This window comes from Mesorhizobium sp. Ca11, from assembly GCF_020165275.1.
In the GTDB taxonomy this organism is placed as follows: domain Bacteria; phylum Pseudomonadota; class Alphaproteobacteria; order Rhizobiales; family Rhizobiaceae; genus Mesorhizobium.
The window spans coordinates 230,687-288,357 of sequence record NZ_JAIUHU010000005.1 but is presented as its reverse complement, the minus strand read 5'-3'; the positions used below and the strand labels follow the sequence as shown (position 1 = coordinate 288,357).

The window sequence follows — 57,671 nt, the reverse complement described above, 5'->3', positions numbered from 1 at the left end:
GCCGGTCGCCGGACTTGACTGCAAGCACCGCCTTCATCGCAGGGATCAACCCGGCATCCTGGATGACCTTCCGGAACGTCTTGATAGCGCCATCGGCTTCGGCGACGTCCTCGCCTTTCCGGGCCGCGTCATAGAGGCGGCGAATGGCGGCGGCGTTCAAATTGACGGTGGCCGAAATGCAGCCGGCCGCGCCGCTGGCGAGGCCCTTGGTGAGTTGCGCCTCGGAGCTCGGGAAAACCGAAATATCGGGCGCGGCGGCGATGACGGCGGCGGTGTTGTTCCAGTCGCCGGCGCTGTCCTTGTAGGCGACAACGGTGTTTGGGAACGCCTTGCTCAGCCTCGCCGTCAGCGCTGGACTTACAGGCACGCCCGAGTTCTGCGGGATGTGATAGAGGATCACGCGCATCGAAGGTTTTGCCACCTTCTCGATCAGCTCGCTGTAGTAGCGCGCCTGGCCGTTGTCGCCGGCGCCGGTGTAGAAGAAGGACGGCAGCACCATGACGGCGGCGCAGCCGAGATCGACGGCATGGGCCGACAATTCGACCGTTTCTGGCAGCGCGGTGACGCCGGTGCCGGGCATCAGCCGGTCCGGCGCGATGCCGGCCTCGACCAGCCATTCCAGCGCCTGCATGCGCTCGCGCAAGGACACCGAGAGCGCTTCGCCCGTCGTGCCGAAGGGCGAGAGGAAATGCGCGCCTTGGCCGAGCACCCATTTGGCGTGGGAGATCCACAGATCGCGCGCGATGCGGCCGTCATCTTCGAACGGCGTCAGGATCGGGGCGATGGTTCCTTGCGGGCGGGTCATGACTATCCTCTATGCTGGTCTGTGTGGCCGGCCACAGCCGCGACGGCGCGGGCGAAGTAGGCCGAAGCGGTGACGTCGAAGAGTATGTCGAAACCCGCCGGCGAACGGAACGTCACGGCCTCGATATGGCCGACGCGTGTCTGGGCGATATCGTCGGCGCCGAATTTTTGCGGTCTCAGGTCCAGCGCGCAAAGCGCGCTCATCGCTTCGGCAAAACCAGGACCGGAAAGGCGCATCCATGCCCAGCCTTCCTCGCGCCATGAGGAGTAGCCTTTCGGCGCCGTCGCGGCCTGCCAGGCGTTTTTGAGTTCTGCGAGATCCTCGTTGGCATCCTCGGCGAGAAGCAGGACCTCCTCGTTGCCGAGGCGCAGGACCCGCATGCGACCGTGGTCGCCGATGCGGTTGACGGCGGGTAGCGTAATGCCTTGCGCGGCAAGCCAGGCGACACTGCCGCCGCCCTTCAAGCCGAAACGCGGGCGGTCCGTGAGATCGCTCAACATGATCGCACCGGAAATCAGCTTCGTGCTGTCGGCCGCGCCGCCAGGCATGAAGGGGTAGACGCGCGTCGCGGTGCTGGCGGCCATCTAGATCTCCTGCCGCGCGTTGGTCGGGTCGAAGAAGGCATGGGCGACGAGCGGCACTTCGACCAGTTCACCATTGCGGCACTTCACCGTCACGCGGCTGCCTTCCGCCTGGTCGTCGACATGGACATAGGCGAGCGCGATGTGTGTCCCTAGAGATGGTGAAAATCCCACCGAGGTGATCTGGCCGACAGGCGCGCCGCCGCGCAGCACCAGGCAGCTCTGGCCGGGAATGTTGCGGGCGTCGGCGGAGAATTGCAGGCCGACCAGCTTGCGGGTATGGCCGAGCCTTGCGCGCATCTCGATAGAGCGCTTGCCGACGAAGAACGGCTTCTTCTTCGAGACCGCCCAGCCGAACCCCAATTCTTCAGGCGTGGTGATCGCATCCGTATCCTGGCCGATCAGGATATGGCCTTTCTCCAGCCGCAGTATACGCGACGCCTCCAGTCCATAGGGACGCAGGCCGTGCGGTCTGCCCGCCGCCATCACCGCGTCCCAGAGGCTGGGCGCCAGGCTCGAAGCGCAATGCAATTCATAGCTGAGCTCGCCCGTGAAGCCGATGCGCATCACACGGACCGGCACACCGGCGAGGATGCCTTCGCGGCCACTGAGATAGGGGAATGCGTCGCGGCTGAAGTCAATGTCGCTCTCCAGCGCCTGAAGCACTTGGCGCGCCTTGGGTCCGGTGACGTTGAGGCCGGAGAAGGCGCCGGTGAGGTTGAGCACGTCAACCTTCAGACGCCACTCGGCATTCCAGAACAGCATGTCGGCATAGACGCGCGCGACGGCGCCGGTGGTTGCCGTCACATAGAACTGATCCTCGGCCATCCGGTAGGCGACGCCGTCGTCGACCACCGAGCCCATCTCGTTCAGCATCAGGCAATAGCGGACACGACCCACCGGCTGATTGGCATGCGCCATTGTGTAGAGGCGGTCGAGAAATTCGCCGGCATCCGGCCCGCGGATCTCCAGCTTGCCGAGCGTCGAGACATCGAGCAGGCCGACGCCTTCGCGCACGGCCAGGATTTCCTGGCGGACAGACTCGTCAGCGCTGCTTGCGTCACCATAGTAATAAGGCCGCCACCATGCGCCGACCGGCTTCATTGCGGCGTTCAGCGCGATGTGCCGCGCATGCAGCGCCGTGCGGCGCTCCAGTACCTCGTGATGGCCGGCGAGCACGCCGAGCGTTTCCGGCCCGACAGGAGGCCGCGCCGTGGTGATGCCGATCTCGCCGACCGTCCTACCGGTTGCCTCGGCGACGATGCGGGCGGTCGCCAAGGCCGAATGGCGTCCCTGACTCGGGCCCATGCCGACCGTGGTGAAGCGCTTTACCAGCTCGATCTCGCGATAGCCGTCCTTGGTCGCGTTCTGCAGATCCTTGACTTGCAGATCCTCGTCGAAGTCGACGAAGTCACGTCCCTTGGGGTCGGCGACAATCGGCTGCACGTAATGGGACCGGGCGCTCTTCGGCGTGACCGGAGATTCTGTAGCGACAGCTTGGCCGAGTCGCGCGAGCGCGGCTGCCGCCGCGCGCCGGCCGCTGGCGATCGCGTCCTCAAGATCATCCGATCCGGCAACGGCGCCGGCGAGATGGACGGGACCTTGCGGAAGCGTAATCGTCATGGCTCCCGCCGCGGCATCATAGCCGACCTTGCCGCCGGCCTGGCATGGCAGTTGCCATGCCGGCGCCTGGCCGATCGAAACCGTCAGCAGGTCGCAGGCGATCCAGCTCCCGCCGATACGGACGCGGGCAAGGTGACGATTTCCGGCCGTGCCTTCCGCCGCTTCGATGGTCGCGCCTTTGCGGATGGCGACGCCCTTGCCGCGCAGTTCGGCTTCCAGCGGACCGGCCTCGCCGGCGGGTCTCGGATCGATGAGCTCGACGACCGATACGCCGGCATCCAGCAGGTCGAGCGCCGTCCGGTAGCCGTCGTCATTGGCGGCCAGCACCACGGCGCTGGTGCCAGGGCGCACGCCATAGTGGCGGATCAAGCGCTGGGCAGCACCGCCGAGCATGATCCCCGGCAGGTCGTTGTTGCGGAAGACGGCCGGCTGCTCGATGGCACCGGTCCCCAGGATCACCTCGCGGGCGCGCGTGCGATGGAGGCGATCGCCTTGGATCAGCGGCAGCCAGTTGTCCTCATACCAGCCATTGCAGACGGTGCCGGTCAGCACCTTGAGATTGGGCAGCGACTCGAGCCTTGACAACAGACCGGCGAGGATGGCCGGATCGTAGCGGCCATAGCTCAGCGCGCCGCCGATCTCCGGATTCTCGTCGCACAGCGCCACATCGACGCCGGCCTCCGCGGCGGCGATCGCGGCGCTTAATCCCGCCGGGCCGGCGCCGACCACCAGCACGTCGCAATGCAGATGCGTCTTGTCGAAATGCCGGTGCGGCGCCTTGGCGTCAACCACGCCAAGGCCCGCCTTGCGGCGGATCATCGGCTCCCAGAATTTCAGCCAGCTGTCGCGGCGCGGACCCATGAACGTGCGGTAGTAGAACCCGACCGGCAGGAAGCGGCCGAACCTGTCCATGATGGCATCGCGGTCGCGCTCAAGCGAGCCGTTGACGTTCTGCGCGCTGACCCGCAGCCCTTCTCTGATCGGCGTGCGCTCGGCTGCAGCGTTCGGTTCGAATGGCAATTGCACCAGCGCGTTGGCGTCGGTCCCGGTCATCGACAGGATGCCACGCGGTCGATGATATTTGAACGAGCGCGACAACACCCATTGGCCGGAAGCGGCGAGGGCGCTGGCGATGCTGTCGCCTTCATAGCCTTTAAAAGGCTTGCCTTCGAAGGTGAAGCGGATAGGCTGGCTTCGATCGATGCGGCTTCCGAAAGGGGCGAGCAGCCGGTTCATGCGCGGTCCCGCAGCTCGGACGCGTCGAAGGTGCGGATGATCTCGTTGCTGACAAGATCGCGCTCGGCCAGGAAGAAATAGTTGCTCGGCACGTGCCGCCACCACTCGGTCACGATACCTTTGCGGTTCTCGGCGCGGAACAGATGGCGCGACCATTCGGTATCGGCGGTTGCGTCCGGATCGGGCCGCGCACGCACCGGGCCGAAGGACTGGAACTCGTCGATGTTGCGCAGGCCGTTCATGGGGCAGGTAAGCAGTTTCATCGGTCAGTGTGGTTTCCTGGCTAATGGCTGGCGGCAGTCGCGCCCATTTCATTGAGCAGCCGGAAGGTTTCGAAGCGCTCCAATGCAAATGGTTTGAGGATATCGGGCACCCGGCCGTCGGCGATGGTCTGCGCCATGCGCTTGCCTGCGACGGGCGTCGCCTTGAAGCCCCAGGTGCCCCAGCCGCAGTCGAGCCAGAGATTGGTAAGCGGGCTGGCGCCCATGATCGGGCTGTAGTCCGGCGTCATGTCGGTGATGCCGGCCCATTGCCTCAGCAGCCGCACGCCCTGCAGGAAGGGGAAGAGGTGGATGGCGCCCTCGGCGAGGTGCTCCTTCATGTCGAGCGTCGAGCGCGTCGAATAGAGCTGGTAGGGATCGGAGCCGCCGCCGATGACGACCTCGCCACGCGAGGATTGCACGAGATAGGTGTGCAGCGAAACGGAGGAGATCAGCGTGTGCAGCCAGGGTTTCAAGGGCTGGGTCACCATTGCCTGCAGCGGATAGCAGCGGATGGGAAGCTCGACGCCGGCCTTCAGCGCGACGTCATAGTTCATGCCGCCGGTGGCGATCAGCACCTGGCCGCAAGCGACGCGGCCCCTGTTCGTCTTGACGGCCTGGACCCGGTCGCCGACGACCTCGAAGTCTTGCACCTCGGTGCGCTGGTGGATCTCGACGCCACGTCGCGACGCCTGGGCGGCGTAGCCCCAGGCGACGGCGTCATGGCGCGCCGTCCCGCCGTCGGCATGCCAGAGCCCGCCGAGGATTTCGAGCGGACCGCCATAGTCCATATTCAAAAGCGGACAGAGCTCCTCGACGCCCTTCTGGTCGACGACCTCGGTGCGCGTGCCCATATGCTTGCCCATTTCGGCACGCATGTGGAAGCTGCGCATCGTCGCCTCGCTATGCGCCAACGTAAGCTGGCCGCGCTGCGAGAACATGACGTTGAAATCGAGCTCGTGCGAGAGCCGCTCGAACAGCTCGACGCCTTCTTTGTAGAAAGCGACGCCTTCCGGCGTGATGTAGTTGGAGCGGATGGTGGTGGTGTTGCGCGCCGTGTTGCCGCCGGCGAGATAGGCTTTCTCCAGCACCGCCACACTCTTTATGCCGTGGTACTTTGCAAGGTGATGCGCACAGGACAGTCCATGCCCGCCGCCGCCGATGATGACGACGTCATAGGCCGGCTTCAGTTCGGGCGTGGCGGGGATGTCGCCGCTCACCGGATAGTCCCTGCTGAGACCGTATTTCAGGAGCCTGAGGGGCATTGCGCGCTCAGCTCGAAATCTTGGGAGGATCGTAGAGCAGCGCCGAGAGATCGGAGAAGCGGCTGTTGCGGTCGTCGAGCGAAAGCACCGCGTCGCGGATCGCAGCGGCGCGGCTAGATCCGAGCACGGGCGCGGCGAACTCCATGTATTTGGCCTCGACGTCCTGCCTGGTCATCGGCGCTTCAGGGCCGCCGCGCGCATGCACGTCGCCCGATGCCAGCACGCGTCCATCGTTGGTCGTGACGACGACGTCGGCCCAGCGGCCAGCCGGGAAGCGGGCGCTGTGGCGTTCGGTTTCGGTCACGGTGATGCGCGTCAGCATGTCCGCGACCGCGCCGTCCACGAGCCCGGAGCCGGAAATATGCTCGAGCCCGATGCGCCGATGGAGGATGAAGGTCGCCACGGCGAAGCGCAGGCTGTATTGCGCCTTCGAGGTCGTGTCCGGCATGCCGTCGAAGAGCGTTGCGGCATAGTGGAAGCTGTTGACCTGGACATGGCCGATGTCGGACGGGGCAAGGTTGTGCGCCAGGCAAAGTCCACGCACGGCATCAATGGCCGCATGTGCCCAACGGCAGATCGGGTAGGGTTTAAGGTATTGATGGAGCGACTGCCAGAAGACGCCGAGATCCTGCCAATGGATCGCGACCTCCGGCGCCTCTACCGTGATCGCCGGCGCGCCGGTGAAGCCGCGCTCGGCCAGCACCGCCGCGGAGAGGCCGACGAGAGCGCCGAGGCCGGAGCCGTCATGCAGCATGGTTGGCGTGGCGATCTCGCGCATCATCTGGCTGCGCGGGCCATGATACTCGGCAATGCCCAGCGCCTCGCGCAGTTGCGTTTCGTCGAGCCGCCGCTGCCGTGCCGCGATCGCCGCAACGCCCAGGGCGTTCCAGGCGCCGGAGGTATGATAGTCGCTCACCGTCGCATGCAAGGCGATGCCGGCCCGGCCGGCGATTTCGTAGCCGACGACCAGGGACGCCAGCGCCTCCGGCCCGGTGAGGTCGGGCCTCGCCTCCGCGAGTGCTGCAAGCGCCGGCACGACCGCCACGCCGATATGGCCTTTGGTGGGGCTGTAGCCGTCGTGGGCGTCGAGATTGTCGATCTGCGTGGCGACGGCATAGGCCGCGCCGGCAATGCTGGCGCGCCGTCCGTCGAACAGCATGCGGGCGGAATATTGCGGGTCGCCCGAGCCATAGAGCAGGACGGCGGCGTCGCGGGCAATGCGGCCTGCCTCCATCGGTCCTGCCGCAACGGCGATGCCCAGCGTGTCGAGCAGGAGGTAACGGGCCTGTTCGAGCACCGGCTGAGGGAAGACGGAAGCTGGACGCCGCAGCACGAAATCGGCCAGGCGTGTGAACGTGTCGGAACTGACGACAGGCCCCTCACGCCGGTATGACGGCACAGCCACGCGCTTATCTCCCCTGTCTTCTCACAACATCATTAAATTGGGTTCATCGCGCAGGCACGCGATTAGTTTGGCGGCTTTGGCCAAAAATATTGATGCCATGTCGCTTGTCTGCGATTGAACGCCCGGTTGCCCATGCGATAGCTAGGCAACTGGAACAGGAGACCGGGATGAAGCCGCCACCCCCCTTGAACTATATCCGCTCGTTCGAGAGCTCGGCCAGGCATCTGAGCTTTACCACCGCTGCCAAGGAACTGGGCTACACGCAAGCCGCGGTCAGCACGCATGTGCGCGCGCTCGAACATTATATCGGCCGGCAGCTGTTCATCCGCTATCCGCGCAGCCTGAAGTTGACCGAGATGGGGGAGGCGTTCCTGCCGACTTTGCGCCAGGCGCTCGATCAGATCGACCAGGCGACTGAGGCGATCGTCGCGTCCTCTCGCAACCGGACAGTCGTGGTTTCGTGCCCGATGAGCCTTGCGGAAAACTGGCTGGCGGGCTGCATGGCCGCCTTCCGCAAGAGGCATCCTGAGATCGAGATCGTCCTGCACGGCACGATCTGGGAGGATCTGAACGAGCAGATCGCCGACATCACAATCTCCACGCGGCGTTTCGATGACAGGCCGCCGGCGGCGATCCCGCTCTGGAACGACGAACTGGTGCTGCTCTGCGCCCCTGCCTTGCTCGAGGGCGAGCATGCGCTGAAGACGCCGCAGGACATGCTAAAGGTGGACTGGATCTTCGTGCATGGCCGCCAGGAATACTGGCAGGCGGTGACCGAGGCGCTCGGCGTTGACATGGAGGACCATGACAAGGGCCTGTCGACCAACGCCTCCAACATCGCGCTCGAGCTCGCCGCGATGGGGGCGGGGCTCGTCGCCACGCAGCGCTCGCTGGCGCATGCCTATATGCGCCGCGGGCTTCTTGTCGAGCCGTTTCCGGTGCGGCCGCCAAGTCCCTGGAATTACTATCTCACCGAGAGCCAGCTTTCGAAGGGAAATATCGCCCGAACAGTGAGGGAATGGATTTTGTCCAGGGCCAGGGAAGACGCCGCCCGACCATAGGCCTATCCGCTCCTTCAAAAATTTAGCTAGCCAATGCCATTGTTTTTTTAGGCCTCAAGGGCCGGTTTTCTGCGGTTTGTGAAGGGTCGAGCCCTTCCGCGATTTTTGCATCACCCCTAACATGCTGAGCCGCAAGGGGAATGCAACGGGCGGAAAGCCCTGAACCGGAGAATAACGATGACAATGTTCAAGAGCAACGGTGACCGCGTGCCGGCGGTCATCGAAAGCTACGCAGCTGAAGTCAAAGGCGGGCGGATGGACCGCCGCGAATTCCTAGCCATGGCAAGCGTGATGGGTGCTTCAACGGCGCTTGCCTATGCGATGGCAGGGATGGAGCCGGCCAAGGCCTCGACAGCAGTGCCCGGCAAGAAGGGCGGCATCCTGAAGATGCAGATGATCATCAAGGACATGAAGGATCCGCGCACCTGGGACTGGTCGGAAATCGCCAATGTCATGCGCCAGTGCAACGATTACATGATCCGCTACACCACCGACTTCACCTTCGAGGGCCATCTGGTCGAGAGCTGGGAGGTGAGCGACGACGCCACCGAATACACGCTGCATCTGCGCAAGGGCGTGAAATGGTCGAATGGCGACGACTTCAACGCCGACGACATCGTCTACAACATCGAGCGCTGGTGCGATAAGGCGGCCGAGGGCAACTCGATGGCCGGGCGCATGGGCTCGCTGATCGACGCCGCCACGAAAAAAGCTACCAAAGGCGCCATCACCAAGCTCGACGACCATACGGTGAAGCTGAAATGCAATCAGTCCGACGTCACCATCATCCCGGGCTTCTCCGACTATCCGGCGGTCATCGTCCATCGCGACTTCGACAAGAACGGCGCCAATATGCTGAAGACGCCCGGCACCGGCCCGTATGAGTTGATCTCCTACAAGGTCGGCGAGTCCGCCTCGGTGCGGCGGCGCAAGGATTTCAACTGGTTCGGCGGCGAGCCCTATCTCGACGGCGTCGACTGGATCGACTACGGATCGGACGCATCCAACCCCGCCATCGGCAGCGCCTTCGAGGCCGGCGAGATCGACTGCAACTACCAGACGGTCGGCGGCACGGTCGATCTCTATGACAGCATGGGCCTGGTCAAGGAGCAGGTTGTCACCGCCGGCACGATCGTGCTGCGCACCAACGTGACCAACAAGCCCTATGACGACAAGCGCGTGCGCAATGCCATCCAGCTTGCGGTCGATAACGAGACGGTGCTGAAACTCGGCTATAGCGGCTTGGGGCAAGTCGCCGAAAACCACCATGTCTGCCCGATCCATCCGGAATATTACGAACTGCCCAAAGTCCCGCGCGACCTGGCCAAGGCAAAGGCGCTGATGGCCGAGGCCGGCCTGACGGATCACGAGTTCGAGCTGATCTCCTACGACGCCGATTATGTGAAGGACCCGGCCGATGTCGTCGCTGCGCAGATGCGCGACGCCGGATTCAAGGTCAAGCGCACCATCATCCCGGGCTCGTCCTTCTGGAACGACTGGACGAAATATCCGTGGTCGACCACCGACTGGGGCATGCGGCCGCTGGGGGTCCAGGTGCTGGCGATCGCCTATCGCAGCGGCGAAGCGTGGAACGAGTCCGGCTATGCCAATCCGGAGTTCGACAAGAAGCTGAACGAGGCGATGGCCATTGCCGACCCGGCCAAGCGCAAGGAGCTGATGAAGGACGTGGAGTTCATCCTGCAGGACTCCGGCATCCTCGTCCAAGCGTTCTGGCGCTCGCTCTACCGCCACCACGCCACCTATGTGAAGAACCTCGGCATGCACCAGACGTTCGAACTGCAGCTCGACAAGGTCTGGTTGGATAGGGCCTAGACCGGCAGCTCAAACACCATTCAGGGGCGCGGTTTGCGCCCCTGAATTCGCTGGCGACTGCGACCGATCAGTCAGCTAATTGAAATGCCAAAGCGCTGCCAAAGAGCGCGAAGCAAAGTCGCCGAACAAAGGGAAGAAATCTCGATATGCGTACTCATGCACAAGCCGTTGTCATTGGCGGTGGTCTGATCGGCTGCTCGATCCTCTATCATCTCGCCAAGTTCGGCTGGACGGATGTCCTGCTTCTGGAACGCAGCGAGCTGACCTCCGGTTCGACCTGGCACGCGGCCGCCAACATCCACGGCCTGCATGATTCCACCAATATCAGCCGGCTGCAGCACTACACGATGGCGCTCTACAAGGAGCTGGAAGCGGAGACCGGCCAGGGCTGCGGTATCTTCCAGCCGGGTTCGCTCTATCTGGCCCAGACCGAGGCCCGCGAGCATCAGCTGCGGCTGCAGGAAGCCAAGGCGCGGCGCTACAAGATGAACTTCTACGAGGTCGGTCGCGACGAAGCGGAGCGACTGCATCCGCTGGTCGATTTCGACGGCATTCGCTGCGTCATGTATGAGCCGGAGGGCGGCAATGTCGATCCGTCGGGCGTGACTGCGGCTTACGCCGCGGGGGCGCGGCAGCGCGGCGCGGAAATCCATCGCTTCACCCCGGTCACGGCGACCGAGGCGCAAGCGGACGGCAGCTGGATCGTGCGCACGCCAAAGGGCGATATCCGCACGCAATGGGTAGTCAACGCCGCCGGTCTGTGGGGCAGGGAGGTCGCCGCCATGGCCGGGCTGCAACTGCCGTTGATCCCGACCGAGCACCAGTATTTCGTCACCGAAACCATTCCGGAAATCGCATCGATGGGACGGCGGCTGCCATCGGTCGCCGATCGCGACGGCGAATATTATCTGCGCCAGGAAGGTTTGGGGCTGCTGATCGGCGCCTACGAACGCAACATGAAATTCTGGGCCGAGGACGGCACGCCGATGGATTTCGGCCATGAGCTGTTTCCCGACGATCTCGACCGCATCGAGGAAAACATGATGCGCGCCATCCAGCGCGTTCCGGCGGCGGCCGCCGCCGGTGTCAAGAAGGTGATAAACGGTCCGATGATCTGGTCGCCCGACAGCGCGGTGCTGTTCGGGCCGGCGCCGGAGCTCAGCAATTATTTCTGCTGCAACGGCATCATCCCCGGCTTCTCGCAATCAGGCGGCATGGGCAAGCTCGCGGCCGAGTGGATGATCGAGGGAGAGCCTTCGCTCGACATGTTCGGCTGGGACATGGCGCGCTTCGGCCATTGGGCCGGCAAGGCCTTCACCAAGGCGCGCGTGCAGGACCAGTACAGCCACCGTTTCAAGATCCATTTCCCGAACGAGGAGCGCGCCGCCGGCCGTCCGGTGCGGACACGGCCGGTTTACGAGATGCAGAAGGAGATGGGCGCCGTGTTCGGCCTCAATTTCGGCTGGGAGCATCCGCTTTGGTTCGCGGCCGAAGGCGAGCCGCGCGAGGAAACGATCGGCTTCACTCGGCAGAACTGGTGGGGGCCGGTCGGCCGCGAGGCGCGTATGCTGCGCGAGTATGCCGGCATCATCGACATCTCCAATTTTGCCAAATACGAGATAAAGGGGCCGGACGCGGAAGCCTGGCTGAACGCGCTCTTCGCCAATCGCATGCCGGCCAAGGTCGGCAACTCTTGCCTGACGCCGCTGATCGGCAAGCGCGGCGGCATTGCCGGCGACTTCACCGTGACCAGGCTGGCGGAAGACGAGTTCATGGTGATCGGCTCGGGCATGGCCGAACGCTTCCACCAGCGCTTCTTCAAATCGGTGCCGCTGCCGGAAGGCACGACCTTCCGCTCGCGTACCGAGGATCTCGGCGGCTTCAACGTCGCCGGCCCGAAATCGCGCGAGCTCCTGCAGCGGCTCACCAATGATGATCTGTCGAACGAGGCCTTCCCGTTCATGCGCTCGCGGCAGATCACCGTCGCCGGCGTCGACGTCGTGGCGTTGAGGGTTTCCTTCACCGGCGATCTTGGCTGGGAGCTGCACTGCAAGTCGGCCGACCAGGTCGAGCTCTACCGCGCGTTGCTCAAGGCGGGCGCGGAAGTCGGCGCCGGGCCGGTCGGCTCACGGGCGCTGATGTCGCTGCGCGTCGAAAAGGGCTATGGCAGCTGGAGCCGCGAATACTCGCCGGAATACTGGCCGCAGGAGGTCAAGCTCGATCGCCTGATCAAGACGGACAAGCAATTCCTCAACCGCGACGCCTATCTCGCCGTCGCCGACAAGCCGGCGCGGGATGAACTCATCATGCTTTCCGTGTCGGCCAAGGATGCCGACGCGACCGGCGGCGAGCCGATCTTCCTGCCGGACGGCACGCCGATCGGCCAGGTGTCATCGGGCGCCTACGGTTATTTCGTCAAGCAGTCGCTGGCGATGGGCTACGTCAAGGCCGGAACCGCCAAGGCGGGCGACAAGGTGACTGTCGCCATCCTCGGGCGGCCGCATGATGCGGTGCTGCTCGCGCATCCGCCCTTCGACCCGGAGGGCAAGCGGCTGCGGTCGTAAGTCGCCAAGCCGCTGGAAGCGCACGAAATTCGAAGAGGGCCTCAACTACGAAAACAAAAGGGGAATCGCATGATCAAACGGCATTTGCTGGGCACGATGCTTGCCCTGGTTCTGACGTCCGCCGCGCAGGCGGCCGACGTCAAGGTGGTCAATGACGACGCGTGGTTCGCCGAAGGTCCGAGCTGGTATCAGGACAAGCTGTTCTACGTCGAATATGGCCGCGGCACGGTCACTGTCTGGGACGGCAAGAAGAACGACATTTTCTGGAAGATGGATGGCTGCGGCCCCTCGGCCGTGCTGCCGACCACCACCGGCGAGTTCCTCGTCACCTGCTACGACAACAACACGATCGGCCGCATCTCGGCCGACGGCAAGACGCTGCCTGCCTATGACAAGGACACGGACGGCAAGCCGTTCATCGGACCGAACGATTTCGCGCCGGACAAGGATGGTGGCGTCTATTTCACCGGCTCCGGCAAGGGCGGTCCGCTGATCGACGCTTCGGCCTATTACATCGGCAAGGACGGCAGTGTGAAGAAGGTCGCCGGCGACCTGCACAATGCCAATGGTCTCGTCATGTCGAATGATGGGAAGATCCTCTATCTGGTCGAAACCGAGGACAACCGGATCATCAAGTTCGACGTTTCGTCCGACCACAGCTTGAGCAACCGCCGCGTGTTCCTGGGGCTCGACGATCTGTTCCCGAACCAGCCGCATATCTGGCCCGACGGCATCAAGATGGACAAAGAAGGCGAGATGTATATCGGCCAGAGCCCGCGCTCGCTCGACTCGCCAGGCAAGATCATCGTCGTGGATAAAGACGCCAAGCTCTTGCGCACGCTTTCGGTGCCGTCGCCGTCGATGCCGAACTTCGCCTTCGGACCGGACGAGAAGGTGCTTTATGTGATGGCGCTCGACCAGATCGATGCAGCACCCTGGCACGGCAAGGTCTATGAGGTGCCGAATAAATAGAGACTTCGCTGGTAACGGCTCGGTGGCTTAGCCGCCGAACCGGTCCAGCCAGTGGCGGGCGAGGTCGGAGCGGCGGCAGACCCAGATGTCGGGATTGGCGGTGATCTTGTCGAGGAAGCGATCCAGCCCGACCATTCGCCCCGGCCGCGCCGCCAGCCGGCAATGCAGCGACACCGTCATCATGCGCGGGGTCTTCTGGCCTTCCTTCAGCAGCCAGTCGACGCCGTCGCTGACATAGTCGAAGAACTGGCTACCGGTCTCCAAGCCTGAACCGCGCGAAAAGCGGCTGTCGTTGTTGTCGAAGCTGTGCGGCACGACGAGGTGCCGCTTGGCGCCGACATCGACGAAATAGGGCAGGTCGTCATTGTAGTCGTCGCAGTCGAACAGGAAGCCGCCATGCTCGACTACCAGCCTTCTCGTGTTGAGGCTTGGCCGGCCGGTGTACCACCCGAGGGGATCGATGCCGGTGATGTTTCGCACCGTGTCCACCGTCATGGCGATGTGCTGGCGCTCTTCCTCCTCGCTGAGCGGGGCGTAGTCGATCCAGCGCCAGCCGTGGCAGACGATGTCGCTGCCAAGTGCTGCGATCGCCTTGCCAGCCGCCGGGTTGATCTCAAGCGCGCGCCCGACAATGTAGAAGGTCGGGATGACGCCCTTGTCCCGGAACAGCGAGATGAGCCGCCAGACGCCGACACGCGAACCGTATTCATAAAGCGATTCCATGTTGCGGTTGCGCAGGCCCGGCACGGCGGGCGCGACGGCAAGGTCGGACAGGATCGTTTCGGAAACGCCGTCGCCTTCGCCGATCGAGTATTCCGCACCTTCCTCGTAATTGACGACGATGTTGAGCGCCAACTTTGCGCCGCCGGGCCACTCGGCCGGCGGAGGCCGCTCGCCATAGCCGATGAAATCGCGAGCGGGCAGGTACGGTGCGTCTGACGTCATGAAATCCCCTCGGATGAAGCCCTTACCAGCATTGCCGGCCGCGCAGGGCGGTCAGGATACGCAGCGCGCGGTCCATGACTTCCTGCGGCCCGATGGTGATGCGCAGGCAGTCCGTCAGGCCGTAACCGGAGAGGCCGCGCACGATAATGTCGACGCCGCGCAGGGCACTGTCGGCGGCGGCCGCTGCCGCCGCGTCGGCAAAACGCGCCAGAACGAAATTGGTCCGGCTTTCGGGGACTTCGTATCCGGCCGCTCGCAAGCCTTGCGCGAAGCGGTCGCGAATGTCGGCGGTGCGGGTTACGATTGCGCGCGTATAGGCTTGGTCCTCTAGCGCCGCGACGGCCATGGCGAGGCTCACCGTCGAGACCTGGTTGGAGTTCTGCATCTTGCGCACCTCGGCGGCGATCCGCGGCGCGAACAAGCCCCAGCCGATGCGCGCGCCGGCCAGCCCATATGCCTTGGACAGACTACGCAGGATGACGGTGTCGCCGCGCCCGGCCAGCGCGAAGACGGCTTGCGGATCCTGATCGTCGAATTCGCCATAGGCTTGGTCGACCATCAGGAGAACGTCGCCGGGAAGGGCCGCGCGCAGGCGCAGCAGCTCCGCGTTCTTGATGCGCGTGCCGGTCGGGTTGCCCGGATTGCAGACGAACACGATACGCGTCGCCGACGTCACCGCCGCCAGGACGGCGTCGATCGAGACCTCAAAGCCGCGCTCCTGCGCTTTGGCATAGGTCGCCCCGACGCGCGCGGCCGCCGAGGCGGCGAAATTATAGGCATAGTCCGTACCCAGCACGTCAGCGCCCGGTCCGGCGAAGGCCGCGATGGTACAGGCAATCAGCTCCATCGAACCCGCGCCGCACAGGATGAGATCGCGCTCGATCCCATAGGTTCTTGCGATCGCGTCGCGCAGCAAGGTCCAGTCCGGGTCCGGGTAGAGATGGCTGCGTGCCACAGCGACCCGGCCGGCTTCGATTGCCTTCGGGCTAGGCGGGAAGGCGCTCTCGTTCTGGGCTAGCGTGGGCCGGTCGAAGCCACCGAAATTCGCCAAGGCAAAAGCGGACATGACCTGGACATGGGTAGTTGCTTTCACAGGCACGGCATATCCATGCAGGTCTGGCGACCAAATTTGTCGGCAAGGTCTTCCGGAACGGAAGCTATGGCACCGCGACCAAGCCGCAAAGCAAAATTAGCCGGTGCAATGACTGCGGGAATCTGGCCCATGGGAGGGGCCATGTCCAGGCTCTTTTCTTGGATCACATAGGCCGGCCTGAAGTCTCCGCTATCGGCGCCTCCGGGCGAATCATGTTGTTTTTCAATAACTTAGAGGTTTCGCGGCTTTGTGGCGTCAGATTCAGCTGACTTCGTCGGCCCTGCCGCTGACGCCCGCCTGGATCAGCCGGTCGGCGAGGATCGCCAGGAAGGCGATCGACAGGCCGGCGATCAGGCCCATGCCGGCATCGGCCTTGCCGAGCGCGACATAGACTGCCTGGCCAAGATCGCGCGTGCCGACGAGCGCGGCGATTGCCAGCATCGACAGCGTCGCCATGATGGTCTGGTTGAGGCCAAGCATGACGACCGGCAAAGCCAGCGGCAGCTTGGCCTGCAGCAAGGTCTGCATCGGCGTCGCGCCCATCTGCTCGACCGCCTCGACGACATCGGGACGGACATGCCGCAGCCCGTGCTCGACATAGCGGATCGGCGGCACGATGGCGTAGAGCATGATGGCGATCAGCGCCGTGAACTCGCCCACCTTGAAGAACATCAGCGCCGGGATGAGGAAGACGAATTGCGGCATCGTCTGCAGCGCGTCGCAGATCGGCTTCAGGATATGCGAGACTCGATCGCTGTGCGCCGCCCATGTGCCGAGCGCGCCGCCGATCAGAAGGCAGAGCAGGACCGCCAGCGTGCAGAGATAGAGCGACTGCACCAGTTGCGGCCACAGCCCGTCGATCAGGATCAGCCCGAAGCCGACAAGCGCGAAAAAACCGAGCCGCGGCCCGGCCACCTGGCCGGCAAGCAACGCGACGGCAAGGATGAAGGCAGGCCAGGGGAGATTGAGAAAGCCGGTATAGAGAACAAGGCCGGCGGCCAGCACGGCCAGCGCCCCGCGCCAACCGAAGCCGCGCAGCGCCAACACGGCCAAGGCCAGCACCAGGACGAGATAAGCCGCGAGCACCGAAGATGGCAATGTGAAGCCCCACATTGCCGGCGTAGCCGAGCCGGCGATGCCGACGCGCATCGGCAGAAGCAGGCAGTAGAGCACCGCATTGCGCACGCCGTTGAAGAACCAGGCGTAGTCGCGCACGAGCGCCAGCAGCCATTGGTTGACGGCGCCCATCTGCATGCGCAGACCGGTTTCCGGCAGAAGCGCCGCATCTGGCGCGGCCAACCGGATGACCACGGCGAGAGCCAGCGCACCCGCCAGTGACAAGGCCAACCGGCGCGGCGTCATCCAGCGCATGGCGGGCGTCGGCCCGGTCTCCGGCGCCTTCGCGAAGCCGATGGTGAGGCGGTCGATGAGGATGGCGAGCAGCGCGATGACGAGGCCGGAGAGGATGCTCTGGCCGAATTCGGCCTTGCGCATCGAGGAGAGCACCTCCCAGCCAATATCCTCGAAGCCACCGATAATGGCGGCGACGATGACCATCGACAGCGCCGCCATGGTCGTCTGGTTGAAGCCGACGAGAAGCTGCGGCAGCGCCGTCGGCACCTCGACCTGCCAGAATTGCTGACGGCGCGTGCAGCCGCTCATCAAGCCGGCCTCGCTGATGGCCGCCGGCACACGGTCCAATCCGAGCATGGTGTTGCGGACCATCGGCGGCGTCGCATAGATCGCCGAGGCGATCAGCCCAACCACCGGACCGAAGCCGAACAGGAGCAGGAGCGGAATGAGATAGGCGAAGGCCGGCACCGTCTGCATCAGGTCGAGCGCGCCGAGCAGGACCGGACGCCAGCGCGGGCGGGCGTAACCCAGAAAGCCAAGCAGGAAGCCGAGCACGGTGGAGATCGGCACCGCCAGCAGCACCAGCGCTAGCGTGTTCATGCTCTGCGGCCAGTAGCCGGCGAGCAGGATATAGGCGAGCGTGGCGAGCGCGAAGATCGCCAACCGCTCACCGCTCGACTTCAGCGCAAGGGCGGCGATCGCCAGCATCACCGCCGGCCAGGGCAGCCAGGCGAGCGCCAGCCGCGCGCCGCGCATCGGCGCATCGAGCAAAGCGGACAGCGCCCGGAAGGCCGGTTGGATGACGGCGACGACAATGTCGGTCACGGCGTTGATGTAGGTAGCCAGCGGCAGCGTCCATTGCTTGGGGAAATTGACCAGCCAGGGAAGCTCGGTTTTGAGAAGCAGGCAAAGCGCCGTCAGCACGGCCAGGCCGCACCAAGGCAGAAGCGCCGGTTCCACCACGAACCGCGATGAGGGTCGAAATGCCGCGGCCGGCGCCGTCATGAGTTCTTGCGCCTTGCCTGCTCGCGTTCGAGCACCGCGAGCACGGCGCTGGCGTCGAGCACCGCCGGCGGGCTGTCACCCACCCCGGAAACGGTGAAGGCCGTGGCGCCCGCGGCGAGTTGCGGGATGAGCGCCTCGAGGCTGGTGTCGGCGACGACGCTTCGTTCCGGCAACAGCGCGCCATTGGCGGGCGTGGCGATGTCGCCGGCCGTGATGACGCGCAACAGCGGCATGTCCTCGGTGAACTGCGCGACATAGTCGTCGGCCGGGTTGAGCACGATGTCGGCGGGACGGCCGATTTGCACGATCTTGCCGGCCCGCATGATCGCCAGCCTGTCGGCAAGCCGGAAGGCCTCGGCGATATCGTGGGTGATGAAGATGATAGTCTTCTTCAGCATGCGCTGCAGGCGCAGGAACTCATCCTGCATCTGCTTGCGGATCAGCGGATCGAGCGCCGAGAACGGCTCGTCGAGAAACCAGAGCTCCGGCCCCACCGCAAGCGAACGGGCGATGCCGACGCGCTGCTGCTGGCCGCCGGAGAGCTGGTGCGGGAAGGATGCCTCGCGGCCTTCGAGTCCGACCAGCGCGATCATCTCGCGGGCGCGCGCCTCGCGTTCCTTCGCCGGCTTGCCCTGGATTTTCAGCGGGAAGGCGACATTGCCCAACACGTTCAGATGCGGCAGCAGGCCGAAATTCTGGAACACCATGCCCATGGCGTGGCGGCGCAGCTCGATCAGCTCCTTGCCGCTGGCGGCAAGCAGGTTCCTACCGTCGAGCAGTATCTCGCCGGCGCTCGGCTCGACCAGGCGCGACAGGCAGCGCACCAGGGTCGACTTACCGGAGCCGGACAGACCCATGATGACGAATATCTCGCCGGTCGCCACCTCGAAGCTGGCATCGACCACGGCCGGCAGATGCGCCTCGGCGCGCAGGCGCTCGGCCAGCGCATCGGGATCGATGATATAGCCGCGCGAGTCGAAGTAATAGGCCGGGCGCCGGCCATAGACCTTCCAGACATTTCGGCAGGCAAGCTTTATCGGACGCGCGGCCGTGTTCATCCTTAACCACCCGTGCCGATCGCCCGCCCGGCTCCGCGCAGTGCGGAAACCGGGCCTATGGTGCCCTCGGCCTTTGCCAGGCACATCGGCGAATTATCCTTTGGCGGCGTCGAGCCAAGGTTTCCACACCGTCTCGTTCTTGTCGATCCATTCCTTGACGACGGCGTCGAGATCCTTGCCTTGCTTGTCGACGGCCAGCATCATCTTCTGCTGCTCGGCCGCATCCATCTTGAAGGCCTTGAGGAAGGCGTAGGCCGCCGGCCATTTGGCGCCAAAGCCCGACCAGACGATCTTGTCGACATCAGGTGGGGTGATGCAGTGCTCGTTGGTCTGTTCCTTGCAGGGCGGCATCGTCACCCAGCCGACGTCGTTCTCGGCCAGCGCGTAGTGCGGACCCCAGAACATCATGATGAGCGGCGTCTTGGCGGCTTCGGCGGCTTCCAACTCGGCCACCAGCGCGCCTTCGGAGCCCGACGGCACAGCGGTGTAGGGCATGTTGTTGTCGGCAAGGATGGTGGCCGCGCGCGAGCCCCAATCGGCCGGGTAATCGAGGAAGCGGCCATTGGGCGCGGTTTCGGGCGTCGCCAATGCCTGCACGCATTCGGGCTTGTTCAGCGCAGTCCAGTCCGGCAGGCCGGGGCAGACCTTTTCCATGAATTTCGGATAGATCCAGCCTTCCTGCGTCTTCAGATCGAGCTTGCCGATGTCCTCGATCTGCTTGGCGGCCAGCACTTTCGGATAGATGTCGCCGACATTGTTCAACCAGATCTCGACCGATGCGCTGAGCGAGCCGTCGGCGAGGCCCGAAAATTGCGGGAAATTGCCGGCGGTGACGTATTCGACCTTATAGCCGAGCTTCTCCAGAAGCTGGCCTGCGATGTGCGTGGAGACGTGCGCGCCCGTCCATTCCAGCATGGCGAGCTTGATCGGCTCGTCCTTCGCGCCAAGGTCGGCGCTTTGCCCGGCCGTCGTTGCGGCAAGCATCAGCGCGAGGCCAAGACCGGCCCCTTGCAAGGCATTTCTTATTTTCATGTCAGTTCCCCTGTCTGTTGATGGTCCTTCCGTCTATGCCGGTCTCCTCCCACGAGACCGGAATCCATCGCCCCCCACCGACGCTACCACAAGGCGCCGCCGGTGATCTGGATGTTTTCCATGGTGATCCCCCTGGCGAGGTCCGAGCAAAGGAAGACGGCGAGCGCCGCGATTTCCTCCGGCTGCATCATGCGCCCCTGGGGATTGCCTTTCCTGAACTCGTCCATCAGTTCCTCTGCGCTGCGGCCCTTGCCTTCGCGCTCGACGACCTGCGCCACGTTGCGGCGCATCAGCTCGGTCTCGACCCAGGTCGGACTGATCATGACGCAGGTGACGCCGTGTGCCGCGCCTTCGAGCGCCACGCAACGCGTCAGCCCGAGCAGGCCGGCCTTGGATGCGCAGTAAGCAGGATTGTCCTTCCAGCCGACGGAAGCCGCGGTCGAGCCGATGTTGACGATGCGGCCCCAGCCGCGTTCGATCATGCCGGGCAGGACCGCGCGGGTCGTACGGAACGACCCGGTGAGATTGGTGTCGACGATCTTGTCCCAGAGCTCGTCGGAATGGCCGCAGACCGGTTGCTCGGCCGTGGTGCCGGCGGCGTTGACCAGGATGTCTGCCGGGCCGACTGCCGCCTGGGCTTCGGCAAAGAAGAGATTGGTGAGCGCGCTGTCGCGCACGTCGAGATGGGCGGCGTGCGCCTTGGTGCCGTGGGCGGCCAGCGCCGACGTCACGCGCTCGATCTCGTCGGCGCCGGGATAGTAGGCGGCATCCGCCCTGTCCGCGTGCGGCGGCGCCACGTAGGAGCCGACGGCGACATTGGCGCCGGCCTTGGCGAGCGCCGTGGCGATGGCAAAACCCATGCCGGAAAAGCCGCCGGTAACGATGGCGCTGCGGCCGGTGAGGTTGGTCATCGCGAACGTGCTCCGTGTTCACACTGCAAGATAGCCTCCGTCGACGACCATTTCGGAGCCGGTGACGAATTTCGATTCGTCCGAGGCGAGGTAGAGGACCATGTAGGCGATGTCGTTGGGTTCGCCGAGGAAGCCGATCGGATGGCGCGACAGCGCCTTCGCCTTCTCCTGCTCGAGCGTGCCCAGATCGCGCAGATAATTCTCGGTCTGCGGCGTCCAGATATAGCCGGGGTGGATCGAATTGCAGCGGATGCCGTAGCGCTGCTCGGCACAGTGTACGGCCACCGCCTTGGTCAAGGTGCGCACGCCGCCCTTGGAGGCGCAGTAGGCGGCAAGATCCGCCTCGCCGATGACGCCGTCGATGGAAGAGAGATTGATGATCGATCCGCCGCCGGATTTCTTCATCAGCTTGATGCCTTCCTGGCAGCCGAGGAAGACGCCGTCGAGGTTGATCGCCATGGTGCGCCGCCATTCGGCTAAAGAGGTATCCTCGATGTTCCGAGCGATGGCGATGCCGGCATTGTTGACCAGCACGTCGAGCCGGCCGAAGCGCTGCTCGATCGCCGCCATGGCGGCAGACCAATCCTCGGGCTTCGAGACGTCATGGCGAAGCGCCAACGCCTCGCCGCCAACTTTGACAATCTGCGCCGCCGTATCGCCGGCGAGCCTCTCGTCTATGTCGCTGACGACGAGCCTGGCGCCTTCCGACGCCAGCAAAAGCGACGACGCCCGTCCGAGGCCGAGACCGGCCCCGGTAACGAGCGCCACCTTACCTGCGACGCGGCCCATTTGCGGCATCAGCCTCCTTTGTTCGACGGCTCCAGCGGCTTGCCCAGCCAATCGCGATAGAACCCTTCGAGATCGGGCTCGAAATCATGCACGATCGGATAGCCGGGCGCGGCCGCCTCGACCTCATGCAGCGTGCCACATTCAGGGCAGATGAATTCGCGGATCTCCATCCAGTCCGGATCCGGCAGATCGCTGTTGGGGTAGATCTCGCGCAGCGTCTCCTCGCTGTCGCGCACGATGATCGCCGCCTTCAGCTTCCAGTTCTTGCGATAGTCGCCGAAGGAATGGCCGCATTCGCATTTCGTCACCCGCTCGTCGCCGCTCTGGCAGATGAAGAGATGGTCGCCGACCGGAAGCAGGATCGGATCGCTCCAGCCGACGCGGTCCTGCAGCACCGAGACATATTTGAAGAAGCGGTCGTCGTCCTTGTAGGCGCTCATGATGCGGCGCGTCTGCGGCCAGGGCAGCGTGCCGGCAACCAGGTCGGCGATGACTTCGTTGCTGTATGAGGTCATGGTCCCTTACTCCACGCCGAAGGTCGATTTGGCGTCGACATCCCAGAAGGTCGAAAAATCCTTGGTGAAGCGCGGCGAAAGCTTGATCGCGCTGACATACATCTTCCTCACCTCGGGCGCGAAATCGGCCGCCTTCACCCGCTCGCGCTCCTTGGCGATCCACTCCGAAACCGGCTTTGCACGAGCCAAACGTCGCGCCCGCATCTCGGCACGATGGCGGTTGGTGGCCTCCAGATTGGCGATCGGGAAGCCTTCCTCGTCCTCATCGAGCACGATGCCGAAGATGCCTTCGGCAGCCTCCTTGGTGAGGAAGCCGTTCTCGACATCCCAGGCGGTCTTGACCGGATCGCGCTCGAGCACATCGCCGTAACCGCCGCCGCCATTGTAGGAATGGGTGAAGACGTCGCCGGTTTTGTGGGGTGCTGTGATGTATGGCCCTTCGAGCGTCACATGCTCGCCTTCCAGCCGCATTTCCAGCTCCGAGCGGTACGGGTTGGTGCCGGTGTGGTGGGCCAGCGGCGCGCCATTTTCGGCCAGCTCGAAGATGTTGCTCTCGCGCACTGCGCGGTGCTTCTGGCAGGTCGGCGCCGGATAGCCGCCGCAAAGCCCGCCATTGTCGAAGACGCGCGAGGAATGTTCGGACGTGACCAGCCTGAGATGATCGGTCTTGCTCACCAGCCAGGTCGACAGGAAGGAGCAGCCGCCGCGATATTTGCCGGCGCCGCCGGAATTGGGAACGATGGACCTGCCGATATAGAGCATCGGCATGTTCTGTTCCCAGATCTCGATATTGCCCATGTCGGATTCCGGGTTCCAGCCGACATAGGCGGTGTCCAAGCCGTCCTTGATCGCGAGCGCGCCGGACCCGGCGGCGGCGCATTCGAAATGCGCCATGCCGAAGGGCGTGCCGTATTGGCTGGTGCCCCCCATCTCGATCATCGGGCTGTTGACCTGGCCGACAAAGGCCTCCTCGACGAAGCCGCGGGCGATGAAGGAGCGCGACAGGAGCCGCTGGAAGACGCCATAGGCGGGCAAAAGCAACGCCCAGGAAGTCGCCGTCGCCACCATCTCGTTGTCGGGGTTGGTCCAGGTGCCCCTGGGCAGCTTCAGTTCGGTCGCCATCCAGGCGCCGTCATTGACGAGACCTTCGAAATTCATGTGCTGCGTCAGCGTCACGAACATGCCGCCATCCATGCCGGCCGGCGTGCAGTTCATCGAATGGTAGCCCCAGGGCTGCGTGCCCTCGAAGTCCATGACGATCTTGCCGTCGATGGTGATCTCCATCTCGATCGGCATGTTGTAGAGCCAGTCGGGATCGCCGAGCGGCTGGTAGCCGGGCTTGCCCTTGGTGACGTGCCCGTAAAAAGTGTGGCCGCGATAGATGCCGGGCACAGTGAGCTGGCGCGTGCGGGCGAGCTGGGCGCGGCGGCCCTCCTCGATGAATTCCTTCGACACCTGCATCCAGTAGTCGAGGCCGATCTCGTCGATCAGCGCCTTGACGCTTTCGCGCATGTCGATGCACGACGCCACCTTGGCCTTCTCGTCCAGCACCCAGTAGATCGGCATGCGGAGATTGCGCTCGCAGCGGATGACGTAGTCGCGCCGAAGCTCGTCGTTCTCGCCGACCTTCTCGGCGCAGACGAAGAGGCCCTCGGTGAAACGTTCCTGCGCCAGCGCAACGTCGCCGCCCGGCGTGATGCCGCCGGCTTCGAGCTCGTGGCAGACCGCACCGGCCCAGCCGACGAGCTTGCCGGAATGGAAGATCGGCACCACGTCCATCACATCCGGCACCTGCACGGTGCCGATGAAGGCGTCATTGTTGGCGAAGATGTCGCCATCACGGATCTGCGGGTTTTCCTCGTAGCCGTTGCGGATCATCCATTTGATGAAGCGGCTCATCGTGTGCACATGCACCATGATGCCGTTGGAAAGCGCGATGGCATCGCCTTCCGGCGTGTAGATGGCGACGACCATCTCGCCGACCTCGCGCACACCGGGCGAGGCGGAGATGCGGCGCGCCATCTCGCGGGCCGATACGCAGTAGGCGCGCAATTTGGTGTGCAGCGTCTCGAATTTCAGCGGATCCTGGTTGCGCAGCTTGAGCTCGGTGATGCCGTCATAGCAGCCGGTCTCGTCCATCAGCCGTTCGGATTCGAGCAGCCTTTCGCGGATGCGCAGCGCAGAGGCGGGTTTGTCCAGCATGGCGTTCGCCCTTCTCAAGCGTGAGTGTAGTGCAGCAGCGTCCATTCATCGACATGGACGCGATCCTGCGGATGGACGACGAGCGTCGTCGCCGGATGTTCGATGATGGCGGGGCCGACAACTTCGTGGCCGGGTTGCAGCAAGTCCATCTCGTAGAGATTCGCCTTGTGCCAGCGGCCCCCGATATAGGCCTCGCGCACGCCCTTGTGGGCGGACGCTGGATCGGATTTGCCGAGCGGCCGCTTGACCAGCATCGGCTTGACCTTGTCGGCGGTGGCGATCAGCCCGAGCTCGGTGATCGAGAAGCCGGCCTCGCCATAGCGCGAGACGCGGTGGTTGACCTTGGCATAGACCGCCTCGAACTCGGCGATGACCTTGCGCATGTCGTCGGCCGAGCGAACCGCCGACAGCGGCGCCATGACCTCGACGTCCTCGAGCTGGCCGGTGTAGCGCATCATCAGGAACGGCACGGTCTTGATCTTGTCGTGGCTGTGGCCGTCGGCGATCATTTCGTCGACCGCAGCCTTGGTGAGATCGTCCCAGACATTGGTCACCTTCTTGCCAAAGGTCTGCAATTCGTCATCGCTGGCGCGGGCGCCGATGTCGATCTGCGTCGACACCGAATGGCGGCGCATGAAATCGGCCGTGGTGCAGCCGAAGGCCGAGAAGGCTGCGGCGAACTGGAAGGTGATGATGTCCTTGAAGCCGATGCCCCTGGAGCAGCCGGCGAGATGCAATGGCCCCGAGCCGCCATAGGACAGAAGCGTGAATTCCGAGGGGTGAATGCCCTGGCCGGAGATGACGCGGCGGAGCGCATTGTTAGCGTCGGCCTCCAGCATGTCGATCATGCCTTCGGCAGCTTCCTCGACACCGACGCCGAGAACGCGGGCGCATTTCTCCTCGAAGGCTTTGCGCGCCTTCTCGACCTGCAGCACGACCTTGCCGCCGAGGAAGTAATGCGGGTTCAAGCGGCCGAGGATAGCATCGCAATCGGCGATGGTTGGTTCGGTGCCGCCCTTGGCGAAGCAGATCGGGCCGGGATCGGAACCGGCGCTTTCCGGTCCGAGCGAGACTTTTCGGGTCAGCGGGTCGACCTTCAGGATCATGCCGGCGCCAGCGCCGATCGTGTCGAGATGCAGCGTCGGCACGTTGAGCTTGAAGCGGTCCATCAGCGGTTCGTTCTCGATCCGCGTCTGGCCGCGCGTGATGACGCCCATGTCGAAGGACGTGCCGCCCATATCCGAGCAGATCAGCGAGTCGTTGCCAATCAGCTTGCCGACATAGGCCGCGCCGAGAATGCCGCCGATCGGCCCGGAGATCATCGTCTCGTGCAGGCGCGGATGGTCGATCGAGGTCAGGCCACCGAAGGAGAGCAGCGTCTGCACGCCATATTTGAAGCCGTATTTCTTGGAGACGTCCTCAATGCCCTTGAGCTGCTTGCGGCCGCGCGAAGTGGCGTAGGCCTCGATCAGCACCGAGTTCAGCCGCGACTGCTCGCGGATGACCGGACGCACCTCATGGCTGGTGTAGACGAGGATGTCGGCGCCGGCGGTGGCGATCTCCTCGCGGCAGATCTCGGCAATGCGTTTCTCATGCGCCGGATTGACGTGAGAGAAGATGGTCATGATGCAGATCGCCTCGACCTTGTCGGCAATCAGCTTCTTGGCGGCCGCATGCACCTCGTGCTCGTAGAGCGGCAGGATGACGTCGCCGAACTGGTCGATGCGCTCGGTGACGCCATGGGTGCGGCGGCGCTGTACCAGCGGATCGGGATGGTGATGGGTGACCGCGTGCAGGCGGTCGGCATAGGAATAGTCGGCCCAGGCCTGCAGGCCGCGCCCCATCAGGATCATGTCCTCCAGGCCCTTGGTGGTAATCAGCCCGAGCTTGCGGCCGGTGCGCGACAACAGCGTGTTGAGCATACCGGTGCCGGAATAGAGCACGACATTGACGCCTGAGAACAGGTCATGCAGCGAGATGCCCCAGGCGTCGGCCGCATCCTCGGCGGAGGCGAGGAAGCCTTCGGCCTCGTTCTTCGGAGTGGTCGCCGACTTGCCGATCTTGAAGTGGCCGTCCTGATCGACAAGGATCGTGTCGGTCATGGTGCCGCCGGCGTCGATGCCGATGACGATTGGGTTGGTGGTAATCTGGTCCACGGGTCGCTTTCCCTTGCCGAGAGTGACCGCAGGCTAGATTCCCAAAGCCGGATCGCGCCATATGCCTAAAGACACAATGACGCTTGGGCCGGGTTCGCCGAGAAAAGGGCATGCGCATGGGCAACATCTGGGCGCCGCTGGCCAAGGCGATCGCCGCCACCGGCACCGACCGGCATGTCGACTGCCTGATCGACCTGATCGGCGCCGACATCGCGCATGACCTGGTGACGGTGACGCGCTACTCGGCGACCAAGACGCCGGAATTCGTCAAGCACCGGCGCTTCTCCGACGAGATGGTGCGGCGCTATCTCGACAATTACTACGTCTTCGATCCGTTCTATGCCTCGTGGCGCAGCCAGCGCCGGCTAGGCATCATGCCGCTGAAAGGCCTGGCCAATGAGGAGGCCAAACGCGGGCAGTACATAGCCGGTTTCCTGGCGCAGTCGGAAATCTGCGACGAGGTCGGCATCATGCTGGCCGATGGCGGCGACTGGTGCCTCGGCATCTTCCTCGACCGCTCGACGGTGTCGTTCAAGGACAGCGAGATCGCGCTGCTCACCGAGCGATTGCCGGTGTTCGAGGCGCTGCATGCGCTGGACATCAAAGCACGCGGCTCAGACTTCTCCCGCACCTCGGCGCCCAGTGGTCCCGGCGCCTCGCCGCAGCAGAAGCCCAGAGTTCCGGAAAGCCTCTGGCCCGAGCTTTCATCGCGCGAGCGCGAGTTGGTGCAGCTCATCCTCGCCGGCCATCCCACCGCCAACATTGCCGAGCGGCTCGGCATCACCGTCGGCACGGTGAAGAACCACCGCCGCCGCATCTATGAAAAGCTCGACATCACCACCGAGCGTGAATTGTTCCTGCAGTTCTTCCAACATCTGGGCCCAGCAGCGTAGCTGACATCGGTCAGGAGCAGCGAATCGCTGAACCGGATCGATTCAATGCTCTTGCGGCCGGATATCGGTTCTGAGCCAGATCACAATGCGAGAATAATGTCCGTTCTTGAAGGTTCGCTGCCCTAAGCTGCCGGCCCGCTTGCGGCCCAAACGCCGACCGCAGCTTATCCTTTGACTTCCGGGGTTGAAACGTCCCTACAGGTTTAGTCGCTGTAAATCTCTCGACCTCGACAAGAACTGACTGCGCGGACGGACCTTGCCCGAGGTGAGAGGTACCTTCATCGCTAGTAAGCTCGGAAGAGAAATCATGTTGACGCTCTGCCGATTGTGATACGGCGCGGCATTCGGCCTGGGTGGCTTGTCACCGGCCTGACGCTTGGAACGAGCTGGTCAGAGATCGGCCGGATATAGTGGCTCTATCAAGCCGGTCGCCGCTGCCCGTGGGGCACGATCGGGTCACTGTGTCCGCCAGTCATACTCTTGCCGGAACCCAAGGACGTCGCGCAGCTTCCGGTTGGAGATCGGTCCCTCAAATGCGTCCATGGCGCGGGTGACCGGTATGTTGGGCACATGCTTCCTGAGAAACTCCGCCGTCGGCAATTCAGACACGATGGTGTCGTTGACGGCGTTGAATATCTGGAATCCCAACCCGTCCCTCTCGACGCACAGGTCGACGATCTGACCGAGATCGCGCACGTCCATATAGGTCCAGGCGTCGCGCCGCCGCTTCGAGGGATCGGCCAGGAATTCCGGAAAGCGGGCATAGTCCTTCGGCTCGACGACGCCACCGATCCGCAGGGCATAAATGTCGGCTCCCGTGCGGGAGGCGAAAGATCGTGCGATTTTTTCGCCGAGCAGTTTGGAGAGGCCGTAGCTGTCGGTCGGATCGACGTCGTAGTCCTCATCCACCGGAAACGATGAGAAGTCGCGTTCGCCTTCGGCAAAGCAGACGCCATAGACCGTTTCGCTGGAAGCCGTGACGATCTTGCGGATACCGAGCTTGGTGGCGGCTTCGATCACGTTGTAGGTCGACTGCACATTGGCGGCGAACATGGCGTTGTCCGGCCGCAGGAATATCCGCGGCAGCGCCGCGAAATGGACCACCGCATCGACCGGCCGGCGGCCCTTGCCGCCGAAATATTCGTTGAACCCGAAATGCAGCGTCAGTGCATTGTAGGCTTCGCCGGCATCCGCAAGGTTGGTAATAACAGTATCGACCCCGGGCATGTCCAACGGCGTCAGGTCGAGGTTGAGAACATGATGCCCGCGCTTTAGAAGGTAAGGTATGACGTGGCGGCCGATCTTGCCGCTGCCGCCGGTGAAAACGATCCGCTTGCCCATGGCCTCCTCCTGACGGTCTCTTTTTGCCGAGCAGCGCAGCGCCCGGCCAGAAGAGTCTTCATCCGATCATCCGCTACTCAAAAATGCCGAAGCCAGGAACCGCGTGCTTGCACACACCATCCATGTCGAGCTCGACGCCGATGCCGGGAACGTCGGACACCGCGATATGGCCGTCCTCGACGATGGACCTTGCGCCGTCCGGCAGGCGGACATAGCTGTCCCACGCGTCCCGTTCCTCGAGCGCGTGCCATTCCAGCACCAGGAAGTTCGGCACGCTGGCGCAGACATGGCATGTCGCCATCGTGCCCAGCGGCGTCGACACAAGATGCGGCGCGAAGGGCACGTAGTACATCTCGGCGAGGTTCGCGATCTTGCGGCTTTCGGCGAGGCCGCCGCATTTCGGCACATCGGGCATGACGACGTCGGCGCCGTAATTCTGGAACAGCTCGCGAAAGCCCCAGCGCAGATAGAGGTTTTCACCGACGCAGATCGGCGTTTTCGTACGCATTCTGATCTGCTTCAGAGCCTCGACATTTTCCGCCGGGATCGGCTCTTCGAGCCACAGAAGATTGAAGCGCTCCATCTCGGCGGCGATGCGGCTGGCGCTCAGCACGTCGTAGCGCGCATGCAAATCGATGCAGAGATCGATGTCGGGGCCGACCGCTTCGCGCACCGCCGCCACACGCTCCACCATGAAGCGGAGTTCCGCGCCGTTGATGGTGTGGTTCATCCGGTCGAATTTCGTTGGATGGTGCAGATTGTCGATGTCGAACTTGAGCGCGGTGAAGCCCTCCTCAACCATGCGGCGCGCGCGCGCCGCACAGCCCTGCGGCGATCCCGATTCGTCATCGCCGTCGCCGCAATCCGCGTAGAGCCTTATCCGGTCGCGGAACTTGCCGCCGAACATGCGGTAGAGCGGCTGGCCGGCGGCTTTCGCCGCCACGTCCCACAGGGCCATTTCGAGCCCGGTGAGGGCGATGAGAAAGACGCCGGCCTGCGCGCCGGAAAACACGTGATCGCGGCGGATCTTGTCCCAGCAATATTCGACATTGCGCGGATCCTGGCCGATCAATTCCGACTTCAGTTCCGAAATCAGCCCCACGATTGCGGCGGCACCTGCATCGGGGTTGGCTTCGCCATAACCGGAGATACCGGCGTCCGTATCGATCCGGATCAGCGTCGCCTTGCCGTGATAGGCGACGACCGCTGTCTTGATATCCACGATCTTCATCGGATCCTTCTCCCCGTAATGGCGTCGCACTTTACAGCACACAATTCTGGCTAAATGCCAACTTGTCTAATAAGCATACAAGATTGCCGAATGGGGCGTAAACCCCCTTTGAGAGATTTTGCGTCAGCCGGCTTCAGAGCCTCCCGCCCTACCTTGAATTATTTGGGAATTTGCGGTTTTTTGGCAACGAATTGCGATTCCCGGAGAACGCACTTGTTAGACGAGTATATAAGCGTATAAATTGGGTAACGGCAGGGCCGTGGCCCATATATGCCGCCAATCGGGAGGAACAGGATGCAACAGCGACAGCTGGGATCGTCGCCGGTCAAGGTATCGGAAATCGGACTTGGGACTTGGGGCATGTCGGGCGCGTTTTGGGGCGCGGCCGACGATAAGGAATCGATCCGGGTGATCCGACGCGCGCTCGAGCTTGGCATCACGCTAATCGATACGGCCGAGGCCTATGGACACGGCCATGCCGAGGAAGTCGTCGGCGAGGCACTGGCCGGCCGCCGCGACAAGGCCGTCATCGCGACCAAGGTCGCGCCCAATCATCTGGAACCCGCCGCGATAGAGGCGGCGCTCGACGGTTCGCTGAAGCGCATGCAGACAGACCATGTCGACGTCTATTTCGTCCACTGGCCGAACTCGCAGTTTCCGATCGGCCCGACCATGGAGATGATGGAGCGGCTGCGCGCGTCAGGACGGATCAAGGCGGTCGGCGTCTCGAATTTCAGCACCGCCGACATGGACAGCGCCCGCCAGCATGGCGTCATCGACGTGCTGCAGCCGCCCTACAACATGCTCTGGCGCGAGGTTGAGGCCGAAACGCTGCCTTATTGCCGCAAGCACAATATCGGCGTCATGCCATACAGCGGCCTGGCTCAGGGACTGCTCACCGGCACGCTGTCACCGGGCACGAAATTCGTCGAGGGCGATGAGCGGCGCACAACGGTGCTGTTCCAGCCGGGCACCTATGAGCGGGCGGTGAATGCCGTCGACCTCCTCAAGCCGATCGCGGCGCGCTACGGCAAGACGGTTCCGCAGCTTGCGATCCAGTGGCTCACCAGCAGGCCGGGCGTCAGCTCGCCGCTGGTCGGCGCCCGCACCGTCAAGGAGCTGGAGGAAAACGTCGAGAGCGCCGGCTGGACGATTCCCGACGCGGACATTGCCGCCATCGACAGGATCACGGCCCCGATCTGGGCGGAAATCAAGGACAAGGGCGACATGTTCGGTTTCCGCGCACGCCAGCGCCAGGAACAACAAGCGAAGAGGGCCTAGGGCCGCCTCTCAATTCAACGCCGTGTCCTCCCGGCACGCTGCGGCGCGGCCAGCGCAAATGCTGGCTGCGCTGCTTCTTCACCGAGGCAAGCCGACCGCTGTGGTTTTCTTGAGGTGCCGGCGCATCGCTTCTTCGGCTCGCTTTTCATCGCGCGCCACGAGCGCCTCGTAGATTGCCCTGTGCATTTCGGTCGCGGAGGGAAGCGCATGGGGCATCTGATTGCTGATGCGCCTGCTTGCCATCTGCCACCATCGGGACGAATACATGAAACGGTCGAGAATCCTGTTCTGCGCCGCGCGGCAAATCTCCATGTGGAAATCCAGATCGAGCTTCAGATAGGCATCCGGATTGTCCTCGCTGGCCGACATCGCCGCCAGCAAGGTGCCAAGACGCTCGAGGTTTTCCTTGGTCATATGCTTGGCCGCGATGGCGGCGATGGCCGGTTCGATGATGATCCGCGTAGCGTGCGCTTCGGCCAGGATCTCGCGCATCTGCTCGTGCGGCAGCCAGTCGATGAGCAATGGGCTGAGATAGTCCCACTCCTCGGCTGGACGCAGCACCACGCGCCGGCCCTGCGCGATCTCGATCATATCGAGCGACGCCAGGATCTTCAGCGCCTCTCGCGCGACCGCGCGCGAGACCCCGAACTCCTGAAGGATCTGCTGTTCCGAGGGCCCCTGGGCGCCGGCGACACCGCTGGCGGCGATGCGTCGCGCCAGCACACCAGCTACCTGCTTGGGCAAAGTTTGAAGCTTGACCTCGACGGTATCCATCACTAACATCCACTTGTCTGATAAGCTTATAGGCTGATAGCTAGATATGCAGTCAACTTATCTCATAAAAACGCTCACTAGCCTATAACACGGCCTGCGGAAAGGGATCGAGCGGTGTCCAGTCGCCGTGCCCTCTTGCCGCCGTCCGAGATCAAGATCGATACGCCTTACCAACTGAGGCGTGTTGGAGCGCAAGTGCCCGATCGCCCGGAGGCTCGCAAGCGTCGTCCGGGAACCCATACAGGCAGTCTCGCCGCGGGAGGAGCACGCCGGCGGACTGTCGAGGGCGAAAGTCGTCGGCCGTCCCTGGACGGACCGATCCATCAAACCAGGAGGAGATTGTGATGTCCGGAACCTTATCGAGACGCAAATTCCTTGCCGCGAGCGCGGCGGTGACGGCCGGCTCGCTTGCGGCGCCGTGGGTTGCCAGGGCAGACGCTAAAGAGATCACCGCATTGCTGATCACGGGCGGCCCGCTCTATCCCAAATATTGGGAGAAGATCGTCCAGGACTTCACCGCCAAGACCGGCATCAAGGTTCGCTACGACCTCCTGGAATTCACGCCCCTGACGGCGAAGGTGGTCACGTTGAGCGCGGCACGGTCGAGCCAGTACGATGTCTACAGCACCCACACCGCGCAGATCGATTCCTACTTCAACCATTTCGCGCCGCTGAACAGCTATTTCAGCGACTCCGAGCTGGCAGATTTCTATCCCGTCGCGGTTAAATACCTGCGCGATCCCAAGACCGGAAATCTGGCGGCGATTCCGCGCAACATGGATGCGCGCGTTCAGTATTACCGCAGCGACATCTACCAAGAGAAGGGCCTGAAGCCGGCCGGAACCTGGGAAGAACTCGTCGATGTCGGGCTAAAACTCACTGGCAACGGGCACTATGGCCTTGTCGTGCCGGGGCAGGGGGACCCCGCCCAGCGCACCTTCAGCGACCTGCTTTGGCAGGCAGGCGGTGACTGGGTCGACCAGGCCAACAAGCCGGCGTTCAATTCCGAAGCCGGCATCAAGGCGCTCACCTTCTATCGCGATCTGATCCAGAAGCACAAAATCGTGCCGCCCGACGCCGTTGGCTATCAATGGAACGAGAACTCGACGGAATTCTCGTCCGGCACGGTCTATGCCACTTTCGATTGGCCGGGCGCCTTCGCCACCCTGTCTAATCCGGAAACCTCGCGCGTCGTCGGTAAATGGTCGACGGCGCCCTATGTGCGGGACAAGGAGGCGATCTCATGCGCCATCTCGCATGCCATGGCGCTGAACGGCCAATCCGGACGCAAGGAACCCGCCGTCGAGTTCATCAAATACACGGTCAGTACCGACGCCCAGCGGCTCCAGTTCGACCAGTTCACCAACTTCCCGAGCAGCCAGAGTCTGGCCAAGGAAGTGATCGCTGCGGCCAAGGGCCCGCAGGCCACTTGGCTGCAGCAACTCGAGACGACGATCGCGAACGGTAAGGAATGGCCCAAGCTCGCCGGCTTCTCGAAGGTCTGCACCTTGATGTTCTCGGCCATCGAGCAAGCCCTGTCAGATCAGGTTTCGCCCGCCGACTCGCTCAATCAGGCGGCGAAGGAGGCGGAAGAGATCATGCGCCGGGCCGGAGCTTACGACTGAGAATGGCGGCCGTCGCACAGCACCGGGCGCCAGGGCGCCGGCGACGTTCGCCGCTGCCCTACACCTGGCAGAGAGGTTACCTCCTGGCCAGCCCGGCGCTTCTCGTGATGCTGGCCATCCTGATCTATCCGCTCGGATACTCCTTCGTCATGAGCTTCTTCCGCTGGGATCTGAGCGGGTCGGCGCCATTCATCGGAACGGGAAACTACACCGACGAGCTCTTTGGCCGCCAGTTCAACCAGGCGCTGCGAAACCAGACCATTTTCAGCGTCGTTTCCATCACGATCGAAGTGGTGGCTGGCATGGCGATCGCCGTGCTGGTCAACGGCAAATTGCGCGGCATGCGGCTTGCGCGCACGTTGCTTTTGGTTCCCCCGATGATTGCGCCCGCCGTCGTCGGCCTGAACTTCCGATGGCTGTTCAACACCCAATACGGCTTGGTCGACGCGCTGCTGCGCATGTTCAACCTGCCTGACATTCCGTGGCTCAACCACCCGACCTGGGCGCTCGTCTCGGTGATCGTCGCCGACGTCTGGCAGAACACGCCACTGATGGTGCTTCTGTTCCTTGCCGGCCTGCAATCCCTGCCGCAGGAGCCGCTCGAGGCAGCCACGGTGGATGGCGCGACGCCGTGGCAGCGCTTCTGGCACATCGTTCTGCCGCTGATGCGCCCGGTCATCATGATCGCGCTGATGCTGCGCATCATCGACACCTTCCGCACCTTCGACGTCGTCTGGCTGATGACGCAGGGCGGCCCGGGCGGCGCCACCAATCTGCTCACGGTCTATTCCTACCTGCTGGCGTTTCAGGCGGTGGATTTCGGACACGCGGCGGCGGTCTCCTACATCGCGCTGGGCATGTCGCTGTTCGTGCTCGCCCTGCTCTACGGAGTGCCGTGGCTGATTGCGAAACGGAGGGCGATATGAGCGAAGCCGTCATCGTCAGCGCACGTTCCATGCCAAAGCGCCGGCGCCGCCGGTTCACGGCGGGAATCGCCGGTCAGTATTTGGCGCTAGTCGTCACAGTCGCGCTCACCGTCTTTCCGCTGGTGTGGCTGTTCCTGACCTCGATCCGAAGCTCGGCCGATATCTTCTCGGTTCCGGTGCACATCATCCCCGAGACAGCGACGCTGACACAGTATGTCGCGGTCTTCGCCCAGTACGACACGATGGGCTATGTCTGGAACACCGTCATCGTCTCGGTGGCGACGGTCATCCTTGTCCATCTGCTGGCCATCCCCTGCGCCTATGCGCTGTCGCGCTTCAGGATGCCGGGCGCCATGCTGATCTTCGGGCTGCTTTTGATCATGCGCATGATCCCGGTCATCGCGCTTGCCATCCCGCTCTTCGCCGTGTTCGCCGCCATGGGCCTGCTCGACACTGTCTGGGCGCTGATCCTCAGCCATACGGCCGCCAAGCTGCCGGTTGCCATTTGGCTGCTTCTGGGCTTCATCCAGGATGTGCCGAAAGAGATCGAGGAGGCTGCCCAGTCGGATGGCGCCGGCACCGTGCGCACGCTGGTCCAGATCGTCGCGCCTCTGATTGCGCCGGGCATCGGCGCCAGCGCTGTCATCACCTTCCTCTTCACCTGGAACGACCTGCTGCTCGCGCTAACGCTGACCTCGAGCAAGGCCGCGCAGACGCTGCCGGTCGGTCTCACCAATTTCGTCTCGCAGTTCGGCATCGACTGGGGCGCCATGTCGGCTGCCGGCGTGCTCATGGTCATCCCGACTTTGGTGTTCGTCTGGTTTGCCCAGGGGCTGCTGGTCAAGGGGCTCACGACCGGCGCGGTTCGCGGCTGAACGGCTTCGACTAAGGTTGAATGCAACTGAGTGACGATTAGCGAGGGTTCGCACCTCGCCGCACATTGGAGGAAACGGAATGGAAGCTGACCAGATACCGGCGATACCGGACATTCCCCGGCCGTCACGAGAACTGGTCGACGCGCTGGCGGCGATCGGTTCGGCGACACTGGCCAGCGAGCTTTACCACAAGATGGGCATTCGCGATCCGCAAATCCGTGGGCCGCGTCCGCTGAGGCTCGGCAGCACAGCGGCGGGGCCGGCCCTGACCCTCCAGTGCATGCCGAAGCGCGAGGATCTGTACAACGAGACGGAATACGAGGAGCCGGAGCGGCAACTGCACCGGCACGTGCTTTATCCCACTCAGCCCGGCGACATGGTGGTGGTCGATGCCCGTGGCGATCTAGGCAGCGGTATCTTCGGCGAGATGATGCTGACCTATTTCGCCGGGCGTGGCGGCGCCGGCGTCGTTATCGACGGCTGTATTCGCGATTCCGCCCAGGCGGCGGCGCTCGACATCGGCATCTGGGTGCGAGGCGTCACGCCGAATTTCCATGCCCAGACCAACATCGTTCCCTTCGCCGTCAACGTTCCGATCGCCTGCTCGAACGTGCTGGTCATCCCGGGCGATATCATCGTCGCCGACGACGATGGCGTGGTTGTCGTGCCGGTCGGCCTTGCCCCCAAACTGGTCGAACTCGCCGGCGCGCATATCGAGTGGGAAGAGTTTTCGCGCTTGCGGCTCGCGCAAGGAGGAGACCTGCGGAAATACTACCCGTTGAGCCCCGAGGGCGAGGCTGAATACCGCGCATGGCGGCAGGCTCAACGAAAATGAGCCGTGCCGGTACGGGAGAAGAATAGGTGTCTGCAATCCAGATAGAACAGCTCGGCAAGAGCTTCGGGGCGGTGGAAGTTCTGCGCGACGTCAACATCGAGATCGCCAGCGGCGAGTTCGTGGTCCTGGTCGGTCCGTCGGGCTGCGGCAAGTCAACGTTGCTGCGCATCATCGCGGGGCTCGAAGAGCATACGACTGGCGAGATCCGCATCGGCGGACGCGTCGTCGACGAGATGCCGGCCAAGTCGCGCGACATAGCCATGGTGTTCCAAAGCTATGCCCTCTATCCGCATATGAGCGTGGCCGACAATATGAGCTTCGCGCTGCGGCTGGCCAAGGTTCCCCGGGAAGAGATCGTCTCCAGGGTGAAGGCCGCGGCCGAGATCCTCGGTCTGCAGGACCTGCTCGGGCGCATGCCGCGTCAATTGTCCGGCGGCCAGCGCCAGCGTGTCGCCATGGGCCGCGCCATCGTCCGCGACCCTGCGGCCTTCTTGTTCGACGAGCCGCTCAGCAATCTCGATGCCAAGCTGCGCGTGAAGATGCGTGCCGAGATCAAGAAGCTGCACCAACGGCTGGGACGAACCAGCATCTACGTCACGCATGATCAGACAGAAGCGATGACGCTCGCCGACCGCATCGTGGTGCTGAACAGGGGCCGCATCGAACAGATCGGCACTCCCTCCGAACTCTACGAGAACCCGGCCAATCTGTTCGTCGCAGGCTTTATCGGCTCGCCGGAAATGAATCTCATCTACGGCCGCATCCAGAGTGGCGCATTCATCGCGGAGCAGGGCCTACGCCTGCCCTTGCCTCACATGGCAGGGGTGGGGGACAAGCAAGGTGTGGTTTACGGGATTCGTCCTCAGCACATCGCTGTCGGAGGCAACCACGCACAGGCGAGAGTCCAGGTTGTCGAGCCGACCGGTGAAGCGCAGGAAATCACCTTGACCGCCGATGGCGTCGACCTGATGGCGGAGATCCGGGACCGGCCGCCCTTCAAGCCGGATCAGGAGGTGAACCTGGAGATCATGATGCATAAGGTACATCTGTTCGACGCCGAGAGCGGCAGGAGGATAAACTAAAGGAGCCTGTCCTTCCGGACTGTCCCCCTTCGAGTGAGCTATGCCGCTGGTGTCCTCCCGGTGATCATATCCGCCGCCTTCTCGGCCATCATGATCACCGCTGCGTTGGTGTTCGATGATACGATGCGTGGCATCACCGAGCTGTCGCAGACGCGTAAGCCTTGCAGCCCGCGCAGGCGCAGTTCCGGATCAACGACGCTGTCGGCATCGCCGCCCATGCGGCAGGTGCCGACCGGGTGGTAGGCGCTGCGGCCATGCTGGCGGGCAAAGGCTTCGAGCGCCGCGCGGCCCTTTGTCGCCGCTCCAGGCAAATGCTCGCGGCTGATGTATTTGGCGAAGGCCGGCTGAGAGAGGATCTCGCGGCTGATCTCGATGCCGTCGATGGCGCGTTCGACGTCGTAGCGTTCGGCGAAGGGATTGGGGTCGATAACCGGCGCATCGCGCAGATCCGCCGAGCGCAAAGTGACGCTGCCGCGCGAACGCGGCCGCACATGGTAGGAGTTCAACGTGCAGCCATTGCCGCCGGGGACCGAGCCGATGCCTTCCTCGACACCGGCCCCGGGCAGGAAATGAAATTGGATATCTGGCGTCTTTTCCGAGCGGTCGCCCCACCAGAAACCGCCGGCTTCGACGATGTTGGAGGCAACCGGTCCTTTGCCGAAGAGTGCATATTCGAGGCCGGCGACGGCCTGCCAACGCTTCTTCTTGTAGCGGTCGATGCCGTGCGGCCCGTTGAGTTCCGCGACGACGTCCACGTCCATGTGATCGTGTAGATTCTGGCCGACCCCAGCGAGATCATGCACAGCTTTGATGCCATGCTTTTCGAGATGCGCGGCAGGGCCGATGCCGGACAGCATCAGGAGCTTCGGCGAGCCGATGGCGCCGGCGGTGACGATCACCTCGCGCTCGGCGCGCAGCAACTTGGCGCGACCGTTGACGATGATCTCGACGCCGACGGCCCGACCCCTCTCGACGACGACGCGGCTGACCGTGGCGCCGGTGCGCAGCGTCAGGTTCCCGCGGCCGAGCGCCGGTTTCAGATAGGCGACCGCGGTGCTCGAGCGCCTGCCATTGCGCGTCGTCGTCTGGTAGAAGCCGGCGCCTTCCTGCTCGCCGGCATTGAAGTCGGCGCGGAAGGGTAGGCCAGCCTGCTGCGCCGCCTTGACGAAGATCCTGGTCAGCGGGTGCGGCGTGCCGCTGGAAACGCCGAGCGGTCCGTCGATGCCGTGCTGGGAACCGGCAAAAGTGTCGTTGCCCTCGGACCGAACGAAATATGGCAGCACATCGGCGTAGCTCCATCCCGCGCAGCCGAAGTCGGCCGCCCAGTCGTCATAGTCCTGTGGGCAGCCGCGCGTGAACACCTGGGCGTTGATCGAGGAGCCGCCGCCGAGCACGCGCGCCTGCGGGTAGACCATGACGCGGCCGTCGATCTCCTTGCCCGGTGCCGCGTCATAACCCCAGATCAGCGGCCCGGACGTCATCTTGAAGAAGCCCACCGGCATGTGGATGTATCGGTCGGTGTCGGGCGGCCCGGCCTCGAGCAGGACGACGGACAGGCCTGGATCCTCGCTCAGCCTCGCGGCAAGCACGCAGCCGGCCGAGCCGCCGCCAACGATGATATAGTCCGCCATTCTCGCTCCCTTGCCGAGGCAAATCCGGCCTCGCGCTTTTACGCGCGACGATCTCAAGTCGCTTGTGCCACGTCAAGAGAAAGGGTATGGTTGCCGTGTTGAAGGGTTGTCGTACAAGTAGAGGAACTTGACGGCCCGTCTCCGGAGGACCCGGCCGCGCTCCCTGCGCACGAGCCGGGCGGAAACAATTCAATCGGGAGGTTCGAAATGAAGGACAGCAATGGTCTTGTTTTTTCCGGCAGGGTGAGCCGCCGGACGCTGATGCTGGGCGCTGCCGCCGGGGCGGCGACGCTGGCGATGCCGAATGTGCTGCGCGCGGCCGACAAGCCGACGCTGGTGACGTCGATCCGCTCGTTGTCCAATCCCTATCACGCGGTGTGGAAGACCGGCGCCGAGGCTTATGCCAAATGGGCCGGGCTGGAGCACGTCACGCTGGTCTCGGAAGGCAACAGCGAGAAGGGCATCGCCGATATCAAAGCGATGCTGGCCAAGACCAACGGCAACATGGTGCTCAACTCCGATCCCAACGACACGCCCGACGCGCGCCCGATCGTCGAAGCATGCGCCAAGGCCGGCGCCTATGTCGTGACGCAGTGGAACAAGCCTGCCGACCTGCACCCCAAGGACTTCAACCCGAACTATGTCTCGCATATCGAGTTCGACGGCATCGCCAGCGGCAAGACCATCGCCGAGATTCTGTTCAAGGCCATGGGCGGCAAGGGCGGCATCGTCGCGCTCGGCGGCCTGATCTCGACTACAGCAGCGATTGAACGCAAGAAGGGCCTCGATGCTGCGCTCGCCGCGAACCCCGACATCAAGCTGCTCGACTTCCAGGTCGCAAACTGGAAATCCACCGAGGCCTTCGACCTGATGGGCAATCTGCTGACCCGTTTCGGTGACGACATCAAGGGCATCTGGGCCGCCAATGACGACATGGGCTCCGGTGCGCTCGAAGCGCTGCGCGCCGAAAACCTCGCCGGCAAGGTGCCGATCGTCGGTGTCGACGGCATCAAGACGGCGGTCGACGCGGTGCGCACCGGCGAGTTCGCCTGCACGATCACCTCGGATCCGTTCTGGCAGGGCGGCATGGGGCTGGCTATCGGCTACAACGCCAAGATAGGCAAGTTCGACCCGGCCAAGGAGCCGCCGGAACACCGCGAATTCTACGGCAAGGCGGTGCTGATCTCGCACGACAATGTTGAGGAATATTACAAGACCAATGTCGAGTCGAAGCCCGAGATTGACTGGAACGATCTCTGGGGCCGGGTGACCGGAGCGATCCGGGCCTGACCCGTTTGGGGCGGGCCGGCTTCTCCCTGGCAGCGGCCCGCCCCTTTTTGCCGGCGTCTTGCGCCCGCGGCCACGACGCCTGTCACCAGCAGACGGGAAGCGGTTTGTTGACAATCGATACAGAACCCCTGAAGTCCGTTTCGGACATCGAGCGGACAACGCTTATGACATTCCTCCCCGGCCGCATCGCCACTATGCTCGGCGGCAGGCGCTGGCGCAGGCTCGCGCCGTTGGCGGTGCTGGTCGTGCTGTGCGTTCTGATCACCATCGCCAATCCCAATTTCATCGAGCTGCGCAATCTGGTGCGGCTAGCGAACTCCGCCGCCGTGCCGCTGACACTGGCGATGGGCCTGACATTCATCATTCTGATGGGCAGCATCGACCTTTCCGTCGAGGGTACCCTGTCTGTGGCGGCGATGGTGGTGGTGCTGCTCGCCGCCAATGACAGCAACGGCAACGATTATGGTTGGTGGGCGGTGCTGGCGGCGATCGCCGCCGGCACGGTCATGGGCCTCATCAGCGGTCTCGTCCAGACGATGCTGCGCATCCCGTCCTTCATGGCGACGCTCGGCATGTGGTTCATCGGACTTGGCCTGTCGGTCTATATGCTGGGCGGCTCGGCCATACGACTGAACGACGCCTCGATCCGCAATCTCGCCTTGCACCGTTTCCTCGGCCTGCCGCTGGCGGTCTGGGTCGCGCTCGGCGCGTTCGCGCTTGCAGCGGTCATCCAGTATCACACCAGGCTTGGCCGCCACATATTGGCGATCGGCGGCGACGAGGACGTGACCAAGCTCTCCGGCGTCAATGTCGTGCGCGTGCGGATCGCGGCGTTTGCGCTGGCCGGCTTCTTCTTCGGCATTGCCGGTGTGCTTGCCGCGGCTCAGCTCGGCCAGTCGCACGCCGTCATCGGCGACGGCAGGCTGTTCGCGGCGGTCACGGCCGTCGTCGTCGGCGGCACGGCGCTGACCGGGGGCGAGGGTGGCGTCGTCAATACGCTGATCGGTGTGCTGATCGTCACCGTTTTGGCCAATGGCATGATCCTGCTCGGCATCTCGCCTTACATCCAGCAGACGGTGCAGGGCCTGATGATCATCGCGGCGGTGGCGCTGTCGCTCGACCGCGTTCGCCTGAAGATCGTGAAGTGAGCGCCATGCTGCATACAACCGGCATCATCAAGAATTTCCCCGGCGTCCAGGCGTTGCGCGACGTCTCCATAGAGGTGCGGCCGAACGAGGTGGTCGGACTGATCGGCGAGAACGGCGCCGGCAAGTCGACGCTGATGCGCCTGCTGGCCGGCGGCTATCGGCCGGATGGCGGTACGATCACCCTCGACGGCGAACAGCTCAAGCTACGCAACGCCCGTGACGCGGCCAGGAACGGCATCGGCATGGTGTTCCAGGAACAATCGCTGGTGCTCAACCTGACCGTCGCCGAAAACATCTATCTCGGCGAAGAAGACCGCTTCACCCGCTTCGGTCTTGTCAACTGGCGCGCCATGAATGCTGCGGCGCGCCGGCAACTGGCCAAGATCGGCGTCGACATCGACGTCACCGCGCGCACCTCCGAACTGACCTTCGCCGCGCGCCAGATGGTCGAGCTCGCCAAGGCGCTGACGCTGGAGGAGATGGTCGAGCGTCCGCTGCTCATCTTGCTCGACGAGCCGACCTCGGTGCTCAACGCCGCCGATATCGAGGTTCTGTTCGCGCGGGTGCGCTCGCTCAAATCCCGCGCCAGCTTCGTCTTCGTGTCGCATCGCCTCGACGAAGTGCTGGCGATTTCCGACCGCGTCTACACGATGAAGGACGGCGCGGTCGTGGCCGAACACCGCGCCGCGGAAGTCACCGCGCCGGAGCTGCACGAGATCATGGTCGGGCGCGGGCTGCAGGCCGAATATTATCGCGAGGCCCGTCAGCAGCCGCCGGGCGATAAGATCATGGTCGAGGCCAGGGGCCTGGGCGCCAGCGGCTTCTATCATGGTGTCGACCTTTCGATCCGCGCCGGAGAGATCGTCGGCATCGCCGGCGTCGTCGGCTCCGGACGCGAGGAGGTTACCCGTACGGTCGGCGGCTTCCTGCCACATGATGCGGGCGAGATGAAGATCGCCGGCGAGACGGTTCGCTTCAGCTCGCCAGAGCCGGCAGTGCGCAAGGGCATCGGCTATGTGCCGCGCGAGCGCAGGCTCGAAGGCCTGGTGATGTTTCTGTCGATCGCCGAGAACATTTCGCTGGCGGATCTCTCGAGCGTCATGCGCAACGGCGCCATCGATTACGGCAAGGAGCGGCGGCTTGCCGCTGACTGGATCAAGCGGCTCAGCATCAAGGCGCCCGGGCCCGACGCCGCCTGCCGCAAGCTCAGTGGCGGCAACCAGCAGAAGGTGGTGCTGGCGCGCTGGATGACGGCGGGCTCGCGCATCCTGGTGCTCGACCATCCGACGCGCGGGCTTGATGTCGGCGCCAAGGAAGAGGTTTACGAGCTGGTGCGCGACCTCTCGGACCAAGGCGTGGCGATCCTTCTGATCTCCGATACGCTGGAGGAGACGATCGGCCTGTCGCACCAGGTTCTGGTGATGCGCGACGGCGAGATCACCGCGCGCTTCGATGCCAGCCCCGGCAACAAGCCGGATCAGGTCGAGTTGCTACGAGCGATGGTGTAAGCCGATGAATGAAAGTTTTCCCATCAAGCAGGTCTTCGAGGGCAAGTGGACGCAAGGCGCCATCCCGCTGGTGCTGCTTGTCGCCCTTTTGCTGATCATCGAGATCGCCGCGCCCGGCTTCCTGACCGGCGAGACGCTGGCGCTGCTCTTTGCCAACACCGCCGTGCTGTTTATGCTGGCGACCGGCGTCACCTTCGCCATCCTGCTCGGCGGCATCGACCTGTCGATCCAGGCGGTCGCCTCGCTGGCGAGTGTGATGCTGGCGCAATTGCTGCCCTCGCTCGGCTTCGCCGCGTTCCCGGTGGCGATCCTGTCTGGCCTCGCCTTCGGGCTGCTGAGCGGCATCGTCCACGTCAAGCTGCGCGTGCCGTCCTTCGTGGCGACATTGGCTACCGGCGGCGTGGTCACGGGCCTGGCGCTCTGGGTCTCCAACGGCCGCGCCATCACCATCGAGGAAGCCGGGCGTGAAAAGACGGCGTGGATCAACGCTACGATTTTCGGCCTGCCGATGGTGGTGCTGATTTCGGCCCTGATCGGCATCGTCAGCTTCCTCGCGCTGCGTTACACCCGCTTCGGCCGCCAGGCGATCGCGGTCGGGGCCGGCGAACCGGCGGCGTGGGCGGCCGGCATTAATGTCGACCGCACCAAGATCATCGCCTTTGCCGCATCGGGCATTCTGGCGGCCATCGCCGGCGTCGTGCTGGCGGCCAGGCTGTCCAGCGGCTCGCCGGTGCTCGCCAACCAGCTGCTGCTCCCCGCCATCGCCGCCGTCATCGTCGGCGGCACGGCCATCACCGGCGGGTTGGGCGGCGTGGCGCGCACCGCGGTCGGCGCGCTGATCATCTCGATCGTGCGCATCGGCATGACCTTCGTCGGCGTCAACATCTTCCTGGAAAACATGGTGTTCGGCGCGGTGCTGATCGCCGCCGTCGCCATAACCATCGACCGCAGCAAGATCGCGGTCATCAAGTGACGAACCTATCCGCACCGCCTCCCAAGCAAACGCGGACGCAGTGGGACCGCATCGGCAATGAGCCGGTGCGGTCCGGGCTGAATTTACTGCATCGTGTCCAGGCCGATCAGCTCGATCTTGTAGCCGTCGGGATCCTCGACGAAGGCGATGTGAGTGGTGCCGTGCTGCATCGGTCCGGGCTTGCGCGGGATCTTGGCACCGCGCCTCTCGAGCTCGGCGCAGACGGCGTAGATATCGTTGACGCCGAGCGCCAGATGGCCAAAGCCGGTGCCGATCTCATAGGGTTCTTCGCGGCCCCAGTTCAGCGTCAGCTCAACGACGGCTTCCTTGTCCTCGGGTCCATAGCCGACAAAGGCGTTGGTGAACTTGCCGCCGGGATAATCCTCGCGGCGCAGCAAGGTCATGCCGAGTACCTCGGTGTAGAAGGCGATCGACTTGTCGAGGTCGAGCACCCTGATCATGGTGTGCATATAGCGAAAGCCGGGGGCGTCGCTCATTGGGAAAGTCCTCCGAATTCAGTGATTTGCCGGTCTGACCATCCACATCAAGCGGCTTCGGGAAGAAGCGTGCTATCGCTTGATGTTCTCAATCAGGGTTGTATGATAACACGACAAGATTAGTGGTTGTCCAGTCGTTTCCGGAAGGTCCAGGTTCAATTCATGAATGCAGTGCCGCCCATTTCCGCATCGCTGATCGCCGCCCTCGCCGGCGTGCTGTCCGATGGCGGGCTGCTGACCGAACCGCAAGACCTGGCGCGCTACAGCCGCGACTGGTCGGGCGACCATGTCGGCCGCCCGCTGGCGGTGGCGCGGCCCAGCTCGGTGGAAGAAATGTCGGCGCTGATGCGGCACTGTCATGCCGAGCGCATCCCCGTCGTGCCGCAGGGCGGGCTGACCGGCCTTGTCGGCGCGGCGGTGGCGGCTGACGGCAATGAGGTCGTCGTCTCGCTGGAGCGCATGAACAGGATCCGCTCGATCAGTCCGATCGACTTCGCCATGGTGGTCGAGGCCGGCTGCATCCTCGAGGACGCCAAGCGCGCGGCGGAGGAGAGTGACTGCATCCTGCCGATCACCTTTGGAGCGCAAGGCAGCTGCCGCATCGGCGGCAATGTCGCCACCAATGCCGGCGGCTTCAACGTGCTGCGCTACGGCATGACGCGCGACCTGGTGCTTGGCCTCGAAGTCGTGCTGGCCGACGGCCGGATCTGGAACGGGCTGAAGGTGCTGCGCAAGGACAATCGCGGCTACGATTTGAAGCAGGTCTTCATCGGCTCGGAAGGCACGCTCGGCATCGTCACCGCGGCGGCGCTGAAACTCTTTCCCAAGCCGACGCAGATCGAAACGGCGCTTGTCGGCCTACGCTCCGTCGAGGATGCAATGGCGCTCTATGCGCGGGCGCGGCGCGGTTGTAGCGACTTGCTAACCGCCTTCGAGTTGATCCTGCGCGGCGGTATCGAGATCGCCATGCGCGAGGGCAAGGATTTCCCCGATCCGCTCGGCAAGCCTTATCCCGCCTATGTGCTGATCGAGGTTTCGTCCGGTGGGCTGATCGACCTCAAGGATATGCTTTTGAGTTTTCTCGCCGGCGTCGAGGATCTTGTCGAGGACGGCATTGTGGCATCGACCCGGGCGCAGGCCGAGCGCCTGTGGCTTTACCGCGAGATCATGGTCGAGCGGCAGGGCCGCGGCGGCCGCTATCTGCGCACCGACGTCTCCGTGCCGATCTCGAAGCTTGCCGATTTCGTCACCGATGCACTGCTCGAATTGGGACGGGCGAGACCCGACGCGCTGCCCGTCACCTACGGCCATATCGGCGACGGCAACATCCATCTCAATGTCGTGCCGCCGGAGGGCATGGGGGCCGAGGCGATCGAGCATCTGTTCGAGGAGGCGGAAGCGGAGATTTTCGCCGTCGTCGACCGCTATAGTGGCTCGATCAGTGCAGAGCACGGCATTGGCCGGGTCAAGCAGCGGGCCTTCCTCGACCGCATCGATCCGGTGACGCTCGATCTCGCCGCAGGCATCAAGGACGCTTTCGATCCGCGCCATATATTGAGCAACGGCCGCATTCTGGCGTCCGCATCCGTGCTCGACTATAGGTGAGCGATGACGCTGAAGCTCGACAAGGTCAATCGCGGTCCGCACCTATCCACCCTGGTTGCGAGTTCCATCTCGCGCGAGATCGCACAAGGACGCCTCAAACCCGGTGATCAGCTGCCGACCGAGCAGGCGCTGGCGACCACCTTCGGGGTCAGCCGCAACGTGGTGCGTGAAGCAATCGCCAGGCTGCGCTCCGAAGGCCGCATCTGGTCGCAGCAGGGCAGGGGTGCCTTCGTCGCCGACGCGACCAACGCCACGGTGCTGACGATCGACTATGAGACCTTGCAGCGGGCGGATTCCTTTCGCAATCTTTTCGAACTGCGGGGCATGCTGGAAGTGCAGATCGCCGCGCTGGCCGCGACCCGCCGCTCCGACGCCGACATCGAGGCGATGGAACAGGCGCTCGATGGGATGCGCGCCGCGCCTTATGGCAGCGTCGCCTGGCTGAAGAACGATCTCGGTTTCCACCGCGCCGTCGCCGAGGCGACCCAGAACCCCTATATGGGCCAGTTCCTCGTCTTCGTCTCGGAACGGGTGCGTGAGAGCATCCTTGCCGCCGGCAACCAGCAGAAGTCCGACGACATGGCGCGCACGACCCTGGGCGAGCACGAACGCATCCTGGCGGCGATCAAGGCCGGCGACGCGAAGGGCGCGAGCGCGGCAATGACGCGGCATCTCGCCGGTGCGGCCTCACGCGTTGGACTGCCAGGCGGCGACGCTGAGGCCGCGTCGCCGACACGGCATTCGAGGTTGCGAAAGGCCGTGCGCGGGCGGGCGGCGGGGTAGGGCCGCGCAGCCACCTCCCTCACTCGGCCGCAGCCTCAATCAATGAAACGCCGTTGAGCTCAGCAACAATATCCGACAGCGCCGGCACGAATTTTTCTCCGTGCCCCGTAGCCACCGCCGTGGCAAAACCGTTGCGGACCACGGCGCCGACCGGGTTGGCGATGCCGGCGGCCTGCGCGAAGGAGGCAAGATAGGTCATGTCCTTCAGCGCATTGGCGATGGCGAAGCGCTGGGCGTTCTCGTTGCGGTTCAGCACGAAGTCGAAGAAGGCCTGGTAGAAGCCGCAATCCATGCGGCTGCCGGAAATCACGCTGTTGAAGACCTGCGGCGTCAGCCCGGCTTTGGCACCCAGCGTGAGTGCCTCCGAATAGATCGCGGAATAACCCATTGAGATGAAATTGTTGAGCAGCTTCATGGTGTGGCCGCTGCCGGTAGGGCCGGTGTGGATAATTCGCGCGGCGAAGGCTTCGAGCACCGGCCGCGCGCGGGCGATCGCTTCCGCCGCGCCGCCGACCATGACATCGAGTTTGCCTTCGGCGGCTTCCTTGGGCGTACGCGCCAACGGCGCGTCGATCAACGTCACGCCATTGGCGGCGAGTTCGGCGGCAAGCGCTATCGTCGAGGAGGGGTTAGAGGTCGAGCAGTCGACTATCAATAGCGGCTTGCCGGAGGCTGCAAGCCCGTCCGGTCCTTTCACGACCGCCTCGACCTGCGGCGAACCGGTAACGCAGATCAAAACAATGTCGCAACCTTCAGCGAGCGCGCGTAGTGTCGCCGCCTGGCGGGCGCCGGCGTTGACCAGCTTCAGCGCCGCATCCTGGTTTCGGTGCGCCCAGACCGTCAGAGGCCAGCCCTTAGCCAGAAGGTTGGCAGCCATGCCCGAGCCCATCGCGCCCAGGCCGATAAAGCCGATTTTCTGCTTCATGTTGGTCTTCCAGTGCTGTTGGAATTTCTGTTTTGATGCATGTCGTTGTCCGGGAACCACTGTGCACTTCCGGGGGGCATGCATTGGAAACGAAAGATTGCCGTTGCAACCAAGCGGTGCGATCCTTGGCCTGAGAATCGATTTAAGAGGCCGGTTTTCCGATGACGGATCGCCAGGGAGCAATGTTCGGCGCCATTCGCCAGTCCCCCAATCTCAGGGGCGAACTGGTGGAGAAATTTGCCGCGCAGATCGAGGCCGGCGATCTTGCGCCTGGCCAGCGGCTTCCCACCGAGCAGGAGATCGTCAACGCGACGGGCGTCAGCCGGACGGTGGTTCGCGAGGCGCTGGCATCGTTGCGCGCACGGGGGCTGATCACGACACGGCAGGGCCTCGGCGCCTTTGTGGCCCAGGAGCCCCCGCCGAAAACCTTTTCGATCGTGCCGACGGATGTCGAATCGATCGACGAGATCCTGGCGGTGCTGGAGCTGCGTATGGGCGTCGAGGCGGAAGCGGCGGCGCTGGCGGCCACGCGCCGCACCGCCAAAGACCTTGGGCTTATGGCTAAGCAGCTCGACGCAATCGACCGGGCGATCGCCGAAACGGGTCTCGCCGCGACCGAGGATGCGGCTTTCCATCGGGCGATTTCGCTCGCCTCGCACAACGCCTACTTCAGCCGGCTCTTCGACACGTTCGGCACTGCGATGATCCCCCGCCAATGGACGCAATTCGACCAGATGGAGCCCGACGAGCGCGAGCGGCATTTCGAGCGGACGCGGCGCGAGCACCGGGCGATCCATGATGCCATCGCAGCACGCGACGCCAAGGCGGCGCAGCGCGCGATGCGGCTGCATCTTTCCCGTTCCTACAAGCGCTTCGAGCAGCTCCGAGACGGAACCGCACATCTGAAATAGATCGGGCGAGGGCGCCCGAGCGGCGCATGGCGCACCGCGATAGGCAGCTACGACGCGACTTTCAAAGTGCGGCCGGCCGTGATTGGCATTATGCGCCCATGCCAGGAACATTCCGCCGTCCTCCAGCCTGCCGGTAGATCCAAAACCAGCATTTCCGTCATCACCTTTTGCATGCTTACAGGGTTGTCATACAACCATTCGATCTGATATTCCTGCGGGCATGACCCGTCAAGAGGACGTGGTCTTTGAGGAGTGGTTTCTATGCATCAAAGGCGATTTGGCCGCACCGGCTGGCAAGTGTCGGAAATCGGCTTCGGCAGTTGGGCGATCGGGGCCGATTGGGGCGACGTCGAGGAGAAGGACGCCATCGCCGCGCTTAATGCGGCGCTCGATTCAGGCGTGACGATGATCGACACGGCCGATGTCTATGGCGACGGCCGGGCGGAAAAACTGATCGCCAAGACGCTGAAGGGGCGGGGCGGCGCGAGGCCGATGGTCGCCACCAAGGCCGGCAAGCGGCTGAACCCGCATGTCGCCGCAGGCTACAATCGCCAGAACCTGACCAGCTTCGTCGAGCGCAGCCTGCGCTATCTCGAGGTCGACGTGCTGGACCTGGTGCAGCTTCATTGTCCGATGACAGAAGTCTTCTATCAGCCCGAGACCTTCGATGCGCTGGAGAAGCTGGTCGAGGAAGGCAAGATCCGTCACTACGGCGTCAGCGTCGAGAAGGTCGAGGAAGGCATCAAGGCGCTGCAATATCCCGGCGTCGTCAGCGTCCAGATCATCTACAACATTTTCCGGCAGCGGCCCGCGGAACTGTTCTTCGACATGGCGCGCCAGAAGGACGTTGCCATCATCGTCAGGGTGCCGCTGGCCAGCGGGCTCCTGTCCGGCAAGTTCAAGAGCGATTCCAGCTTCAGCGCCAAGGACCACCGCAGCTACAACCGGCAGGGCGAGGCCTTCGACGTCGGCGAGACATTCGCCGGCGTGAATTACGAGGAAGGCCTGCAAGCGGTCGAGGAATTGCGGGCGCTGCTGCCGCCAGGCGCCACCATGGCGCAATGGGCGCTGCGCTGGATCCTGATGAACCCGGCGGTGACGGTCACCATTCCGGGCGCCAAGTCGGTCAGGCAGGCGCAAGAGAACGCCGCCGCGTCCGACCTGCCGGCGCTGTCGCCGCAACTGATGGAGCGCATCGCCGACATCTATGAGCGGCGCATCAAGGCCTCCGTCCACCAGCGCTGGTGAGCGCCATGACAGCCGGTCGGCCCCTGGTTGCTGGTAAGCAACTGATCATCGATGGGCATCAGCATTTCTGGGATCCGGCGGACGGGTCCTGTGGCTGGATGACGGAGGATTACGCCGCCATCCGCCGGGTGTTTTCGCCCGACGATCTTCGGCCAGCGCTTGCGGCGGCCGGCGTGGACAAGACCATCCTTGTCCAGACATGGCATTCGCTCGACGAGACGCGCGCATTCCTGGAGACAGCCAGCCGGACCGATTTCGTCGCCGGCGTCGTCGGATGGGTCGATCTCACCGATCCCGAGGTCGACGCCACGCTGTCCAAGCTGAAGGCGCGGCCAGATGGCCGCTACCTGGTCGGCATCCGTCACCTCGTGCACAACGAGGCGGATCCGAACTGGCTCTTGCGCGCCGATGTCCAGCGCGGGCTGGCGGCTGTCGCCGAAGCGGGGCTCGCCTATGACCTGCTGTTGAAGGAGCCGCAGATTCCGGCTGCCCTGGAGACGGTGGCGCGGCATCGCAATTTGCGTTTCGTGGTCGACCACATCGCAAAACCGCGCATTGCGCAGCACGCGATGGAGCCATGGGCCGGATTGATGCAAGGCTTCAAGGCCCATCGGGACCATGTCTGGTGCAAGCTGTCCGGAATGGTCACGGAAGCCGACTGGCGGCACTGGAAGCAACAGGATCTGCAGCCCTATGTGGACGAGGTCCTTTCCATTTTCGGCCCGTCGCGATGCCTGTTCGGCTCGGATTGGCCGGTCTGCCTGGTCGCAGCCGACTATCAGACGGTCAAACGCGCCTTCGACGATTGCCTCTCCGGGCTGACCGAAGAGGAACGTTCGCACATTTTTGGCGCTTCTGCCGTCGAGGCCTACCGCTTGTCGCTGTGACGGCGGCAAGGCTCTGAGTCCTCCCGCCTTTGCGGTTGCCGGGCCACATTCATCAGCACATGATCGCTGCGCATGTCTCTGCGTTGGGCATCTTTGTCCAGCGCCTCGCACCGACTGCAATGAACTTCCTCGCCCAAGCTGGGAGATCAAATAGGGAAGAACCAAAGGCGCGACACGCAACTTGGCCGCTCGCTTCGAGGCCGAGGTCGTGTTGACACCAATGTTACATGGTAATAGGGTTGTATGACAAGTTGGCCATGTAACGGGAGGAACATGCATGAGACAGCTAGGACTTGGATTGACCATCGCGGCCGCGGGGCTCGCCATGGCTTTGCAGACGGCCCGCGCCGACGAGGAGCTGCCCATCGGCGTCATCGCCGCGCAGTCGGGCTCGTTCGTTTCGGCCGGCAACACCATCGTCGGCGCCGCCAACCTGGCGGCGCAGCAGATCAACGACGCCGGCGGCATCAAGGTCGGCGACAAGACCTACAAGATCAAGCTCTATATCCGCGACAACCGCACGGATGTGAACGTCACCATCGCGGCCGCGCGCGAGCTGGTCAACGACATCGGCGTCAAGGCGATCTGGGGCACCGAGACGCATGACTTCTCGGTATCCATGGCCAAGATCACCGGCCCGGCCAAGGTCCTGCAGTTTTCCGGCAACAGCTCGCTCGGCGCCGTGCTCGACGACAAGGCCGTCGCCGAGGATGGCTGGCTCCACTACACGTTCCAGAGCGAGCCGCAGGAATGGCAGCGCAGCGGCAGCACCGCCAAGGGCGTGCTCTCGCTTCTGACGCCGCAGCTGAAGTCGCCGCCGAAGCATTCGGTGGTGTTCGTCGGCAATGACGCGACCGGGCAGTATCTGTCCTCGCACTATGTCAAGGCGCTCGAGGCGGAAGGCCAGAAAGTCGACCTGGTGCAGTATCCGCCGGACACGACCGACTTCTCGCCGCTGCTCACCCGCATCAAGGGCATGAAGCCCGACATCGTGCATTTCTGGTACAATGGCGACTCCACGCTCACCGCTTTCCCGCAAGCTCTCAAGCTCGGCGTGGCGCCGTCCTATTTCCTGTTCGGCGTCGATCCGGGCATCTATCAGGAGCGCAGCCTGAAGGCGGATGTGCCGGTGACGCTGAGCTGCGTGCCGGTCTGCTGGGGTTCATCGCCATACCCCGAAGTGAAGCAGTATTTCGACAAGTATTTCGGCCTCGGCGCCGCCAAGGGCCCGCAGTCCTCAGTCTCGCTGCTCTATTACGATTACTTCTTCTGGTACGCCAAGGCGCTGGAGAAGGTCGGCAAGATCGACGATCCGGACGCGGTGGTCGCGGAGCTCCTGAAGTCGGACTACAAGGGCGTCGTGTCGCCGGTGCCGCTTGTGTTCAACAAGCACCACCAGGTCACCTTCGCGACCGAGGTTTGCATGGTCGAGCCCAACACATCCGACCAGTTCAAATGCGCGGTCGAGCAGCCGCCGGCCGCTCCGCCGCCCGGCGACAACGGCGGCTGAGCCGGCCCGCGACAAAATCCGACATCGGGATGGGCGGCGAGGTTCCGTCCATCCTCCCCTTGCAGGCTCGCCACCCGGATACGACGATGGACATTTTTGTGCAGCAACTGGTGAACAGCCTCTCGGTTGCCAGCGTCACCATTCTCATCGGCATCGGCATCACGCTGATCTTCGGTCTCGCCGGCATCGTCAATTTCGCACATGGCGAGTTCCTGATGGTCGGCGGCATGGCGACCTGGTTCATGGTCGGCATGGGCATGAACTTCTTCGTGGCCCTTGTGCTCGCCGGACTGCTGGTCGGCGCGTTCGGCTTTGCCGCCGAAAGATGCCTGTTCCGCTTCACGCTCAACCGGCCGATGAACGGCTTCATCATGTCGATCGGCCTCAGCGTCATCCTGCAGCATGCGGTCATCCGCGTGTTCAACGAATTCCAGAAAAGCATCACCGACCCGGTCGGCCTGGTCTGGACGATCGGCGGCGTCGACATCATCGCCATGCGCGCGATCGTCGTCGCGATAACGGCCATCATCGTGGCGATCACCTATTTCGGCATCTCGCGCAGCCGCTATGGGATGGCGTTGCGGGCGAGCGTTGCGGACCGCGACACCGCCGAGCTGATGGGCATTCCGGTGCGCCGCTACGTCACCGGCGTCTTCATTTATGGCAGCCTGCTTGCCGGAATAGGCGGCGCCTTGATGATCTCGCTGTTTCCGATCACACCGTTTACCGGCAGCGTCATCATCATCCGTGGTTTCGCCGTCTCGCTGATCGGCGGCCTCGGCAATGTCGGCGGCGCGGTCGTCGGCGGCCTGGTGCTCGGCTTGGTCGACGGTCTCAGCGCCGGCTACGGCTATCCGGAATGGACCGACGCCTATTCGCTGGTCGTGATGATCCTGATCCTGGTGCTGCGGCCGCAGGGCCTGCTCGGCGGCACGCTCGGCCCCAAGGCATCGTGAGATGTCGATGCCAGTGACCGACAACAGCGCCGGCAAGACAGGCGCCGCGCCAGAAGGCGCCAGAGCACGGGATCGCCTGGCGCTTCTGACGGCGGACAACGCCGCCGTTCCCCTGCCGGCCGGCGTCCAGGCGATCACGGCCATCCTTTTGGCGGTGCTGCTCATCGCCTTGCCCTGGCTCGGCCTCGGCTACCGCTTCCTGTCGATCGCCATCACCACGCTCTATACGGCGATCGGGCTCTACGGCCTCGGCCTGCAGTTCGGCCAGGCCGGCATCATGTCGGTCGGCCATGCGGCGCTGATGGGCGTCGGCGCCTATGCCTCGGCGATCCTGTCGGTGCAGCTCGGCCTGGATTTGTGGGCATCGCTGCCCTTCGCCATGGCGCTGTCGGCGATCGTCGGCGGCGTCATCGGCCTGCCGACGCTGAGGGTCGGCGGCCAGCATTACATCATCATCACCTTCTGCTTCTGCGCGCTGTTCGTCATCGTGCTGACCAATGGCGGCACCTTCACCGGATCCGCGACCGGCCTCGACGTCGGCTCGGTGACACCCTTGCCTGGCATCAATTTCGACAAGCTCTCCAACAATTACTACCTGGTCCTGGCGGCGCTGTTCCTGGCGGTTGTGGCAACCTATCTCATCGGCAATTCGCGCTACGGGCGGACGTTGCGGGCCATCCGCGAGAACGAGCAACTGGCGCGTTCGGTCGGCATTAATGTCGACCTGCACAAGCTCGGCGTGCTGATGGTCTCGGGCTTGTTCGCGGGCCTCGCCGGGGTGCTGCAGCTCTACTATCTGCGCCACATCTCGCCGACCCTGTTCGGCGCCTTTCCCAGCCTCTACCTCGCGCTGATGGTCATGCTGGGCGGCGCCCGCTATCTCTACGGGCCGCTGATCGGCGCGGTCGTCGTCAATTTCCTGCCCGAGGTGCTGAACCTCGATCCGGTCGATTCCCGCATCGCCTACGGCGTCTGTCTGCTCCTGGTGATCCTGCTGCTGCCGGGCGGCGTCGGCGCCGGCATCAAGAACATCTACTGCGCGATCACCGGCGGCTCCGAGACGCAAAAGCAAAGAGGCTCGAATGGCCACGCTTGAGGTGAGGAGCCTGCGCAAGCAGTTCGGCGGCGTCGTCGCGCTCAACGGCATCGATCTCGACATCGACACCGACCGTGTCGTCGGTATCGTTGGCCCTAACGGCTCCGGCAAGACAACTTTGTTCAACGTCGTCACCGGCGTCCATCCGGCGACCGGCGGCACGGTGTTCTGGCATGGGCAGGACATCACCAATATCGGCGCGCATCGCATCGCGCGAAAGCGGCTGGTGCGGACGTTCCAGCAGGCGATGTCGTTTCCGGGCCTGACCGTCGACGAGAACGTCCGGATTGCCTGGGAGCAGGGCAGGAGGGGAGACGGCCGCTGGGCGTCACCGGGCATGGTCCTCGAGTTTGTCGGCCTGGCGCCGCTTAGCAAGGCGATTGCGGGATCGCTGCCCTTCGGCAGCCTGAGACGCCTTGGGCTGGCCGTCGCGCTCGGTGTGTCGCCCGAACTCCTGCTCCTGGATGAGCCCGGCGCCGGGCTGAACGACAGCGAAGCCCAGGCCTTCGCGGCGGTCATCGCGCAGCTGCCGCCGCAAGGCATCGGCGTGTGCCTGATCGACCATGACATGGACATGATGGCCGACCTCTGCGACCGCCTCATCGTGCTCGATTTCGGCACGAAGATCGCCGAAGGTCCGCCGGGCGAGGTGCTCGCCGACCCCAAGGTCCGCGAGGTCTATCTCGGTCCCGACAAGAAGGCGGCCACGTCATGAGCCTGCTTGCCGTCGAGCATGTCGACACCGGCTACGGGCCCGTCGCCGTCAATCGCGACGTCTCGCTCGCGGTCGGCCAAAACGGGATCGTCACCATTCTGGGACCCAACGGCGCCGGCAAGACGACGCTGCTGCGTTGCATCGCCGGCCTGGTGAAGCCGCGGCGCGGCACGGTGACCTTCGAGAGCCGCGACGTCACCAAGCTTCACGCCGACGAAAAAGCAACGCTCGGCATCGTGATGGTGCCGGAAGGCCGCCGCGTGTTCGCCGACATGAGTGTGCGCGAGAACCTTTTGCTCGGCGCCTACTGCCGCAAGGACCGGGATGCTATCGAAGCCGACATCGCCTTGATGGAAAGCTATTTCACCATCCTTGCCAAGAAGCGCGGCGCCAAGGCCGGGACGCTCAGCGGAGGCCAGCAGCAGATGCTGGCCATCGCGCGCGGCCTTATGGCCAGGCCACGCATCCTGTTGCTCGACGAGCCGTCGCTCGGGCTATCGCCATTGCTGGTCTCGGAGCTGCAGGGCATCATCATCGACGTGCGCGAGAAGTTCCGCGCCGCGGTGCTGCTCGTCGAGCAGAACGCCGGACTGGCACTCTCGGTGGCCGAGCAAGGCTATCTCATGAATTCCGGGCGCATCGTAGCTTCAGGCGGCATCGAAGAGTTGCAACAGTCGTCGGTCATGCAGGAGCTCTATCTCGGCAAGAGGGCACGGCAGAACCAAAGTTCCTCGCAGGCTTAATATTCGCAGTGTCTAACGGCGATAGCCCGAAGTGGGTTCGGTCCGATGCCTGCAGAGATCCGCCGGCGCCGGAAGATGGTGGGAAGACCTCACAATGCCCAACCCGCGTTGGACGATTGTCCCTTATCTCAACGCGTATCACCACGGTGATCAGCGCGTGAAATAAAAGCAAATCACAATCCGGCAGCGACCTCTTGGATGAAGTCCAGAAACGCTCTGACCTTTGCAGGGGGTAGATGGCGCGAGGGATGGTAGGCATAGAGTGGATAAAGCTCCTCCGACCAATCCGGCAAAATCCGCACCAATTCGCCGCGTGCCATGAAGGGCGCGAGACCCACGGCAAGGCTCTGGAACACCCCTTGACCCGCCACGCAGGCGGAGACCGCGACGGAAGGATCGTCGAGCACCAGGCGGCTTGTGACCTTGACCTCAACGATCTCGCCGCCGCGATAGAATTCCCACGGAAACGGCAGTCCGGTCTGAGGATCGCGGAAGAGCAGAGCCTCGTGATGGACGAGGTCATGAGGCGAGCGCGGCTCGCCATGACGATCGAGATATACCGGCGCGGCGACCGTCAGGATCGGCGTTTCGAGGAGTTTTTGTACGATGAGCGTTGAATCGTCCGGGGGGCCGAAGCGTACCGCGACGTCTATCCCCGCCATCATCTCCTCGCGATAGTTGCTTGTGGATAGGTCGAGTTGCAGCATTGGATAGCGTGCCAGGAACTGCCTAAGCGTCGGCGCGAGCACCATGCGCGCGAACCAGGGATCGACTGATACGCGCAGCCTGCCGCGCACGACCGCAGCGGCACCTGCCACCTCGGCTGCCGCCTCGTCGAGGCCGGCAAGCAATGGCATTACCTGCGCATGGAAGCGCCGCCCTTCTTCGGTGAGGCTTACCTCGCGCGGATTGCGGTCGAAGAGGCGGACGCCGACCCTCGCTTCCAGGCGCGCCACCGCCCGGCTCACGCCCGAGGGCGTTACGCCGAGCATTTCGGCCGCCCGGGCGAAATTCCCGGCCTCCGTCACCGCCGCAAGGACGCCGACGCCGGTGAGGAGCCGCGTGTCGAAAACCATTCCTTCTCCTTACCGTCCACTAACGGACGCCACCTCGAAAACGCAATGATTTTGAGTCACCGTAGCACTGATCTTAATGCGCGTGAATCACGTTATATCTCGGCATACACACGGCTCCATTGTCGGGTGAGCAGCCATCGGCCGCCCTCCTGAGAACCTTCAAAGGAGCCAGTCATGAACCAGTTGACACGCAGAACCATTCTCCAGCGCGGAGGCCTGCTCGGTGCCATTCTGGCGCTCGACACCGTGAGCCCCGCTCTGGCTGCAACGAAGCCCGTCGCATCCCTTCTGAGCGCGAGCGCAATCGACGCCGCCTTGCGCGCCGGCGTCTCCCGTGACGACGTCTCCGGCGTCGTCGCCATGGCAGCCACCCGCAATGGCCTCGTTTACGAAGGCAGCTTCGGCAGGTCGAACGTTGCGACCGGCGCGCCGATGACGGCCGACACGGTGTTCTGGCTGCTCTCCATGACCAAGGCCTTCACGGCCACCGCCTGCATGCAGTTGATCGAACAGGGCCGCATCGACCTCGATGACGACGCGGCCAAGTATCTGCCCGAACTTACCGCGCCCCAGGTCCTTGAAGGCTTCGCCGCCGACGGTGCGCCGCGCCTGCGCCCCGCCAAACGCGCCATCAAGGTGCGG

At 63.9% G+C, this 57,671-nt stretch carries 49 protein-coding genes (2 of these 49 running past the window's edge); 26 read left to right on the top strand and 23 right to left on the bottom strand.

Features of this window, described 5'->3' with window-relative positions; translation table 11 throughout:
* The 6 genes in view from LB538_RS11660 to LB538_RS11635 are tightly spaced (at most 20 nt apart) and all read right to left on the bottom strand, a layout consistent with a single transcriptional unit that may run on beyond the window.
* Positions 1–805, bottom strand: partial view of a dihydrodipicolinate synthase family protein gene (locus LB538_RS11660; RefSeq protein ID WP_224523185.1) — the 5' portion only. It extends 104 nt beyond the left edge of the window; 805 of the gene's 909 nt are visible here — the first part of the coding sequence; the start codon lies at positions 803–805; its stop codon lies beyond the left edge, outside the window.
* A gap of 2 nt (positions 806–807) precedes the next feature.
* Positions 808–1,389 (bottom strand): hypothetical protein, encoded by a 582-nt coding sequence (locus tag LB538_RS11655; protein ID WP_224523183.1) that lies wholly within the window; start codon positions 1,387–1,389, stop codon positions 808–810.
* Positions 1,390–4,245: a 2Fe-2S iron-sulfur cluster-binding protein gene (locus tag LB538_RS11650; protein WP_224523181.1), complete on the bottom strand. Its 2,856-nt coding sequence runs from the start codon at positions 4,243–4,245 to the stop codon at positions 1,390–1,392.
* On the bottom strand, positions 4,242–4,508 hold the full coding sequence (locus LB538_RS11645) for a sarcosine oxidase subunit delta (RefSeq protein ID WP_224523179.1): 267 nt from the start codon (positions 4,506–4,508) through the stop codon (positions 4,242–4,244). Before LB538_RS11645 ends, LB538_RS11650 begins: the two co-directional genes overlap by 4 nt.
* Before the next feature lie 20 nt (positions 4,509–4,528).
* Positions 4,529–5,770, bottom strand: coding sequence for an FAD-dependent oxidoreductase (locus tag LB538_RS11640; protein WP_224523177.1), 1,242 nt, complete (start codon positions 5,768–5,770; stop codon positions 4,529–4,531).
* Between the two features lie 7 nt (positions 5,771–5,777).
* Positions 5,778–7,175 (bottom strand): MmgE/PrpD family protein, encoded by a 1,398-nt coding sequence (locus tag LB538_RS11635; RefSeq protein ID WP_224523175.1) that lies wholly within the window; start codon positions 7,173–7,175, stop codon positions 5,778–5,780.
* Positions 7,176–7,342: 167 nt separating this feature from the next.
* Between LB538_RS11635 and LB538_RS11630 the strand changes: the two genes are divergently transcribed.
* From LB538_RS11630 to LB538_RS11615, 4 genes are all read left to right on the top strand, one after another.
* A complete protein-coding gene (locus LB538_RS11630) occupies positions 7,343–8,236 on the top strand; it encodes a LysR substrate-binding domain-containing protein (RefSeq protein ID WP_224523173.1) in 894 nt (297 codons plus the stop codon).
* A 177-nt stretch (positions 8,237–8,413) separates the two neighbouring features.
* A complete protein-coding gene (locus LB538_RS11625) occupies positions 8,414–10,069 on the top strand; it encodes an ABC transporter substrate-binding protein (RefSeq protein WP_224523171.1) in 1,656 nt (551 codons plus the stop codon).
* Positions 10,070–10,215: 146 nt separating this feature from the next.
* Positions 10,216–12,633, top strand: coding sequence for an FAD-dependent oxidoreductase (locus tag LB538_RS11620; RefSeq protein WP_224523168.1), 2,418 nt, complete (start codon positions 10,216–10,218; stop codon positions 12,631–12,633).
* 69 nt (positions 12,634–12,702) lie between these two features.
* Complete coding sequence (locus tag LB538_RS11615) at positions 12,703–13,605, top strand: SMP-30/gluconolactonase/LRE family protein (RefSeq protein WP_224523166.1); 903 nt, start codon at positions 12,703–12,705, stop codon at positions 13,603–13,605.
* A gap of 27 nt (positions 13,606–13,632) precedes the next feature.
* Here the strand turns inward: LB538_RS11615 and LB538_RS11610 are convergent, their stop codons facing one another.
* The 10 genes from LB538_RS11610 to LB538_RS11565 form a co-directional block, all read right to left on the bottom strand.
* A complete protein-coding gene (locus tag LB538_RS11610) occupies positions 13,633–14,550 on the bottom strand; it encodes an allantoinase PuuE (protein WP_224523165.1) in 918 nt (305 codons plus the stop codon).
* Positions 14,551–14,572: 22 nt separating this feature from the next.
* Entirely contained in the window at positions 14,573–15,649 is a 1,077-nt protein-coding gene (locus tag LB538_RS11605) for a pyridoxal phosphate-dependent aminotransferase (RefSeq protein ID WP_224523162.1), read from the bottom strand.
* A gap of 255 nt (positions 15,650–15,904) precedes the next feature.
* Positions 15,905–18,001 carry an ABC transporter permease gene (locus tag LB538_RS11600; RefSeq protein ID WP_224523153.1) on the bottom strand — a complete coding sequence of 699 codons (2,097 nt, stop codon included), beginning with the start codon at positions 17,999–18,001 and terminating at the stop codon, positions 15,905–15,907.
* Positions 17,998–19,059: a glycine betaine/L-proline ABC transporter ATP-binding protein gene (locus LB538_RS11595; RefSeq protein WP_140839232.1), complete on the bottom strand. Its 1,062-nt coding sequence runs from the start codon at positions 19,057–19,059 to the stop codon at positions 17,998–18,000. Before LB538_RS11595 ends, LB538_RS11600 begins: the two co-directional genes overlap by 4 nt.
* A gap of 93 nt (positions 19,060–19,152) precedes the next feature.
* A complete protein-coding gene (locus LB538_RS11590; RefSeq protein WP_224523151.1) occupies positions 19,153–20,091 on the bottom strand; it encodes an ABC transporter substrate-binding protein in 939 nt (312 codons plus the stop codon).
* An 83-nt stretch (positions 20,092–20,174) separates the two neighbouring features.
* The gene (locus LB538_RS11585) at positions 20,175–21,002 is read right to left on the bottom strand and encodes an SDR family NAD(P)-dependent oxidoreductase (RefSeq protein ID WP_224523150.1); all 828 of its coding nucleotides are present in this window, start codon (positions 21,000–21,002) and stop codon (positions 20,175–20,177) included.
* Between the two features lie 18 nt (positions 21,003–21,020).
* A complete protein-coding gene (locus tag LB538_RS11580) occupies positions 21,021–21,791 on the bottom strand; it encodes a glucose 1-dehydrogenase (protein ID WP_224523148.1) in 771 nt (256 codons plus the stop codon).
* A gap of 8 nt (positions 21,792–21,799) precedes the next feature.
* Positions 21,800–22,306, bottom strand: a complete 507-nt coding sequence (locus tag LB538_RS11575; RefSeq protein WP_224523146.1) for an acetone carboxylase subunit gamma — start codon at positions 22,304–22,306, stop codon at positions 21,800–21,802.
* A gap of 6 nt (positions 22,307–22,312) precedes the next feature.
* Positions 22,313–24,508, bottom strand: a complete 2,196-nt coding sequence (locus tag LB538_RS11570; RefSeq protein ID WP_224523144.1) for a hydantoinase B/oxoprolinase family protein — start codon at positions 24,506–24,508, stop codon at positions 22,313–22,315.
* A 14-nt stretch (positions 24,509–24,522) separates the two neighbouring features.
* Entirely contained in the window at positions 24,523–26,664 is a 2,142-nt protein-coding gene (locus LB538_RS11565) for a hydantoinase/oxoprolinase family protein (protein ID WP_224523142.1), read from the bottom strand.
* 110 nt (positions 26,665–26,774) lie between these two features.
* Here LB538_RS11565 and LB538_RS11560 point away from each other — a divergent pair, with 110 nt between their 5' ends.
* Complete coding sequence (locus LB538_RS11560; protein ID WP_224523141.1) at positions 26,775–27,557, top strand: helix-turn-helix domain-containing protein; 783 nt, start codon at positions 26,775–26,777, stop codon at positions 27,555–27,557.
* Between the two features lie 456 nt (positions 27,558–28,013).
* On the opposite strand, the gene LB538_RS11555 is transcribed toward LB538_RS11560, so the two are convergent.
* Together LB538_RS11555 and LB538_RS11550 are read right to left on the bottom strand one after the other, a co-directional pair.
* A complete protein-coding gene (locus LB538_RS11555; RefSeq protein ID WP_224523139.1) occupies positions 28,014–28,898 on the bottom strand; it encodes an NAD-dependent epimerase/dehydratase family protein in 885 nt (294 codons plus the stop codon).
* A 73-nt stretch (positions 28,899–28,971) separates the two neighbouring features.
* The gene (locus LB538_RS11550) at positions 28,972–30,129 is read right to left on the bottom strand and encodes a mandelate racemase/muconate lactonizing enzyme family protein (protein ID WP_224523138.1); all 1,158 of its coding nucleotides are present in this window, start codon (positions 30,127–30,129) and stop codon (positions 28,972–28,974) included.
* A 294-nt stretch (positions 30,130–30,423) separates the two neighbouring features.
* On the opposite strand from LB538_RS11550, the gene LB538_RS11545 reads away from it, so the two are divergent.
* Positions 30,424–31,410 (top strand): aldo/keto reductase, encoded by a 987-nt coding sequence (locus tag LB538_RS11545; protein WP_224523136.1) that lies wholly within the window; start codon positions 30,424–30,426, stop codon positions 31,408–31,410.
* A 78-nt stretch (positions 31,411–31,488) separates the two neighbouring features.
* Here the strand turns inward: LB538_RS11545 and LB538_RS11540 are convergent, their stop codons facing one another.
* Positions 31,489–32,184 (bottom strand): FadR/GntR family transcriptional regulator, encoded by a 696-nt coding sequence (locus LB538_RS11540; RefSeq protein WP_224523134.1) that lies wholly within the window; start codon positions 32,182–32,184, stop codon positions 31,489–31,491.
* A 344-nt stretch (positions 32,185–32,528) separates the two neighbouring features.
* Between LB538_RS11540 and LB538_RS11535 the strand changes: the two genes are divergently transcribed.
* The 5 genes from LB538_RS11535 to LB538_RS11515 all read left to right on the top strand — a co-directional run bounded on the left by LB538_RS11535 (position 32,529) and on the right by LB538_RS11515 (position 37,527).
* A complete protein-coding gene (locus LB538_RS11535) occupies positions 32,529–33,809 on the top strand; it encodes an ABC transporter substrate-binding protein (RefSeq protein ID WP_224523132.1) in 1,281 nt (426 codons plus the stop codon).
* 2 nt (positions 33,810–33,811) lie between these two features.
* On the top strand, positions 33,812–34,735 hold the full coding sequence (locus LB538_RS11530; protein ID WP_224523131.1) for a carbohydrate ABC transporter permease: 924 nt from the start codon (positions 33,812–33,814) through the stop codon (positions 34,733–34,735).
* Positions 34,732–35,610 carry a carbohydrate ABC transporter permease gene (locus tag LB538_RS11525; protein WP_140839207.1) on the top strand — a complete coding sequence of 293 codons (879 nt, stop codon included), beginning with the start codon at positions 34,732–34,734 and terminating at the stop codon, positions 35,608–35,610. Before LB538_RS11530 ends, LB538_RS11525 begins: the two co-directional genes overlap by 4 nt.
* Positions 35,611–35,704: 94 nt before the next feature.
* Positions 35,705–36,445, top strand: a complete 741-nt coding sequence (locus tag LB538_RS11520) for a ribonuclease activity regulator RraA (RefSeq protein ID WP_181174716.1) — start codon at positions 35,705–35,707, stop codon at positions 36,443–36,445.
* 26 nt (positions 36,446–36,471) lie between these two features.
* On the top strand, positions 36,472–37,527 hold the full coding sequence (locus tag LB538_RS11515; RefSeq protein ID WP_224523130.1) for an ABC transporter ATP-binding protein: 1,056 nt from the start codon (positions 36,472–36,474) through the stop codon (positions 37,525–37,527).
* A 38-nt stretch (positions 37,528–37,565) separates the two neighbouring features.
* Here LB538_RS11515 and LB538_RS11510 read toward each other — a convergent pair whose 3' ends face one another.
* Positions 37,566–39,158 (bottom strand): GMC family oxidoreductase, encoded by a 1,593-nt coding sequence (locus LB538_RS11510; RefSeq protein ID WP_224523129.1) that lies wholly within the window; start codon positions 39,156–39,158, stop codon positions 37,566–37,568.
* A gap of 207 nt (positions 39,159–39,365) precedes the next feature.
* Here LB538_RS11510 and LB538_RS11505 point away from each other — a divergent pair, with 207 nt between their 5' ends.
* The 4 genes from LB538_RS11505 (at position 39,366) to LB538_RS11490 (ending at position 44,077) form a co-directional block, all read left to right on the top strand.
* Positions 39,366–40,448 (top strand): sugar ABC transporter substrate-binding protein, encoded by a 1,083-nt coding sequence (locus tag LB538_RS11505; RefSeq protein ID WP_224523128.1) that lies wholly within the window; start codon positions 39,366–39,368, stop codon positions 40,446–40,448.
* Between the two features lie 164 nt (positions 40,449–40,612).
* A complete protein-coding gene (locus LB538_RS11500) occupies positions 40,613–41,596 on the top strand; it encodes an ABC transporter permease (protein WP_224523127.1) in 984 nt (327 codons plus the stop codon).
* A gap of 5 nt (positions 41,597–41,601) precedes the next feature.
* Positions 41,602–43,104 (top strand): sugar ABC transporter ATP-binding protein, encoded by a 1,503-nt coding sequence (locus LB538_RS11495; protein ID WP_224523126.1) that lies wholly within the window; start codon positions 41,602–41,604, stop codon positions 43,102–43,104.
* A 4-nt stretch (positions 43,105–43,108) separates the two neighbouring features.
* The gene (locus tag LB538_RS11490) at positions 43,109–44,077 is read left to right on the top strand and encodes an ABC transporter permease (RefSeq protein WP_224523125.1); all 969 of its coding nucleotides are present in this window, start codon (positions 43,109–43,111) and stop codon (positions 44,075–44,077) included.
* An 83-nt stretch (positions 44,078–44,160) separates the two neighbouring features.
* Here LB538_RS11490 and gloA read toward each other — a convergent pair whose 3' ends face one another.
* Positions 44,161–44,574, bottom strand: a complete 414-nt coding sequence (gloA, locus tag LB538_RS11485) for a lactoylglutathione lyase (protein WP_224523124.1) — start codon at positions 44,572–44,574, stop codon at positions 44,161–44,163.
* 162 nt (positions 44,575–44,736) lie between these two features.
* Between gloA and LB538_RS11480 the strand changes: the two genes are divergently transcribed.
* A complete protein-coding gene (locus LB538_RS11480) occupies positions 44,737–46,179 on the top strand; it encodes an FAD-binding oxidoreductase (RefSeq protein WP_224523123.1) in 1,443 nt (480 codons plus the stop codon).
* 3 nt (positions 46,180–46,182) lie between these two features.
* Positions 46,183–46,962 (top strand): FadR/GntR family transcriptional regulator, encoded by a 780-nt coding sequence (locus tag LB538_RS11475; RefSeq protein WP_140839188.1) that lies wholly within the window; start codon positions 46,183–46,185, stop codon positions 46,960–46,962.
* Positions 46,963–46,981: 19 nt separating this feature from the next.
* On the opposite strand, the gene LB538_RS11470 is transcribed toward LB538_RS11475, so the two are convergent.
* Positions 46,982–47,971, bottom strand: a complete 990-nt coding sequence (locus tag LB538_RS11470; protein WP_224523113.1) for an NAD(P)-dependent oxidoreductase — start codon at positions 47,969–47,971, stop codon at positions 46,982–46,984.
* 77 nt (positions 47,972–48,048) lie between these two features.
* On the opposite strand from LB538_RS11470, the gene LB538_RS11465 reads away from it, so the two are divergent.
* From LB538_RS11465 to LB538_RS11430, 8 genes are all read left to right on the top strand, one after another.
* Entirely contained in the window at positions 48,049–48,798 is a 750-nt protein-coding gene (locus LB538_RS11465; RefSeq protein ID WP_095768598.1) for a FadR/GntR family transcriptional regulator, read from the top strand.
* Between the two features lie 261 nt (positions 48,799–49,059).
* On the top strand, positions 49,060–50,046 hold the full coding sequence (locus LB538_RS11460) for an aldo/keto reductase (RefSeq protein WP_140839181.1): 987 nt from the start codon (positions 49,060–49,062) through the stop codon (positions 50,044–50,046).
* 5 nt (positions 50,047–50,051) lie between these two features.
* Positions 50,052–50,933 carry an amidohydrolase family protein gene (locus tag LB538_RS11455; RefSeq protein WP_224523111.1) on the top strand — a complete coding sequence of 294 codons (882 nt, stop codon included), beginning with the start codon at positions 50,052–50,054 and terminating at the stop codon, positions 50,931–50,933.
* 277 nt (positions 50,934–51,210) lie between these two features.
* Positions 51,211–52,443: an ABC transporter substrate-binding protein gene (locus tag LB538_RS11450; protein WP_224523109.1), complete on the top strand. Its 1,233-nt coding sequence runs from the start codon at positions 51,211–51,213 to the stop codon at positions 52,441–52,443.
* A gap of 86 nt (positions 52,444–52,529) precedes the next feature.
* Positions 52,530–53,399, top strand: a complete 870-nt coding sequence (locus LB538_RS11445; RefSeq protein ID WP_224523107.1) for a branched-chain amino acid ABC transporter permease — start codon at positions 52,530–52,532, stop codon at positions 53,397–53,399.
* Between the two features lie 7 nt (positions 53,400–53,406).
* Complete coding sequence (locus LB538_RS11440; RefSeq protein WP_224523105.1) at positions 53,407–54,495, top strand: branched-chain amino acid ABC transporter permease; 1,089 nt, start codon at positions 53,407–53,409, stop codon at positions 54,493–54,495.
* Positions 54,482–55,210, top strand: coding sequence for an ABC transporter ATP-binding protein (locus LB538_RS11435; RefSeq protein ID WP_224523103.1), 729 nt, complete (start codon positions 54,482–54,484; stop codon positions 55,208–55,210). The genes LB538_RS11440 and LB538_RS11435 overlap by 14 nt, the downstream gene beginning before the upstream one ends.
* The gene (locus LB538_RS11430; RefSeq protein WP_140839172.1) at positions 55,207–55,953 is read left to right on the top strand and encodes an ABC transporter ATP-binding protein; all 747 of its coding nucleotides are present in this window, start codon (positions 55,207–55,209) and stop codon (positions 55,951–55,953) included. Before LB538_RS11435 ends, LB538_RS11430 begins: the two co-directional genes overlap by 4 nt.
* A gap of 173 nt (positions 55,954–56,126) precedes the next feature.
* Here the strand turns inward: LB538_RS11430 and LB538_RS11425 are convergent, their stop codons facing one another.
* The gene (locus tag LB538_RS11425) at positions 56,127–57,029 is read right to left on the bottom strand and encodes a LysR family transcriptional regulator (RefSeq protein ID WP_095768606.1); all 903 of its coding nucleotides are present in this window, start codon (positions 57,027–57,029) and stop codon (positions 56,127–56,129) included.
* A gap of 174 nt (positions 57,030–57,203) precedes the next feature.
* Between LB538_RS11425 and LB538_RS11420 the strand changes: the two genes are divergently transcribed.
* Positions 57,204–57,671, top strand: partial view of a serine hydrolase domain-containing protein gene (locus LB538_RS11420; protein ID WP_224523102.1) — the 5' end (the start) only. 813 nt of this gene lie beyond the right edge of the window; only the first 468 of its 1,281 coding nucleotides appear in the window; it begins with the start codon at positions 57,204–57,206; the stop codon falls past the right edge of the window.

What these genes read in the sequence shown, in the direction of transcription:
- LB538_RS11545 (WP_224523136.1), top strand. Translation starts at nt 30,424, where the DNA reads ATGCAACAGCGACAGCTGGGATCGTCGCCGGTCAAGGTATCGGAAATC.
- LB538_RS11585 (WP_224523150.1), bottom strand. Translation starts at nt 21,002, where the DNA reads ATGACCAACCTCACCGGCCGCAGCGCCATCGTTACCGGCGGCTTTTCC.
- LB538_RS11510 (WP_224523129.1), bottom strand. Translation starts at nt 39,158, where the DNA reads ATGGCGGACTATATCATCGTTGGCGGCGGCTCGGCCGGCTGCGTGCTT.
- LB538_RS11655 (WP_224523183.1), bottom strand. Translation starts at nt 1,389, where the DNA reads ATGGCCGCCAGCACCGCGACGCGCGTCTACCCCTTCATGCCTGGCGGC.
- LB538_RS11460 (WP_140839181.1), top strand. Translation starts at nt 49,060, where the DNA reads ATGCATCAAAGGCGATTTGGCCGCACCGGCTGGCAAGTGTCGGAAATC.
- LB538_RS11500 (WP_224523127.1), top strand. Translation starts at nt 40,613, where the DNA reads ATGACATTCCTCCCCGGCCGCATCGCCACTATGCTCGGCGGCAGGCGC.
- LB538_RS11495 (WP_224523126.1), top strand. Translation starts at nt 41,602, where the DNA reads ATGCTGCATACAACCGGCATCATCAAGAATTTCCCCGGCGTCCAGGCG.
- LB538_RS11440 (WP_224523105.1), top strand. Translation starts at nt 53,407, where the DNA reads ATGCCAGTGACCGACAACAGCGCCGGCAAGACAGGCGCCGCGCCAGAA.
- LB538_RS11615 (WP_224523166.1), top strand. Translation starts at nt 12,703, where the DNA reads ATGATCAAACGGCATTTGCTGGGCACGATGCTTGCCCTGGTTCTGACG.
- LB538_RS11540 (WP_224523134.1), bottom strand. Translation starts at nt 32,184, where the DNA reads ATGGATACCGTCGAGGTCAAGCTTCAAACTTTGCCCAAGCAGGTAGCT.
- LB538_RS11650 (WP_224523181.1), bottom strand. Translation starts at nt 4,245, where the DNA reads ATGAACCGGCTGCTCGCCCCTTTCGGAAGCCGCATCGATCGAAGCCAG.
- LB538_RS11640 (WP_224523177.1), bottom strand. Translation starts at nt 5,770, where the DNA reads ATGCCCCTCAGGCTCCTGAAATACGGTCTCAGCAGGGACTATCCGGTG.
- LB538_RS11425 (WP_095768606.1), bottom strand. Translation starts at nt 57,029, where the DNA reads ATGGTTTTCGACACGCGGCTCCTCACCGGCGTCGGCGTCCTTGCGGCG.
- LB538_RS11430 (WP_140839172.1), top strand. Translation starts at nt 55,207, where the DNA reads ATGAGCCTGCTTGCCGTCGAGCATGTCGACACCGGCTACGGGCCCGTC.
- LB538_RS11580 (WP_224523148.1), bottom strand. Translation starts at nt 21,791, where the DNA reads ATGGGCCGCGTCGCAGGTAAGGTGGCGCTCGTTACCGGGGCCGGTCTC.
- LB538_RS11490 (WP_224523125.1), top strand. Translation starts at nt 43,109, where the DNA reads ATGAATGAAAGTTTTCCCATCAAGCAGGTCTTCGAGGGCAAGTGGACG.
- LB538_RS11470 (WP_224523113.1), bottom strand. Translation starts at nt 47,971, where the DNA reads ATGCATGCCCCCCGGAAGTGCACAGTGGTTCCCGGACAACGACATGCA.
- LB538_RS11480 (WP_224523123.1), top strand. Translation starts at nt 44,737, where the DNA reads ATGAATGCAGTGCCGCCCATTTCCGCATCGCTGATCGCCGCCCTCGCC.
- LB538_RS11620 (WP_224523168.1), top strand. Translation starts at nt 10,216, where the DNA reads ATGCGTACTCATGCACAAGCCGTTGTCATTGGCGGTGGTCTGATCGGC.
- LB538_RS11465 (WP_095768598.1), top strand. Translation starts at nt 48,049, where the DNA reads ATGACGGATCGCCAGGGAGCAATGTTCGGCGCCATTCGCCAGTCCCCC.
- LB538_RS11450 (WP_224523109.1), top strand. Translation starts at nt 51,211, where the DNA reads ATGAGACAGCTAGGACTTGGATTGACCATCGCGGCCGCGGGGCTCGCC.
- LB538_RS11525 (WP_140839207.1), top strand. Translation starts at nt 34,732, where the DNA reads ATGAGCGAAGCCGTCATCGTCAGCGCACGTTCCATGCCAAAGCGCCGG.
- LB538_RS11535 (WP_224523132.1), top strand. Translation starts at nt 32,529, where the DNA reads ATGTCCGGAACCTTATCGAGACGCAAATTCCTTGCCGCGAGCGCGGCG.
- LB538_RS11475 (WP_140839188.1), top strand. Translation starts at nt 46,183, where the DNA reads ATGACGCTGAAGCTCGACAAGGTCAATCGCGGTCCGCACCTATCCACC.
- LB538_RS11435 (WP_224523103.1), top strand. Translation starts at nt 54,482, where the DNA reads ATGGCCACGCTTGAGGTGAGGAGCCTGCGCAAGCAGTTCGGCGGCGTC.
- LB538_RS11560 (WP_224523141.1), top strand. Translation starts at nt 26,775, where the DNA reads ATGCGCATGGGCAACATCTGGGCGCCGCTGGCCAAGGCGATCGCCGCC.
- LB538_RS11595 (WP_140839232.1), bottom strand. Translation starts at nt 19,059, where the DNA reads ATGAACACGGCCGCGCGTCCGATAAAGCTTGCCTGCCGAAATGTCTGG.
- LB538_RS11600 (WP_224523153.1), bottom strand. Translation starts at nt 18,001, where the DNA reads ATGACGGCGCCGGCCGCGGCATTTCGACCCTCATCGCGGTTCGTGGTG.
- LB538_RS11550 (WP_224523138.1), bottom strand. Translation starts at nt 30,129, where the DNA reads ATGAAGATCGTGGATATCAAGACAGCGGTCGTCGCCTATCACGGCAAG.
- LB538_RS11505 (WP_224523128.1), top strand. Translation starts at nt 39,366, where the DNA reads ATGAAGGACAGCAATGGTCTTGTTTTTTCCGGCAGGGTGAGCCGCCGG.
- LB538_RS11610 (WP_224523165.1), bottom strand. Translation starts at nt 14,550, where the DNA reads ATGACGTCAGACGCACCGTACCTGCCCGCTCGCGATTTCATCGGCTAT.
- LB538_RS11455 (WP_224523111.1), top strand. Translation starts at nt 50,052, where the DNA reads ATGACAGCCGGTCGGCCCCTGGTTGCTGGTAAGCAACTGATCATCGAT.
- LB538_RS11575 (WP_224523146.1), bottom strand. Translation starts at nt 22,306, where the DNA reads ATGACCTCATACAGCAACGAAGTCATCGCCGACCTGGTTGCCGGCACG.
- LB538_RS11555 (WP_224523139.1), bottom strand. Translation starts at nt 28,898, where the DNA reads ATGGGCAAGCGGATCGTTTTCACCGGCGGCAGCGGCAAGATCGGCCGC.
- LB538_RS11445 (WP_224523107.1), top strand. Translation starts at nt 52,530, where the DNA reads ATGGACATTTTTGTGCAGCAACTGGTGAACAGCCTCTCGGTTGCCAGC.
- LB538_RS11630 (WP_224523173.1), top strand. Translation starts at nt 7,343, where the DNA reads ATGAAGCCGCCACCCCCCTTGAACTATATCCGCTCGTTCGAGAGCTCG.
- LB538_RS11625 (WP_224523171.1), top strand. Translation starts at nt 8,414, where the DNA reads ATGACAATGTTCAAGAGCAACGGTGACCGCGTGCCGGCGGTCATCGAA.
- LB538_RS11570 (WP_224523144.1), bottom strand. Translation starts at nt 24,508, where the DNA reads ATGCTGGACAAACCCGCCTCTGCGCTGCGCATCCGCGAAAGGCTGCTC.
- LB538_RS11590 (WP_224523151.1), bottom strand. Translation starts at nt 20,091, where the DNA reads ATGAAAATAAGAAATGCCTTGCAAGGGGCCGGTCTTGGCCTCGCGCTG.
- LB538_RS11645 (WP_224523179.1), bottom strand. Translation starts at nt 4,508, where the DNA reads ATGAAACTGCTTACCTGCCCCATGAACGGCCTGCGCAACATCGACGAG.
- LB538_RS11530 (WP_224523131.1), top strand. Translation starts at nt 33,812, where the DNA reads ATGGCGGCCGTCGCACAGCACCGGGCGCCAGGGCGCCGGCGACGTTCG.
- gloA (WP_224523124.1), bottom strand. Translation starts at nt 44,574, where the DNA reads ATGAGCGACGCCCCCGGCTTTCGCTATATGCACACCATGATCAGGGTG.